The organism is Curtobacterium sp. 260 (assembly GCF_030803485.1).
In the GTDB taxonomy this organism is placed as follows: Bacteria; Actinomycetota; Actinomycetes; order Actinomycetales; family Microbacteriaceae; genus Curtobacterium.
In genome coordinates this window covers 1-49,143 of the sequence record NZ_JAURUY010000017.1, presented here as the reverse complement: position 1 = coordinate 49,143, position 49,143 = coordinate 1, and the positions used below count along the sequence as shown (strand labels likewise).

Here is a 49,143-nt window from a genome sequence, read left to right as displayed (position 1 = left end):
TCACAGGAGCAAGCTCCTGATCATCGTTCGACTTGCATGTGTTAAGCACGCCGCCAGCGTTCGTCCTGAGCCAGGATCAAACTCTCCGTAAAAAATTACAGATCCGACACCCGAAAGCGCCGAACCGAGTTGATTCTGACTGTTGACTGTCTACTGACAATCTTCAATCCAAAAGGAATTGTCTCCGACGACCACAACCAAAGCTGCGGTCGCGCGGGGTCAAAATAATTGGCATTGACAATGTGCACGCTGTTGAGTTCTCAAGGACCAGACGCACCCCCCACTCGACTCCACGAAGGAGCTCCGCCAGAGGGGCATTGTGTTCTCGGTACCACCGGCATCGCGTCGGACCGAGGTCCTGTGGCTCATCCCGAGGGAGAGGGCCGGTGGAGTAGTCATCCTAAGCGTCGAAGCGATCGAGCACAAGGCTTGATCTGAACTTCGGTGGAGGATGGTCCCGCTTGAGGCCGGCAGGCTCTGGGCTCTCGCTCCAGCCGCTCCGCCGCACCTTTGGGGTGACGAGTAAGAACTCTACGCAGCGCTGGGCGGGAGCGCCAACCGCGCCCCACTCCCGGGCGTGTCGCACTGTGCAACTCCTCCGGACGCAGCGGTGCCCGGTCTCCGTCGGGAGACCGGGCACCGGGTGCACCGAGGGTGGATCGATCAGCCGAGCGTGACGCCCGCCAGGGTCTTCTTGCCGCGTCGGAGCACCACGACTCCGCCGGGCAGCGCGAGGCTCGCGAGCTGCGCGGTCGCGTCGTCGGCGCGGACGTTGTTCACGTACACGCCTCCCTGGTCGACCGCCCGGCGCGCTTCGCCGAGCGACTTCACGAGTCCGGTGTCGACGAGGGCGCGAGCGACGTCGGCCTCGCCCGGCAGCGACACCGTGCCGGGGAGCTCGGCGACCGCGGCACGCAGCGTCGCCTCGTCGAGCGCGGCCAGGTCGCCGTTGCCGAACAGCGCCGCCGAGGCGTCGATCGTCGCCCGGGTCGCCGCCGCTCCGTGCACCAGCGACGTGACCTCGAACGCCAGGGTCCGCTGGGCCTCGCGCCGGAACGGCTCGTCGGCGACCGCCTGCTCGAGTCGACCGATCTCCGCACGATCGAGGAACGTGAACTCGCGCAGCCGGGCGACCACGTCGGCGTCCGCCGTGTTGAGCCAGAACTGGTAGAAGGCGTACGGCGAGGTCATCTCGGCGTCGAGCCAGATCGCGTTGCCCTCGCTCTTGCCGAACTTCGTGCCGTCCGAGTTCGTGATGAGCGGGGTGCCGAGCGCGTGCACGGACACCCCCTCGGTGCGACGGATCAGGTCGGTGCCGGAGGTCAGGTTGCCCCATTGGTCCGAACCGCCGGTCTGCAGCGTGCAGCCGTACTGCCGGTAGAGCTCGCGGTAGTCCAGTCCCTGCAGGATCTGGTAGCTGAACTCGGTGTAGCTGATGCCCGCGTCGGAGTTCAGGCGTGCGGCGACGGCGTCCTTCTTCAGCATGGCGTTCACGCGGAAGTACTTGCCGATGTCGCGCAGGAAGTCGATCGCGGACAGCGGTGCCGTCCAGTCGAGGTTGTTGACGAGCCGCACGCCGTTCTCGCCGTCGGGGCTGAGGAACCGGGACACCTGCGCCTGCAGTCGGCTCACCCACTCGGCGACCGTCTCCGGGGTGTTCAGCGTGCGTTCCGCGGTGGGACGCGGGTCGCCGATCAGGCCGGTCGACCCACCGACGAGCGCCAGCGGCCGGTGCCCGGCGAGCTGCAGCCGGCGCATGGTGAGCAGCTGCAGCAGGTTGCCGCAGTGCAGCGAGGGTGCGGTCGGGTCGAAACCGCAGTAGTACGTGACGGTCCCGCCGTCGAGGGCCTCCTGGAGTGCCGTCTCGTCGGTGGAGACGTGCACCAGACCGCGCCAGCGCAGTTCGTCCCACACCGAGGCGAAGGTGGGGTCGTTCTGCTGGCGTGTCAGGACATCGGGATCGGTTGCGCTGGACACCCGACCATCGTAGCCACCGGGCGACGGCCGGGAGGATCGGCGCGGCCCCGTCAGTCGACCGCGCGCCGGTGCCGTCGGTACGGCGACACCGTCGGGTCACCGGTGCGCCAGGAGCGCCACGGGAAGGACGCGCCGCCGGCGACACCGGCGACGCCGGTGCGCGGTCCGCGCGAGATCCGCCGGACCGGAGCCGTCCCCGCGGGGCCGGCCACCGTCTCGGCGAGCAGCTCCGCGACCACGTCCGCCGGGTCGGCGGAGGCGAGCCGCGCCTCCAGGCCGGGTGCGAGCGCGAGCCGGAACGGTCCCGAGCCGTCGAGGAGCGACGTGCCGTCGTCCTCGCCGAGCACGGCACCGAGCGCCTGCCCGAGGTTGCCCGGACCGCGGGCCAGGGCGACGTCGGCGACCGACGGACCGCGGCGAGCCCGGGCGACCTCGATGCCGTCGACGACCTCGGCGGCGCGCAGGAGCGAGCCGGACGACGTGCCCTCCGGGCCGCTCACCACGTTCACGCAGGTGTGGATACCGTACGAGCGGTACGCGTAGAGCGAGCCCGGCGGTCCGAAGAGGTGCCGGTTGCGCGGTGTCGGGCCGCGATGGCCGTGCGACCCGGGGTCGGTCGGGCCCCAGTAGGCCTCGACCTCGGTGATGCGCAGTGTCACACCACGCCCGGTGATCGTCGCGCCGAGCAGCGCCGGCGCGCACACCGGAGCCGGCTCGGCCAGGAGCGCGAGGAGCGCGTCGCTCATCGGGTGAAGGGCGCGCCCTCGGCCAGGTCGTGGACGCGACGGGTCAGGGCGGCGAGCTGCTCGGCGACGCGCTCCGGCGCCGTCCCGCCGACACCGGCGCGCGACGCGACGCTGCCCTCGATGGTCAGGACGCCGCGCACCTCGGGCGTGAGGTGCCCGGACACGGCGCGGTACTCGTCGTCGCCGGGCTCGTCGAGCTCGATCCCGCGCTCCTCGCAGTACCGGACCAGCGCCCCCGAGATCTCGTGCGCGTCACGGAAGGGCACGCCCTGCCGGACCAGCCACTCCGCGACGTCGGTCGCGAGCGAGAAGCCCTGGGGCGCGAGCTCGGCCATCCGCTCCGTGTCGAAGGCGAGCGTGGCGACCATGCCCGTGAAGGCCGGCAGCAGCACCTCGAGCTGGGCGACCGAGTCGAAGACCGGCTCCTTGTCCTCCTGCAGGTCGCGGTTGTACGCGAGCGGCAGGCCCTTCAGGGTCGTGAGGAGGCCGGTGAGGTTGCCGACGAGCCGACCCGACTTGCCGCGCGCGAGCTCGGCGATGTCGGGGTTCTTCTTCTGCGGCATGATGCTCGACCCCGTCGAGAAGGCGTCGTGCAGCCGGACGAAACCGAACTCCTTCGTGTTCCAGAGGATGATCTCCTCGGCCAGACGGGACACGTCGATGCCCACCTGTGCGAGGACGAACGCGAACTCGGCGACGACGTCGCGGGCGGCCGTGGCGTCGATCGAGTTGTCGGCGGGGCGCGCGAAGCCGAGCTCGTGCGCGATCGCCGTCGGGTCGAGACCGAGCGAGCTGCCCGCGAGGGCGCCGGCCCCGTACGGGCTGACACTCGCACGGTCGGCCCAGTCGCGGAGCCGCTCGAGGTCGCGGACGAGCGGCCACGCGTGCGCGAGCAGGTGGTGGGCGAGGAGCACCGGCTGGGCGTGCTGCAGGTGCGTGCGGCCGGGCATGATCGCCGCCGGGTGCTCGCTCGCCTGCTGCGAGATCGCGTCGACGAGGTCGATGACGAGGCGTCCGATCCGTCGGCCGTGGTCGAGCATGTGCATGCGGCCCAGGGTCGCGATCTGGTCGTTGCGGCTCCGGCCGGCGCGGAGCTTGCCGCCGAGTTCCGGGCCGAGGTCGGCGATGAGCAGGCGCTCGAGGGCACCGTGGACGTCCTCGTCGCCGTCGTCCGGCTGCAGGGAGCCGTCGGCGTGGGCGGTCTCGAGGCGGTCGAGGCCGGCGGTCATGCGCTCGAGCTCGTCCTCGGTCAGGTAGCCGGCGGTGTGCAGGGCACGGGCGTGGGCGCGGGACCCGGCGATGTCGTAGGGGGCCAGCTGCCAGTCGAAGTGCGTCGACCGGGACAGCGCGGCGAGTTCGGCGCTGGGGCCGTCGGCGAAGCGGCCACCCCAGAGGGCGCCCGTGTTCGTGGCGTCGGTCTTGCTCGGCTGCGTCGCGTCGGTCATGTCGTCCTGCCTGGGGGTACGGGTCGGTCGTGCTCGGTTCGTGGGGCGGTGCTTCGCGGGGTGGTACTGCGTGGTGCTGGTGGGGGCGGTGCTGCGTGGTGCTGGTGGGGCGTCAGTTCGCGCGGTCGCGCCGCGTGGCCGTCCTCGTCGGTCGGGCCCGGGCGCTCGCGAACGACACGCTCCCGGTGCCCGGTGCCCCGGCCAGCTCGAAGTCGAAGAGGCTCTGCTCCGACCGGCGCCCGGTGACGCTCGCGACCCCGCCGTGCAACCGGAGCCGGACGTCACCGGAGACGTGCCGCTGCGTCTCCTCGACGAAGGCGTCGAGCGCGCGGCGGAGTCCGCTCGCCCAGCGACCCTCGTCGACCAGCTCCGCCCACTCGCGGTCCACGCCCTGCTTGCAGCGCAGGACCTCGCGTTCGAGGGTGATCCGTTCGAGGTCCTGGTGCGCGGCCACGAGCGCCGTCGCACCCGGTGTCTCCGCCACACGTCGGGCCTTGCGGCCGTCGAGCAGGTCGACGACCAGGTCGTGCCGACCGACCCCGTGACGGCCGGCGAGGGCGTCGAGCTCGCGCAGCAGCCGGAGGACCGGGAAGCGCTGCCCGTCGAGGGCGACCGGGACGCCGTGCTCGAAGGTCACGGTGACCTCGTCGGGCTCGGTGTCCGGCTGCGCGGAGACCTCCGCCGTGCGCGCCCAGTCCGCACGGTCGACCGCGGCCCACGGGTCCTCGAGGTCCGGCTCGGTGACGACACGGCCCCACACGTCGTGCTCGGTACCGCCGGCCGGCACGACGGCCGTCGGCACCGGGAGGACCCGGAGGTCGGGATCGTGCCCGGCGATCGTGGTCGTGAGGGCGACCTCGTCCGGGGCGCTCGTGAGGTGCGCGACGGCGACCGCGCCGAGCTGCCGGGCCGTGCGGACCAGGTGGTCGGCGACGATCGGCAGCCGCAGCGCCGGGACGAGCGGGCGACCCGGGCCGCCGGCGTTCGCCCGGACCGCCGCGACGACGTACCGGTCGGCGTACTCGGTCTTCGCGTCGACCACCACGGCGTCCACCGCACCGGCGGCCCGCATCCGGTCCCGCACGGCGTCGACCTCGCGGGACCGACCGCCGAGGTCGACCACCAGGGCCAGGACCTCGTGGTCGACGGCGAAGTGCTCGACGGCTGCCGCCGGGTCCACCCCGGCGGAGCAGGCGACGACGATGCGATCGGTCACGGGACTCCAGTCGAGCGGGGTCAGGCGGCCGGGCTGCCGGTCGCGTTCGCGGCCAGGAGCCAGGCGAGCAGGGCCTTCTGCGCGTGCAGCCGGTTCTCCGCCTCGTCCCAGATGATGCTGCGCGGCCCGTCGATGACCTCGGCGGTCACCTCGAACCCGCGGTCTGCCGGCAGGCAGTGCAGGAACACGGCGTCGTCGGCGGCGTGCCCCATCAGCTCGTCGTCCACCCGGTAGCCCGCGAAGGTGTCGAGTCGGGACTGCTTCTCGTCCTCCTTGCCCATCGACACCCACGTGTCGGTGACCACGACGTCGGCGCCGGCGACCGCCGCCACCGGGTCGGTGACGACCAGGACGGAGCCACCGGTCTCGGCCGCACGACGCTCGGCGTCGGCGACGACCGCGGCGTCCGGGCTGAACGCCGCCGGAGCGGCGACGCGGACGTGCATGCCCGCGGTCGCCCCCGCGAGCAGGTACGACTGCGCCATGTTGCTCGCGCCGTCGCCGATGAACGCGACGGTCTGCCCGGCGAGGGTGCCGCGGTGCTCGCGGATCGTGAGCAGGTCGGCGAGGAGCTGGCACGGGTGGAAGTCGTCCGACAGGGCGTTGACGACCGGGACGCGGGTGCCCGCCGCCATCTCCTCGAGTCCGGACTGGGCGTAGGTGCGCCAGACGATCGCCGACACCATGCGCTCGAGCACGCGGGCGGTGTCCGACGGGGTCTCCTTGCCGCCGAGCTGGCTGTTCGCCGTCGTGATCACGAGCGGGCTGCCGCCGAGGTCGGAGATCCCGACGTGGAAGGACACCCGGGTGCGGGTGGACGACTTGTCGAAGATCACCGCGACGGTCTGCGGCCCGGCGAGGGGCTTCTCGCCCCAGCGGTCACCCTTCATCTGGGCGGCGAGGTCGAGGATCGCGGACTGCTCGGCCTGGGTCAGGTCGTCGTCACGGAGGAAGTGGCGGGTCATGCGGAGGTCTCCTGCTCGGCGGCGACGGCCGCGAGGCTCTGGCCGAGGATCGACACGAACTCGTCGATCTCGGCGTCGGACACGATGAGCGGCGGCGCGATGCGCAGGCTCGACTCGTTCGGGGCGTTGATGATGAGGCCGCGCTCGAGGGCGGCGGCGTTGACGGCGGGGCCGACGGGCGCGGTCAGGCCGACGCCGACGAGCAGGCCCGTGCCCCGGACCTCCTGCACCAGCGGCGAACCGAGGGCCGCGATGCCGGCACGGATGCGCTCGCCCTTGGTGACCGCGCCGGCCACCAGGTCGGCGCGCTCGATCTCCTCGAGCACCGCGTTCGCGACACGGGTGCCGAGCGGGTTGCCGCCGAAGGTGGAGCCGTGCTGGCCGGCCGAGAACAGCTCGGACGCCCAGCCGAAGGTCACGAGGGCGCCGATCGGGAAGCCACCGGCGATGCCCTTCGCGATCGTGACGGCGTCCGGCGTGAACCCGTGGCCCTGGAAGGTGAACCAGTTGCCGGTGCGGCCGACCCCGGTCTGGATCTCGTCGAGGATGAACAGCGCGCCGTGCTCCTCGGTCAGGCGACGCGCGGCCTGCAGGAAGCCCTCGGGCAGGTCGACCACGCCGGCCTCGCCCTTGATCGGCTCGAGGATGAGCGCGGCGACGGTGTCGTCGACGGCGGCCTCGAGCGCCTCGACCGTCGAGTCGATGTGCTCGACGCCGGCGATCATGGGCAGGAAGTCCTCCTGCAGCGCGGGCTTGCCGGTGAGCGCGAGCGCACCCATCGTCCGGCCGTGGAAGCCCTGCTTCAGCGCGAGGATCCGGGTCTTGCGACCGTCCGTGCCCTTGTTCAGCCGCGCGAGCTTGAACGCGGCCTCGTTCGCCTCGGCGCCGGAGTTGCCGAAGTACACGCGGCCGGCGTCCCCCGCACCGGTGATGCGCTTGAGGCGCTCGGCGAGCTCGAGCTGCGGCGGCGTCGCGAAGTAGTTCGAGACGTGCACGAGCTTCGCCGCCTGGTCGGCGACGGCCTCGACGAGGGCCGGGTGGGCGTGGCCGAGGGAGTTCACCGCGATGCCGGCCAGGAAGTCGAGGTACTCGTTGCCGTCGACGTCCCACACGCGGCAGCCCTGACCGTGGTCGAGCATGATCTTCGGCGGGGTCAGGGATCGCATGAGCGACGCCCCGAACCGGTCGTTCCAGGTCTGGGTGTGCGTCTCGGTGCTCACTGCTCGTTCCCCTTCTGCGTCGTGGCGGTGTCGGTGACGGTGGTGTCGGTGACGGTGGCGTCGGTCGCCGCGTGTCGGCCCGGGTCCGCTGCGGACTCGGGCACCCGTCGGCCGACCTCGGCGTGGGTGTTCTGGTTCTCGGTGCGACGGCTCGGGTCCGGGATCACCTCGGTGCCCGCACCGCGCAGGGTGAAGACCTCGAGCAGGATCGAGTGCGGGATCCGCCCGTCGATGATCGTCGCGCCGCCGACCCCGCCGACCACGGCGTCGAGGCACGCGGTCATCTTCGGGATCATCCCCGACTCGAGGCTCGGCAGCAGCGCCCGGAGCTCGTCGACCGCGATCAGGTCGATGATCGAGTCGCGGTCCGGCCAGTTGCGGTAGAGGCCGGGGACGTCCGTCAGCATCATGAGCTTGGCGGCACCGAGCGCGATGGCCAGCGCACCGGCCGCGGCATCGGCGTTGACGTTCAGCGCCTGGTCCGGGTGGGCGTCGTCGATCGCGATGCTCGACACGATCGGGATGCGTCCGGCCTCGATCGCCGCGAGGACGCCGGACGGGTCGACGTGCGTGATGTCGCCGACGTGGCCGAGGTCGAAGTACTCGCCGTCGACGACGACGCCCTTCTTCTCACCGGTGAACAGCGAGCCGCCGTCGCCGGAGACGCCGACGGCCAGACCGTCACCGTGCTCGTTGACGAGGTCGACGATCTCGCGGTTGACCTCGCCGGCGAGCACGTCGCGGACGACCGTGATCGCCTCGGTCGTCGTCACGCGGTAGCCACCGCGGAACTCGGACGCGATGCCCTGTTCCTTCAGCGCCGCCGAGATCTGCGGCCCACCGCCGTGCACCACGACCGGGTGGAGTCCCGCGTAGCGCAGGTAGACCATGTCCTCGGCGAACGCCCGCTTCAGGTCGTCGTTCACCATGGCGTTGCCGCCGAACTTCACGACGACGGTCTTGCCCGAGAACCGCTTCAGCCACGGCAGGGACTCGATGAGCGTCGCGGCCTTGACGGCGGCGAGCTCGTGCTCTTCTTCCTTGGTCAGGTCGTCGCTCATCAGCTGGAGTACGCGCTGTTCTCGTGGACGTAGTCGTGCGTCAGGTCGTTCGTCAGGATCGTCGCCGCGTGCACGCCGACCCCGAGCTCGATCAGGACGTGGGTGTCGCGCGGCGTCAGGTCGACCTCGTCGATCGGCCGGTCCGGGGCGCCGGCGTGGCAGACGCGGACGCCGTTCATGCTGACGTCGACCGCGTACGGGTCGAACTCGGCGTCGGTGGTCCCGATCGCCGCCAGCACGCGGCCCCAGTTCGGGTCGTTGCCGAAGACCGCGGCCTTGAACAGGTTGTTCCGGGCGACACTGCGCCCCACCGTGACCGCCTCGTCCTCGGACACCGCGCCGGTGACCTCGATCGTGATGTCGTGGCTCGCGCCCTCGGCGTCCTGCTGGAGCTGCCGGGCGAGGTCCGCGCACACCGCGGTCAGTGCCTCCTGGAAGTCGCCGACCGCGGGGGTCACCCCGCTCGCACCGGAGGACAGCAGCACGACGGTGTCGTTGGTCGACATGCAGCCGTCCGAGTCGACGCGGTCGAAGGTCACGCGGGTCGCCGCGCGGAGCGCCTGGTCGAGCTGCTCCGCGGTCTGCACGGCGTCGGTCGTGATGACGACGAGCATCGTCGCGAGCCCGGGGGCCAGCATGCCGGCGCCCTTGGCCATGCCGCCGACCGTCCAGCCGTCCTCGGTCACGACGGACTGCTTCGGCGTCGTGTCCGTGGTCATGATCGCGACCGCAGCGTCGGGGCCGCCGTCGGCCGCCAGCGCGGCGCTGGCCAGGTCGACACCGCGCAGCACGCCGTCACGGAACGTCTGGTCACCGCGGCCGATCAGACCCGTCGAGCAGACGACGACGTCGCCGGCACCGATGTCGAGGGCGGCACCCACCGCCTCCGCCGTCATGTGCGTGGTCTGGAAGCCGAAGGGTCCGGTGAAGCAGTTCGCGCCGCCGGAGTTGAGCACCACGGCCCGGGCGACACCGTCGCCGACGACCTGGCGCGACCAGATCACAGGGTGCGCCTGGGCGCGGTTGCTGGTGAACACGGCGGCCGCAGCCGCGTCGGGGCCGTCGTTCACCACGAGGGCGACGTCGGGCTTCCCGCTCGTCTTGAGTCCGGCGGTGACGCCGGCCGCGCGGAAGCCCGCAGCGGCGGTCACGCCCTGGAGGCCCGTGTCGGGCTGGTCCGTCGAGGTCTCGTCGGTCACGGTGCGACTCCGTCCACGCTGAGGCCGAGGGTCTCGGGGAAGCCCAGGGCGATGTTGGCCGACTGCACGGCCGCGCCGGCGGTGCCCTTGGCCAGGTTGTCGAGGGCGCTCACGGCGACCACGCGACCCGCGGCCTCGTCCACGGCGATGCCGACGAGCGCGGTGTTCGCGCCGACGGTGTCCGCGGTGCGCGGGAACTCGCCCTCCGGGAGCAGGTGCACGAAGGGCTCGTCGGCGTAGGCCTGTTCCCAGGCGATCCGGACGTCGCGCGCGCTGACACCCGGCGAGAGCCTGGCGGTCGTCGTCGCGAGGATGCCGCGCGACATCGGCACGAGCACGGGCGTGAACGAGATACGGACGTCACCGGCCCCCGCTGTCACGAGGTTCTGCTGGATCTCCGGGATGTGCCGGTGGGTGCCGCCGACCGCGTAGGCGCTCGCGGAGCCCATGATCTCCGAGGCGAGGTAGGTCGTCGCGAGCTTCTTGCCGGCACCGCTCGGCCCGACGCTCAGCACTGCGACGAGGTCGTCCGTCTCGACGAGCCCGGCCTGGACACCCGGCTGGATCCCGAGCGTCACCGCCGTGACGTTGCAGCCCGGCACCGCGATCCGCTTCGTCGCCGCGAGCTCGGTGCGCTGCCGCCCGAGGCCCGCGATGTCGTCGACGTCCCGCCACTCCTCCGCCGTCCCGGGCGCCGGCGCGGCGTGCAGCAGCTCCGGCAGGCCGTAGGTCCACGCGCCGTGGTGCTCGCCGCCGTAGAACGCGTCCCAGGCAGCCGGGTCCGTGAGCCGGTGGTCCGCGCCGCAGTCGACGACGAGGGTGTCCTCGTCGAGCTCGGCGGTGATCGCCCCGGACTGCCCGTGCGGCAGCGCGAGGAACACCACGTCGTGTCCGCGCAGGTTCGCCGCCGTCGTCTCGACCAGCGTCAGGTGTGCCAGCGACCGCAGGTGCGGCTGCGTCGCGATGAGCGGCTGCCCCGCGTTCGAGAAGGCCGTCACCGTCCTGACGTCGAACTCTGGGTGGGCGGCGAGCACGCGCAGGAGCTCTCCGCCCGCGTAGCCGGAGGCTCCCGCCACGGCGACGGATACGGACATGGGTTCCACCTTTGGTCGGACTGGTCGTCGAGAGAGTCGGAGGCGGCGGCCCCGGGCGGTGCTGATCCGGTGGATCAGTCGCGCAGGGTCGCCCCGAATCGCTCGCCGGCACGTCGGACGGCGCCGTCACGGGCCTCGGAGGCCTCGGCAGCGGTCAGCGTGCGGTCCGTGGCGCGGAAGCGCAGCGCGAACGTCAGGGACTTCTGTCCCTCGTCCACGCCCGTGCCCCGGTAGTCGTCCACGAGCCGAGCATACTCCAGCAGCTCTCCGGCGCCAGAGCGGACGACGTCCAGCACGTCACCCGCCGGGACGTCGACCGCGACCACGAGGGAGAGGTCCTGCGTCGCCGCCGGGTAGGACACGATCGGCGCCACCGACACGAGCTCCGGTGCCGCGGCGACCAGGGCGTCGAGGTCGAGCTCGACGACGGCGACGACGCGCGGCAGCACCGCGGCCTCGGTGAGGACGGGCAGCAGCTCACCGGCGACACCGACGACGGTGTCACCGAAGAGCAGCGCGGCCGCACGCCCCGGGTGCAGGGACGGGTGGCTCGTCTGTGCGACCCGGAGCTCCACACCGACCGCCCAGGCGACGGCCCGGGCGACGTCGAGCGCGTCCGCGATGCCGTAGGGCTCCGGCTGCACGCCCGGCTGCTTCACGACGCGGTTGCCGGTCAGCAACGCCGAGACGTGGAACGGCTGCGGCGGGAGCGACGCGTCGAGCACACCGAGGGTGTCGGGGTCGGGCCGCTCGGCGCCGGCGGGCACGGCGTCGGTGCCGAGCTGCACGTCCGTCGTCGGCAGGAACACGCGCGAGGTCTCGTACAGGGCGACGTCGACGAGGCCGCGGGACACGTTGCGGCGGGCGGCGTCGACGAGCGCGGGGAGCCCGCTGCGACGGAGCAGCGACTGCTCGCTGTCCAGCGCGTTCGCGAGCACGACGCTCGGACCACCGTCGCCGTCGATGCCCGGGTAGGCGTCCTGCGTGGTCTGCGAGACGAACGGAGCGGTGACGACCTCGACGAGGCCGTCCGCTGCGAGGGCGGCGGACACGCGCCGACGGGCCTGCTGGTGCCGGGTCAGACCGCGTCCGGGCGGGGCGATCGGCAGCACGCTCGGGATGCGGTCGTAGCCGACGATGCGGGCCACTTCCTCGACCAGGGTGGTGTCGTCGGTCAGGTCCGGTCGCCAGGACGGCGGCGTGACGACGAGCACCTCGCCGTCGACGTCCACCGTCGCACCGATGGCGCGCAGCGTGTCGATGACCTCGGCGTCGGTGTACTCGACACCGACGAGGTCGGCAGGCCGCGACGCCCGCATCGTGATCGTCGGGCGGGGCTCGGCGTCGACGAGCGTGGAGCCGAGGGTGTCCGCCGTGCCGCCCGCGAGCTCGACGAGGAGCTCGACGGCACGGTTCGCAGCGGCCTCGGCCACGAGCGGGTCGACCCCGCGTTCGAAGCGCTTCGAGGCCTCGCTCGGCAGCTTGTGCCGGCGGGCCGTCCGGGCGATCGAGACCTGGTCGAAGCCGGCGGCCTCGATCAGCACGTCGGTCGTCGTGTCCGAGATCTCGGTGCGTGCACCGCCCATCACGCCGGCGAGACCGACGGGGCCGTCGTCGTCGGTGATGACGAGGTCCTCGGGGTCGAGCGTGCGGGTCGTGTCGTCGAGGGTGACGAGGGTCTCCCCCACCGCCGCGCGACGCACGCCGAGGCCACCGCGGACCTTCGCCAGGTCGTAGCCGTGCAGGGGCTGGCCGAGCTCGAACATGACGTAGTTCGTGATGTCGACGGGCAGCGAGATCGAGCGGACGCCGGCCAGCGCCAGGCGGGAGACCATCCACGCCGGGGTCGCCCGGGTCGGGTCGATGCCACGGACGACGCGGGTGACGAAGGTGTGCGCGCCGACACGGCCGCGGACCGGGGCCTGGTCGTCGATCGTGACGCGGAACCCCTCGCCCGAGCGGGGCGTCACACGCGCCGCCGGGTCGCGGAAGCCGGCACCGGTGGCGTGCGCGTACTCGCGGGCGACGCCGCGCATGCTCATCACGTACCCGCGGTCCGGCGTCACGTTGATCTCGACCGCGGCGTCGTCGAGGCCGAGCAGCGCGATCGCGTCGGCCCCGACCTCGGGGTCCATGCCGAGGTCGGCGAAGCGCAGGATGCCGTCGTGCTCGTCGCCGAGGCCGAGCTCACGGGCCGAGGCGATCATGCCGTCGGACACGTGGCCGTACGTCTTGCGCGCGGCGATCGGGAACGGCCCGGGCAGCACGGCGCCGGGCAGCGTCACGACGACGAGGTCGCCCACGTCGAAGTTGTGCGCACCGCAGACGATGCCGCGGGGCTCGGACTCGCCCACGTCGACCTGGCACCAGTTGATCGTCTTGCCGTTCTTCTGCGGCTCGGGCTCGCGCTCGAGCACGCGGCCGACGACGATCGGGCCGGTGAGGTCGTAGGTGTGGACGTCCTCTTCCTCGAAGCCCACCGACACGAGGGCCGCGTGGACGTGCTCGAGGGAGACGTCGTCGGGCAGGTCGACGGACTCGCCGAGCCAACGGAGTGGGACGCGCATCAGACCACCGTTCCGAACTGCTGCGAGAAGCGGATGTCGCCCTCGAGGAAGTCACGCATGTCGTTCAGGCCGTTGCGGAACTGCAGGGTCCGCTCGATGCCCATCCCGAACGCGAAGCCCTGGTACTCGTCCGGGTCGATGCCGGCCGCACGCAGGACGTTGGGGTTCACCATGCCGCAGCCGCCCCACTCGACCCACCGCGCGCCGCCCTTGGCGTTCGGCTGCCAGACGTCCATCTCGGCGCTGGGCTCGGTGAACGGGAAGTAGTTCGGACGCAGGCGGATCTGCGCCCCGGCGCCGAAGACCTGGCGCGCGAAGTGCTCGAGCGTGCCGCGGAGGTGCGCCATCGTCAGGCCCTTGTCGATCGCGATGCCCTCGACCTGGGTGAAGACCGGCAGGTGCGTGGCGTCGAGCTCGTCCGCGCGGTACACGCGTCCCGGGGCGATCACGTAGAGCGGCAGCTCCCGGGACAGCAGGGAGCGCACCTGCACCGGGGAGGTGTGCGTGCGCATGACCAGGTGCCGGTCGACCGGCTCGACGAAGATCGTGTCGGCCATCGCCCGTGCGGGGTGGTCCGGGTCGAAGTTCAGCGCGTCGAAGTTGAACCACTCGTGCTCGAGCTCGGGGCCCTCCGCCACCTCCCACCCCATGCCGACGAAGATGTCGGCGACGGTCTCGTTGAGGACCGAGAGCGGGTGGCGGGAGCCCGGTGCCCGGCGGACCGGCAGGGCGGTGACGTCGACGCGCTCGGACTCGAGCCGGGCGCGTTCCTCGGCCTCTGCGAGGACGGACTCCTGCTCGGCGACCGCCGCGTTGACCCGGCCGCGTGCCTGGCCGACGAGCTTGCCGGCCTCGGCCTTCTGCTCCTTCGGCACGCTGCGCATCGACGCGTTCATCCGCGCGAGCGTCGACTGCTCGCCGGTGTGCTCCGCCCTGGCCTGCTTCAGCTCGGCCACGGTCGTCGTCGCGCGGACCGCGGCGAGGGCCCGGTCGACCGCGTCGGCGACGGCCGCTTCGCTGATCTCGAGGTGTTCTGACACGAGGCCCAAGCCTACCGGCCCCCGGGATACCGCCGTCCTGCACTGGACGGACGGTGCCGGAGCAGGACGGGTCAGCGCGCTGTGGAGGAGGACGCCACCCGCTGCGCGAACGCCGACTCGTACAGGCACACCGACGCGGCCGTCGCCAGGTTCATCGACTCGGCCCGACCGTAGATCGGGACCTTCACGGCCCGGTCGACGAGCGCCAGGTCCTCCGCCGTGAGCCCCCGGGCCTCGTTGCCGAAGACCCACGCGGTCGGCCCGTCGAGCATGCCGTCGGCGCGGACGTCCGGCAGGTCGTCGCCGGAGACGTCGGCCGCGAGGACCGTGTACCCGAGGGCCTTCGCGCGTGCGACGGCGTCGGCGAGCGTCACGCCCACCGAGACCGGCACGTGGAACAGCGAGCCCGTGGTGGACCGCACCACCTTCGGGTTGTAGGGGTCGACCGAACGACCGGTCAGCACGACCGCGTCGGCGCCCGCCGCGTCGGCGGCGCGGATGATCGTGCCGGCGTTCCCCGGGTCCCGGACCTGCTCGAGGATCGCGACCAGCCCGGGCAGCGTGCCGTCCGTGGCGGACGCGCCCTGCGCCTCCAGGCCGGGTCCGGCGTCCGGGAAGACGTCCTTCACCGACGTCGGGAACTGCTGGCAGACCGCGACGACCCCCTGCGGCGTGACGGTGTCCGCCATCGTGTCGAGCACCTGCTCGGTGACGAACCACGTGTCCACCGGTGCGTCGTCGAGCCCGTACCGTGCGGCGGCGGTCGGCGTCACGTAGAGCTCGCGGAGCAGCTCCGGGCGGTACTCGATCGCCTCGCGCACGGCCTGCGGGCCCTCGAGCAGGAAGAGTCCGGTGTCGGCACGGACGTCCTTCTTGGCGAGTGCCGCGACGGCCTTGACGCGTCCGGACTTCGGGTTCTCGAGGAGATCGCTCACGCGTCAAGTGTCGCAGCATGCACGAAGCCCCCGCTCCGTGGACGGAACGGGGGCTTCGGGGGCTGGCGTGACTACGCGGCCTTGGGGGCCGAGGTGTCGGCCGGCAGGGCCTTCTTGGCGGTCTCGACGAGCGCCGCGAACGTCTCGGGGTTGTTCACCGCGAGGTCCGCGAGGATGCGACGGTCGACCTCGACGCCGGCCAGGGAGAGGCCCTGGATGAGGCGGTTGTAGGTCAGGCCGTTCGCACGCGACGCGGCGTTGATGCGCTGGATCCACAGGCGACGGAACTCGCCCTTCTTCGCGTGACGGTCACGGTACGCGTAGACGAGGGAGTGGGTGACCTGCTCCTTCGCCTTGCGGTACAGGCGCGAACGCTGGCCGCGGTAGCCCTCGGCGCGCTCGAGGATGACGCGACGCTTCTTGGCGGCGTTGACCGCTCTCTTGACACGTGCCATTGATCTGTTCCTTTACGTTCCGCCGGCTCAGTGGCCGAGAAGCTTCTTGACGTTCTTGGCGTCGGCCTTCGCGAGGACCTGGTCCTCGTTGAGGCGGGCCTTGCGCTTGGCGCTCTTGACCTCGAGGTTGTGACGCATACCGGCCTGCTGCTTCATGATCTTGCCGCTGCCGGTGACCTTGAAGCGCTTCTTCGACCCGGAGTGGGTCTTCTGCTTGGGCATCGTGGTGCCTTTCCGTGGGGTGGGTGGGGAGCCGCGTCGTCGCGGGGTGGTCCGGGGAGGACCTATTCGGCGGGAGCCTCGGCCGGCGCGGACTCGGTGGCCTCGTCGGCCTCCTTGCCCTTCGCCGCGTGCTCCGACGCACGACGCTCGGCCTTCTGCGCAGCACGCTTCGCGTTCTGCTCGCCCTTGACGTCGGACTTGTTCTTGAGGGGGGCGATGATCATCGTCATGTTGCGGCCGTCCTGGGTCGGACGCGACTCGACGACGCCGAACTCGGCGATCTCCTCGGCGAACTTCTGGAGGAGACGGACACCCTGCTCCGGACGCGACTGCTCGCGCCCACGGAAGAGGATCATCGCCTTCACCTTGTCGCCGCCGAGGAGGAAGCCCTCGGCGCGCTTGCGCTTGGTCTCGTAGTCGTGCACGTCGATCTTCAGGCGGAACCGGACCTCCTTGAGGTCGGTGTTCACCTGGTTGCGGCGCGCTTCCTTGGCCTTCTGCGCTGCCTCGTACTTGAACTTGCCGTAGTCCATGATCTTGGCCACGGGCGGCTTCGAGTTCGGGGCGACCTCGACCAGATCCAGTTCGGCTTCCTGCGCGAGACGCAGAGCCATGGCGATCGGGACAACGCCGACCTGCTCACCCTGGGGGCCGACGAGTCGGACCTCGGGAACGCGGATTCGGTCGTTGGTGCGGGGATCGGTGATGCGGAGCTCCTTCAATCAAGTGGTGGCCGTCCGGCGCTGCTGCGCTGGACGACGGCACGAGAGAGGAGATCTGACGCACGGATCGGAACCCGTTCGGCAGCCGCCCGACACCGGCCCCGCGGGGCTGGCCTGCCGGGACGCGGTGCGGTCTGACGATCGCACTGCTGACCCGACGGAGCGGTTGGGACCCGGTAGCCTGTGGTGCACGGCCGCGGGTGGGAGAGACTCCTCTTCTACGACGCCGTCCGGGGCTCGGTCCGACTCCTGTGGAGACGATCTGGGCACACGGGCAGCATCTGCCGCCGATGAGTCTAGCAGAGGAGCACCGTGCCCGACACCCCCGAGAACGACACCCCGCAGGTCACGCAGGACGAGACCGCAGCCGGCGGCGAGGCCCGCGACATCGCCGAGGTGCCCGCGGTCGAGCTCATCAACACCGTCGCCGTGCACCTGCTCAGCGCAGCCGCCGTGAAGGTGGGGCTCGCCGACGACCCGCAGGAGCAGACCGACCTCGACGAGGCGCGGAAGCTCATCACGGCCCTCGCCGGGCTGGTGACGGCGGCGGCCACCGAGATCGGCGACCACCACGCCCGTCCGCTCCGCGACGGACTGCGCTCGGTCCAGCTCGCGTTCCGCGAGGCGTCGAGCATCCCGGACGCGCCGGGCAAGGGGCCGGGCGAGAAGTACACGGGCCCCGTCAACTGACGACGACGGTCGTCGTCACCACGTGACGGACGGGAGGCGCGGTGTCGGCCGGCACCGCGCCTCCCGTCCGTCAGCGGGTCACGCCGGGGGTCGGAGGATCAGGCCGCGCCGTCCGCCGCCAGCCGCGCGACCGCAGCCAGCGGGATGCCGGCCCAGTCGGGCCGGTTCCGCGTCTCGTAGACCACCTCGTACACGGCCTTGTCGAGCTCGAACGCGTCGAGCAGTGCGCGGTGGTCGGTCAGGTCGTCACCGGTCCCCCGGCGGTACCCGTCGAGGAACGCCTGCCGTGCCGCCTGCGCCCAGGCACCCGCGTCGACGAACTCGGCGTCGTGCGCGAGCGCGCCGGCGACGTAGTCGAAGGACCGGAGCATCCCGGCGACGTCGCGGAGCGTCGAGTCGGGCAGCGACCGCTCGGCGAGCGGGCGGAGCGGCTCGCCCTCGAAGTCGAGGAACACCCACCCGCGGGGCGCGGGCGCGGCGAGCACCTGCCCGAGGTGCAGGTCGCCGTGGATGCGCTGCAGGTCCGGCCAGTGCGACGCGGCGGCACGGTCGTACACGGCACGGATCGCGTCGACGTGCGGCTCGACGGTCGGGGCCTCGCGCACGGCGGCGTCGAGCCGGCCGCGCATCGTCGCGATCGCAGCGTCCCGTCGTGCATCGTCGGCGGGCTCGGTCGGCAGGGCGGTGGCGAGCGTGCGGTGCACCTCGGCGAGCGCCTCGCCGAGCGCGGCGGCCTGCTCGTCCCACGGGGTGCCGGTCCTGGCATCGCGAAGAGCCACACGCCAGGCGTCCTCGAGGCCGGGCAGGAACTCCTGGGCGAACGCGAGGTGCCCGGTGGCCGTGCCGTCGGGACGGCCGGGGTCGGGCCAGCTCGCCTGCTGGGCGCCGTACACGGTCGGCACGCGGGAGCTGCCCGCGGCGGAGAGTGCGAGCTGCGTGGTGACGTCGGGGTTGTCACCGTGGTGGAGCACCCGGAAGACCTTGGTGATGACCCGGTCGCCGGACGCGGTGTCGCAGATGACCGAGGTGTTCGACTGCTCGCCGGACAGCACCCGGGACGCGGTGACCTCGCCGATCGGCCGGAGGCTCGAGGGGTCGGCGTCGATGCGCGCCGCGAGCTGCTGCACCCAGTCGGTGTCGGTGGTGGCGTCGACCGGGTCGACGGCTCCTCCGCCGGAGCCCGCGACGACGGGTACCTGGTAGAGGACGGGCCCGGTCGCGGCGTCGTCGAGGACCAACCGCGTGCCGTCGGTCTCGGCGATGGTGTGCAGCGCCGGGGTCCCACCCTTCGCGGCGTACCAGCGCTGGCGTGCGATCCAGCCCTCCAGCGTGCGGTCGTCGACGTGCTCGGGTGCCTCGGCGCTCATGCAGCGAACGGTACGCGCCGGTCCCGGGGCGCGCCCCGAGTCGTGGCACACCGGTCGGCGCGCACCGGTTGGCACGCGCCGCTTTACAACGATGTACGGAGCGGCCAGCATGGATGCATGACCTCGCTCGACGGCACCGTCGCCGCCCCATCGCACACGCTCCCTCGCGCCTCCGACCAGGACGGCTCGTACCCCCGACCGCAGATGCTTCGCGGCGCGTGGGCCGACCTCGACGGGACGTGGTCGTTCCGGAACACGGGCGACGACCCGACCTGGCGCTCCGGGTTCCCGGACGCCCGGGACATCACGGTGCCGTTCCCACCCGAGTCGCCGGCGTCGGGCATCGACGAGCCGGGGTTCCACCCCGTCGTCTGGTACGCCCGGACGATCACGCGCGCCGAGCTCGACGCCGCCGGGTACGGCGACGCGGCACCCCGGCTCCTGCTGCACTTCGGCGCCGTCGACCACCGCGCGCGGGTCTGGGTCGACGGGCAGTTCATCGGTGAGCACGAGGGCGGACACACCTCCTTCACGCTCGACGTGACCGAGGCGCTCGGTACCGAGCCGGACGCGACGCACACCCTGGTCGTCCGCGCCGAGGACGACCCCCACGACGTCACCCAGCCGCGCGGCAAGCAGGACTGGCACGAGCACCCGCACGCCATCTGGTACCGCCGCACGACCGGGATCTGGCAGACCGTCTGGCTCGAGGCCGTGCCGACCGCGTCGATCGGGGCCCTGCGCTGGACGAACGTCGACCACGCGACGGTGCGGCTGACCGTCCGGCTCGCCGGGGAGCGCCCCGCCGGCGCGCGGGTCCGCGTCGCGGCGCACTGGTCCGAGGGCGACGAGGACCTGGCGACCGTCGAGACGGTCGTGCCCGTGACCGCGCACGAGGTCGAGGTCGTCGTGCCCGTCGCCCGGCAGCAGAACGGTCAGGCCGAGGACGAGCTGGTGTGGTCCCCCGAGACCCCGCGCCTGGTCGACGCGGTCGTCACGCTGCTGCCGGCCGAGGGCGACGTGCCCCTGGACGCCGTGTCGTCGTACTTCGGCGTCCGCACCGTGGGCATCGACGGCGGCGCCTTCCTGCTGAACGGCCGCGCCTACGACGTCCGCAGTGTCCTCAACCAGGGCTACTGGCCGGAGTCGCACCTCGCGGCACCGTCACGGCAGGCCCTGCGCCGCGAGGTCGAGCTCATCAAGGAGCTCGGCTTCACCGCCGCGCGGAACCACCAGAAGATCGAGGACCCGCGGTTCCTGTACTGGGCGGACCGGCTGGGGCTGCTCGTCTGGGGCGAGGCACCCGGCGCGTACGCGTTCTCCCCGCTCGCCGTGCAGCGGCTCGTGCGGGAGTGGATGGACGCCGTCGAACGCGACGCCTCGCACCCGTCGATCGTCACCTGGGTGCCGGCGAACGAGAGCTGGGGCGTGCAGCACATCGCGACGGACCCGGCGCAGCAGGCCTACGCCCGATCACTCGCCGACGTCACCCGGGCGCTCGACCCCACCCGGCCGGTGGTCTCGAACGACGGCTGGGAGCACACGAACTCCGACATCGTCACCGTGCACGACTACGAGGGCGACGGCCCCCGGCTCGCCGCGACCTACACCGACGACGCCGCACGGACCGCACTGCTCGGTGGGCGCGGGCCCGCTGATCGTCGGATCCTGGTGGGCGGCGCGACGGACCAGGGGCAGCCGGTCATGCTGACGGAGTTCGGCGGCGTGGACTTCCAGCCCGGGGCGAAGCGCGAGGACGGGTGGGGCTACACCTCGGCCGTCGACGGCGACGACTGGGTGGCGCGGATCACGGCGCTCTACGACGGCGTCCGGGCGAGTTCGTTCCTGGCCGGGTCGTGCTGGACGCAGCTGACGGACACGATGCAGGAGACGAACGGCCTGCTGAACGCCGACCGCACCCCGAAGGTCCCGATCGAGCGCATCCGCGCCGCGGTCACCGGGCGCTGAGGCCGCGCCCGGCGACCCGCGACCCCGCGACCCCGCGAACCGCAACGTGGGCGGTCCTGCGCAGCGGTACACCGCTGCGAGGAACCGCCCACGTTGCGTCTTGCGGAGCGGGGAGGTCAGGACGCCAGGAAGCGCAGGACCGCCTCGTTCCACTCGTCCTTGTGCGAGGCCAGCACGCCGTGCGGGCCACCCTCGATGACGTGCGTCTGCGCGTTCGGGATGGCCGCCGCGGTGCGCTGACCGGATGCCTCGAACGGCACGATCCCATCCGAGTCGCCGTGGATGACGAGCGTCGGGACGTCGACCTTCGTCAGGTCGTCGCGGAAGTCCGTCGTCGCGAAGGCGACCGTGCAGTCGAGCGTGCCCTTCGGCGAGGCGAGCTCGGCGATCGCCAGGTCGTAGGCGCGCTGGTCCTCGCTGACGAGCGGCTTCTTGAGCAGGCCCGGCTCGCCGCCCGGCGTGTAGAACATGTCGACGAACTGGTGCAGGAACGCCGGCCGGTCGCCGGTGATGCCGTTCGCGAACCAGTCGGCGAGGTCCTGGTCGACCGCGCCGTCCGGGTTGTCGTCCGACTTCCACAGGTACGGCGGCACCGCGCTGGCGAAGACGAGCTTCTTGATCTTCGCGGTGCCGTAGGTCGAGACGTAGCGCGCGAGCTCGCCGCCGCCCATCGAGAACCCGATGAGGGTGACGTTCGTCAGGTCGAGCTCGGTGATGAGCTTGTCGAGGTCCGCGGCGAACGTGTCGTAGTCGTAGCCGCCCCACGGCTGCGACGACTGCCCGAACCCGCGGCGGTCGTAGGCGATGACGCGGTGGCCGGCCTCGACGAGTGCCGGGACCTGGCCCTCCCACGAGCGGCCGGACAGCGGCCAGCCGTGGATCAGGACGACCGGGTCGCCCGCGCCGAGGTCGTCGTAGTGGAGCTCGATGTCGTGGCCGTTCTCGGCGCCGACGGTGACGAAGGGCATGCTTCCTCCTGTTGGTGGTTTCCAGGGAACGTGCCCGATACAACGCCCGTCGCCCGGACGGATCCTGGAGGTGCGGTGACCGGACAGCGGGCGGCGGCTGCGGAGATGGGAGACTCGGGCGGTGACCGACCTGGCGGAGACGACCCGTGCCTCCCGGCCGGGGCTGCCGTCCCGCGTCCGTCGTCTGCTCACGGTCGGCCTGGAGGGACGGCACGGCGGGTGGACCGCTCCGCTCGTCGTGTGGCTGGCTTCCCGCGTGGTCAGCACCGTCCTGCTGCTCACGGTCTGGCTGCTCGCCACCGCGCACGGGTGGCGGTTCGCGTCGGTCCGACGCGAGGGGACGTTCACGGCGTTCCTCGGGTCGTGGGACGCGTCGTTCTACCGGACCATCGCCGAGCACGGCTACCCGACGACGCTGCCCACCGACGCGGCGGGTCACGTGCTGCCGAACCCGTGGGCCTTCCTGCCGGTGTTCCCGGCGCTCGCACGGTTCGTCCAGCCGCTCGTCGGCGGGTCCTTCTGGGCCGCAGGCGTGCTCGTCGCCACGCTCGCGGGCGCCGGCACGTGCATCGTGCTCTGGCGTCTCGTACGCGCGGTGACCGACGACCGGCGGGCGACCCGGGCGACGGTGCTCTTCGCGTTCGCACCGACGGGGTTCCTGCTGCAGGTGGCGTACGCCGAGAGCACGTTCCTGCTCCTGCTCTTCAGCGCACTGCTCGCCCTGGTGCGCCGGCGGTACTGGCTCGTGCTGCCGCTCGGGCTCGTCGCGGCGTTCACGAAGCCGGGGGTGCTCGCGCTCGCGGTGGCCCTCGCGGTGCACCTGGTCGTGCGGGTCGTCCGGGAGCGCCGGGCGCTGCCGGTGCGGGATGCCGTGGCGATCGTCCTCGCGGGGCTCGGGGTCGCGGCGGCGGGGCTGGCGTGGCCCGTCGTGGCGACGGCGGCGACCGGACGGCCGGACGCGTACCTCGCGACCGAGCTGTCGTGGTGGGTCGGGTTCGTCGGCCGGCAGCACTTCGCGCCGCTCACGCCGTGGTTCACGATGGCCTCCACGTGGCTCGGCCCGCTCGGCGTCGTGCTCGTGGTCGTGGTCCTCGCCGGGGCGGTGTGGTCCTGGACCCGACCGGGCGTGCGGGCGCTCGGCGTCGACGTCGTGTCGTTCACCGCGGCGTACGCGCTGTACCTGGTGGCCGTGTTCCTGCCGCAGCAGAGCCTGCCGCGGCTGCTGATGCCGACGGCACCGCTGCTCGGGGCCGACGTGTGCACGGGAACGCGGCGACGGACGACCGTGTGGCTGGTCGTCGGCGTGTGCCTGCAGCCCGTCGCGATCGTGCTGCTCTGGTTCCTCGGGTACCCCTGAGCGTCGGCGCGGCGGGGCGCGGCGGGGCGCGGCGGCCGGGGCGCGGCGTCGCGTCGCGGCGGCCCGTCGGGACGCGGTGTCGGGTGCCGCCGCACAACGGCGAGCACCTCGCGCCACGTGATCACGTGGCGCGAGGTGCTCCCGGTTGTGCGCACAACCGGCGCCGGCGCAATGCGATCGGCCCGTGGGACCGGCGCCGGCGCAACGCGATCGGCCCGCGGGACCGGCGCCGGCAGGCACCGACGGGGCGGCAGGGCGGGTGACCGCGCCGTGACGCCGCTACGCGTCGAACGTGTGGAACCAGGCCGTGCCGCCGGGGTGCTGCACGGTGATCATCTCGTCCAGGTCGCGGTAGGGCCCGTCCTGGTTGTGGCTCGCCGACTTGATGCGGATCGTGCCGTCGGGCTCCGTGAACACCTCGGACACGATCGTCACGTGGTCGGGCGATCGGTTGTCGTTCCAGTCGTAGAACACGATGTCGCCGACCTTGACCTTGCTGCGCTCGTCGAGGGAGCGTCGCGTCAACCCGAAGGTCGCCGCGTTCGCCGTCATCCACGGGTCCATCGCCGGGCAGTACGTCCACGTGGCGCTGTGCTGCGCGCCGCCGGACCGGCTGTACCAATCGTCGCGCTGTTCCCACCCACGGGCGATCAGCGTCTGGCTGACGTAGTTCGCGCAGTCCCCGCCGATCGGGTTCATCGTGCCGTACTCGGCGAGGTTGTAGTCCGCCCAGTACCGCATCGCGTACTCGAGCTGCCGGTCGACGTCCGTCAGTGCCGCGTAGGCCACCGAGGTCGTCGCGACCGCGGTCGAGGCGTCCGGGACCGGCGCGGCCGTCGGGGTCGGCGTCGCGGTGGTCTGGTCCTGGGTGGCGCCGGCCTGCCCGTCGTTGGCGGCACTGCCGTTGCCGTCCGACGACCGGTTCGCCGACGGGCTCGGCTCGATCGCCGAGTTGAAGAGCGCGACGTCCGCCGACCCCGCCGTGTACATCGCCTGGTGCGGCGCCGTGAAGGTCACGGTCGTCGCCGAGGCCTGCACGTCCCGCGCCGCGACCCCGCCGACCGTGACCCCCTGCACCGCGGCGAGGCCGGTCCCCGTGACCGTCACCGTGACACCACCGGCGAGCGGCACCTGCGCCGGCTCGACCGCGGTCGCCGCGGGGCGGGCGCTCGACGAGCCGGAGGACGACGACCCGGGCGACGCGCCGCTCGGCCCGTCGCCGGCGCGGGTGGTCGCGCCCGACGACGCATCGTCGGCGCGGGAGCAGGCCGCGACGGCGACCCCGATGCCGGCGACGCCGGCGAGCGACAGCAGGGAACGGCGCGTGAACGAGGCAGTCATGACCCGACCAGGGTAGGCGACGGTACGGCAGGATCGCTGGCAGCACACCATCCACCGGGAGGATCGACCCGCACATGCCCGAGAGCCACGACTTCTTCGTCGCCGCCGACCCCGAGTCCACCCGCACGATCGTCCGTGACGCCCTCGTCCGCGAGGGCTACACGATCACCGACGGCGACCAGGGCGCGCTGCTGGGCACCCGCGGCAGCCTGGGCCTCACCCTGCTCGTCGGCGGTCTCCTGAACGACCGGACGTTCCACACCCGGCTCGACGTGCAGCTGATGGTCGCGCCCGACGGCCGGACCGTCGCACGACTGCTCCGCGGCTCGGGCCGGTCCGCGGTCAAGGGCGGCGCGCTCGGCGTGGCCCGCGGCAACCGGGCGTTCGAGCAGGCCGCGAACGCGATCCACACGTCGCTCGCGCAGGCCGGCGTCCTGACGGACAGCGTGCCGAGCTGAGCGTTAGGTGCAGGAGACGTCGCGGTCGATCGTCCCCGAGCCGTAGGCCGCCTCGATCTGCACCATCGCGATCTTCCCGCCGGACAGCGGCGTGCTCGAGCACGCCTGGCGGGCCTTCGTGATGGTGCTCCTGCCGAGCGCGATCCAGTTCGACCGGCCGTACAGGATGCTGTCCTTGCCGACCGACCCGGCGATCGTCTTCCACTGGGACGGCGTGGAGTAGATCCCGATCGTCCGGACGCCGCCCGCCTTCAGCCCGGCGATCATGCCCTCGAGCGCTGCCCGGTTCTGCGAGGTCGCGGACTGGTGGGAGAAGTTCAGTTCGACGTCGATCCACCATCGATAGGCCGCCGGTCGCTCGATTCCTCTGATAGTGACGTCGTCGTAGCCAAGCGAATAGCCGTAAACGAACGAGCAGGCGAGGGTCAGCTGCTTCTTGCCGCCCTTGGTGCCGCACTTACCGAAACGATTGGAGGGAGTGATCCCCTTGTAGGTGTTCGACGTGGGCCAGAACTTCGCGCGAGGATCGAGCCCGGGATTCGCAAATGTCACGTAGAGCTGTGTCTTGGGTTGAGCCGAACCTCCAGCCGACCGAGCGGCCCACGCAAGCTCCTGCACGAGGCATTCATTGTCTTCATTCGGGTATTCGCCGTTCACCCCGACGATCGCGAAGGCTTCGTTCGCCGGCAGCGGAGCATCACACTGAGGGTAGGAGACGTCCATCCCGGTCGGGCTCACCGCTGCGGAGGCGGTCGAGGTCGGACCCGCGAACGCGAGCGCTGCGGCGGCGACGACGACGGTCGCGACGGCCGTGAACAGACGGCTGGTACGGATGATGGCTCCCCCTGGTGAGACCCGGCGCTGGTCCCGCGCCCGGTGCGGACGGTCGGCAGTCTAGGTGGCGCGGGCGCGTGGCAACAGTCTCGGGACCCGGCTGTGGACCGTGCGACACAGTGTGCGGGCCGCAGGACGGGAGAACGACGAAGGGCCACCCGATCGGGTGGCCCTTCGCTGCTGCTTGGTGGAGCTAAGGGGATTCGAACCCCTGACCTTCTCATTGCGAACGAGACGCGCTACCAACTGCGCCATAGCCCCAAGTGCTCGATCACACTAGCACCACCGGGAGCGCGAACCGAAATCGGCCCGCCACGTCCGGGCGCGCCGCGCATGGAGGCTGTCAGACCGCGCGGCGCCGACGCATGATCGCGTCGAGGTCGGTCTGCCGGTACGCCTCGTCGTCGATGACCCCCATACCGGCCCAGCGGCTCGGCGTCGCCGGCTGCTCGGGCTCGGCGGCGGCGGCGCGCTCGGCGGGTCCGGCGGCAGGCGATCCGGCGGCAGGCGATCCGGCGGGGCGGGACGGCGCCGCCTCCCCGGCCGGGGCACGGAGCCCGAGTCGCTCGGCGAGACGGCCCTGGTCGTGGGCGGAGAGCGACGCGGCGGCTTCCTCGACGTCGGACCGCATCCGGGACACCCGCGCGAGCGTCGGGTCGGTCTCCCCCGCCCGGATGGCAGCCGCCTCGGCCTCGGCCTCGGCCTTCGCCTCGGCCACGCGCTCGCGCAGCCGGGCAGCGAGCTCGGCGGACGACTCCGGCGACGGCGCGGGCGCCGCGGGGCGCTCGACGTACAGGGGCTTCGGCACGCTGGCCGGCGTCCAGCTCCGGTCGCGCGTCGGCTCGGCGGGCTGCTCGGTGGACAGCGGCGGTGCCGGGTCCGTCCACGCGGTCGACGGCCGGGAGGCACGGGTCACCGCCGCAGCGCCCGCCGCGGCACGCGCCTTCCGCGCCTGGGCGACCTGGTGCAGCTGCGCCAGGACCGCCGCGGATCCACCGGCGGCGACGAGCCCGGCGACACCGACGAGCCAGGCGCCCGGGGCCGCGACGAAGACGACCGCCGCGACGAGGACACCGAGCGCGCCGAAGAGGGTCGCACCGAGCCGGGAGCGGCGCAGCCGCATGGCCGTGAGTGCGGGGACGGACGACACCCGCTCGAGCTGGGGCTGCTGCTCCGCGAGGCGCCGGGTGATCTCACGCTGCCGCGCGGCCTCGTGCGCTCGGACGATCGCGGCCCGCTTCGCCTCCTCCGACCGGGCGACGCGCTGCGCCTCGGCCAGGGACTTCGCGTTCATCTCGACCCGGACCTCGTCGGGGAGCTCGGCGGTCTGCGCGAGGATGCGCAGCGTCTGCTGCAGCCGGATCGCGTTCCGCTCGGTGGCGAGGTACTGCCGACGAGCCGCCCACGACGGCATGAGGTAGACGACCCAGAGCACGGCCGCGATGAGCAGGACGATGCCGCCGCCCCAGGAGCCGATACCTGCCATGGGGACACGGTAGGGGTGCGCGTTCCCCGGACCGCCCATTGCCGGACGCGTGTTGCGCGAGTCGCGACCGAATCCGTGGGACGCGGGTCACGCCTGCAGGCCGACGTGACAGGACGACGGGACGACCGTCAGATGCGCGGTCGGGTGTCGAGCGGGGTCGCCGCCTCCTCGCGGGCGGCGGCCGGGACGCTGCCCGCTCCGTGCGGGACGCGACCGGCGACCCAGCGGTCGAGGACGCCCTCGCGCACCTCTTCCGCGACGAGGGCGAAGCAGAAGTGGTCGCGCCAGTCGCCGTTGATGTGGATGTACCGGCGGCGCAGGCCCTCGAACCGGAAGCCGAGCTTCTCGACGACCCGCAGACTCGGCGCGTTCTCCGGACGGATGCAGATCTCGATGCGGTGGATGCCGACGACCCGGAAGCAGTGGTCGACCGCCATCGCGACCGCGATCGGCGTGACGTTGTGCCCGGCCGCCCCCTCGACGACCCAGTAGCCGATGGACGCACTGGCGAGCGAGCCGTAGGTGATGCCGGACACGTTGAGCTGGCCGACGAAGCGACCGTCGAGCTCCATCGCGAACGGCAGGCCGAGCCCGGCGCGGGCGTTGGCCTGCAGCGCCCGGATGCTGCCGCGGACGTCGGTGGAGACGTGTCCGGAGGGGTTGGTGGCCTCCCACGTCCGCAGCCACGAGCGGTTCGTGGCGAGGGCGACGTCGAGGTCACGGGTGTCGCGGAGCCGGAGGGGCCGGATCGTGACCCGCCCGTGGGACAGGGTCGGGATCGTCGTCATCGCTGTGGTTCCTCCGGTGCCCGGCGCTCGACCGGGTGGACGCACGAACGGGCCCGGGGCGGACCCCGGACCCGTTCGTGACGGGGTGGCTACTCTCCCGCGTTGAAGTCCTTCAGCCAGGCCTTGAGGTCGGGGCCGAGGTCGTCGCGGTCCGAGGCGAGCTGCACGATCGCCTTGATGTAGTCCAGCTTGTCACCGGTGTCGTACCGGCGTCCACGGAACACGACGCCGTACACGCCGCCGGTCCACTCCTCGGCGCCCGCCATCTTCATGAGCGCGTCGGTGAGCTGGATCTCGCCGCCCTTGCCCGGCTCCTGCTTCTCGAGGACGTCGAAGACCTCGGGACGGATGACGTAGCGACCGATGATGGCCAGGTTCGAGGGTGCTTCGCCCTGCGGGGGCTTCTCGACCAGGCCGGTGATCTTCACGACGTCGTCGGTGTCGGTCTCCTCGACCGTGGCGATGCCGTACATGTGGGTCTGCGACTCGGGGACCTCGAGCAGGGCGACGACCGTGGCGTTCTTCTCGCCCTGGACCTCGATCATGCGCTTGAGCAGCGGGTCGCGGGCGTCGATGATGTCGTCGCCGAGCAGCACGGCGAACGGCTCGCGGCCGACGTGCATCTTCGCGCGGAGCACGGCGTGGCCGAGGCCGAGCGGGTCGCCCTGACGGACGTAGTGCATGTCGGCGAGGTCGGTCGACTGGTTGACCTTCTGCAGCTTCTCGTGGTCGCCCTTCTTCTTGAGGGTCTCCTCGAGCTCGGCCACGTGGTCGAAGTGGTTCTCGAGCGCGTTCTTGTTGCGCCCGGTGATCATGAGCACGTCGGTCAGCCCGGCGCCCACGGCCTCCTCGACCACGTACTGGATCGCCGGCTTGTCGACGACCGGGAGCATCTCCTTCGGCATCGCCTTGGTCGCGGGGAGGAAGCGCGTGCCCAGGCCTGCGGCCGGGATCACCGCCTTCGAAATCTGGAAGCCCATGTCAGCGAACGTACCGGACGCCCACTGGGTCCCGGCATGGGCACTTCGGAGGACACGGCATCCCGCGCCCCACGGCGGGAAGCCGCAAACCCGCGCTCGGTAGACTCCCCGCCATGACCGCCGACCTCGGGAACGAGAAGCGCGCCCTGCGAGCCGAGCTCCGGCAGCGGCGGCGCACCCGGACCACGACGGAGCGCGACACCGACACGACCGCCCTGACGTCGACGCTGCAGCGCTTCGTGGAGGAACGGCAGCTGCGCTCGCTCGCGCTCTACCTGTCGGCGCCCGACGAGCCGGACGTCCGACCCTTCCTGCGCTGGGCGCAGGAGCACGGCGTCCGGGTGCTGCTCCCGATCACCCGCGAGGACGGCCTGCTCGACTGGGCGGTCGACGACGGGGTCTCCGAGCAGGAGGGCCTGCACGGCATGCCCGAGGTCGTCGGCGAGGTGCTCTCCCCGCTCGCGCTCGGGGACGTCGACGCGATCCTCACTCCGGCGGCGGCGGTCGGGCACGACGGATGCCGGATGGGCTGGGGCCGCGGCTACTACGACAAGACCCTCGGGTCGATGGCGAACCGGCCGCCCGTCTATGCTGTGATCTTCGACGCGGAGTACCTCGACGAGGTCCCGCGCGAGGCCCACGACGAACCCGTCGACGGCATCATCACGCCGTCGCGCATCATCACCTTCCGGAGCTAGGGTGCCCACCTACTCGTACCGCTGCACCGAGTGCGACAACGCCTTCGACGTCAAGCAGTCGTTCTCCGACGCCACCCTGACCGAGTGCCCCGTCTGCGGCGGTGCGCTGCGCAAGGTGTTCTCGCCGGTCGGCGTCACCTTCAACGGCGGCGGCTTCTACCGCACCGACTCGCGGTCGACGCCGAAGGCCGAGGGGTCGTCGGGGTCGTCCTCGTCGTCCTCGCCGTCGTCGAGCACGCCGGCGAAGGCGGAGCCGAAGAAGACCGAGTCGAAGCCGGCCGCGCCCAGCGCCTCCTGACGAGGGCTCGTCTCCGTCGGTACGGTGGGGTCTCCTCGACACGGAAGGAGGCTCACGTGAAGGGCTTCAAGGAGTTCCTGCTCCGCGGGAACGTCATCGACCTGGCCGTCGCGGTCGTCATCGGTGCGGCGTTCACCGCGATCGTCACCGCGATCGTGAACTCGCTCATCAACCCCCTGATCGGCGCGGTCTTCAACGCGTCGAGCCTGGACAAGGCACTCGTCGTGTCGATCCCCACCGTCTCCGGGGACTCGGCGGACATCCTGTTCGGCGCGATCATCGGCGCGGTCCTGAACTTCGTCATCGTTGCGGCGGTCGTCTACTTCGCCCTGGTCGTCCCGGTCAACCGGCTCAAGAAGCTCGCCTTCGAACGGGTGAAGAACGACGAGCAGCAGACGCCGCAGGACGTCCCGCCGACCGACGTCGAGGTGCTGCTCGAGATCCGCGACCTGCTCCGCACGCAGAACGGCGACGCGGTGGCGTCGGGCGGCGGCGCGCACGTCGCCCCGTCGACCGCTCCCGAGGGACCGGGGATCAGCGGATCGACGAAGCTCTAGCCGCGGGCATCCCGAACCACGGAACCGACGTCGAACCAGCCTCCGGGGTCGGTTCGACGTCGGTTTCCTGGTTCGACGGGGCAGGAGGGCGCCGGCCGGACCCCCGCGCCGCGCGCGTCCGCGTCAGGCGGTGCGGGCCGTCGCGCGGTGCTTCGCGGCGAGGGCCCGGGCGTACTGCACACCGGCGACGACGTGGCCGATCGTGCCCGCCCAGACGAAGACGAGCGCGAGCACCCGGATCCAGTCGTGCTGCGATGCCCACGACGTCGACGAGAACAGCAGCAGCGGCAGACCGACGAAGAGCAGCGCGGATCGGATCTTGCCGGTCCACGTGACGTCGAGGTCCGGGTCGCCGCGGAACCACAGGCCGGACAGCAGCGCGAGCACCGCGTCCACGAGGACGATGATCGCGACGCTCGGCCACGGCAGCAGGCCGACGAGCACGAGCGACAGCACGATGGCGATGATCGCCAGACGGTCGGCGATCGGGTCGAGCGCCTTGCCGAGCTTGGAGCCCTGGTCGAACCGACGCGCGATGAAGCCGTCCGCCCAGTCGCTGACACCGAGGACGACGAGCGTGACGAGCGCCCAGCCGGGGTGGCCGGCCACGACGAAGACGATGAACACCGGGATGAGCAGGAAGCGCACCAGCGTGATCAGGTTCGGCCACGTCTGCCAGTCGGGTCGCCGTCGCGCGGTGTCAGTCATCGACCCCAGGCTACCCGTCACCAGTGTGGGGGCACGTCGCGCAGCAGCTGGGCGTCGTTCTCCCCGTCGCGGTGGCGGGCCGGTTCCGGCGGCGCGGCCGGGTCGTAGCCCGTGACCGGCGCGGTGGTGACGCGCCTGGTGGGGCGGGGCGTGCCTCCCGGGCGGCCGGTCGTGTCGGCGCCGGCACCGGTTCCGGCACCGTCGTCCGCGGAACGGACAGGAGGCTCGACCTCCGTCACGTCGTCGGCCCGCGTCCACGAGCCCACCAGCTGGTCCGTCCCCGCCGTCACCGGACCGGCCGCGCGGGACGCACGCCTGGACCCGCTCACCGCCGTGCGGGGATCGGGGGGATCGAGATCTCCTGGGTCGCTCCGCGGTCGACGCCGAGCACCGACGCCACGGTGTCCGCGACGCGGTCTGGGTCGGAGAACAGCTGGAACGCGTGCACCCGCACGTAGTGCCACCCGAGTCGGCGGAGCACCTCGGGACGGAGCCGCAGCGACTCGCGGAGCGAACCCCGGACGAGCGACGCGTCGGTCTCGATCGTGACGCAGACGCCGCCGTGCGCCGCGACCAGGCCGAGCTTGCCCCGGTGCCCGAGTGCGACGGGGATGCCGCGCATCTCGAGTCGTCGGGCGAGGTCGACGAGCAGCGGGTCGGAGTCGTCGGGCACGTACTCGGCGGCGGTGCGCGCGCGGACCTCGGCGAGGATCTCGGCCAGCGCGACGGTGCCGTGGCCCATCCGCTCGGCCTCGATGTCCGACGGCTGGAAGCACGTGACGATGACCATCGACCGGCGCGCGCGGGTCATCGCGACGGCGAGCAGACGCTCCCCGCCGGGCTTGCCGAGCGGACCGAAGTCACGCAGCACGCGGCCGTGCGGGGTCCGGCCGTACCCGATCGAGAACACGACGCGGTCGCGGCTCTGTGCCACGGACTGCTCGAGCGTCGCGACGATGAACGGCTCGGCGCGGTCGCCGATGACGAACTCGGTGAGGTCCTTGTGGCCCTGCGCCGCGGTCAGGACGGCCTGCTCGACGCGCACCGCGTGCTTCGCCGACGCCGTGATCACCATGAGCGACTCGGTCGGGCGGGTGCGGGCGTGCTCGGTGACGAGCCGGACCACGCGGTCCACCTCGGCGTCGACGCTCTCGACCGCCCCCGACTCGGGGTCCGGCACGGCCTTGCCGTCGCTGACGTAGTCGATCGCGATCGAGCCGTGGCCGAGGAACGAACCGGCCCACGGCAGCGACTCGATGCGGCCGCCGTAGAAGCGGCGATTGACGAGCTCGGCGAGGTCCTCGCCGCCGGCGCGGTACGACCGCGTGAGCGACAGTGTCGGCAGGAGCGTCGACAGCTTCGCGAGCGCGGAGTCGGCGTGCAGGGCGTCGAGCGTGCCCTCGTCCACCTGTAGTGCCCGGTGGTCGGGGTCGACCGCGATCCGGAACGGCGACGGGGTCTGCGTCACCGGGTCACCGAACACGACGGTCTGGCGGGCGCGACGGACGGCGCCGACGGTCTCGGCGATGGTGACGGCACCGGCGTCGACGAGGATCACCGTGTCGAACGGCATCGTGTCGGCGATCTCGGGGACCTCGTACGGCGAGGCGAGCCAGACCGGCGCGATCGACCGGGACAGGTGCGGCGCGGAGTCCTGCAGCAGGCGCGAGGTGATCGCGCCCTCCTTGAGCTGCGTCTTCAGCGACGTCGCCTCGTCCGGCCAGTCGACCAGCCCGACCTTCCAGTTCTCGGCGAGCTGCCACGCCAGGCCCTGGGAGACCCCGGCCGCGTGCGCGTCGTCGACGAGCCGGAAGTCGGCCTCGACCCGGTCGAGCATGTCGGTGTTGCCGCCGAGCAGCGCCCGGTCGGACTCGAGCATCGTCTCGAGCGCGGACTGCCACCAGGCGAGCTCGAGCTCGGCCGGCACCTGGGTGTCCGGCACGTGGCGGTGCGCCAGGTCGGTGATGAGCGGCTCGAGCTGCAGGTCGCGCAGGGTCTGCATCAGCTCGGTGCGCTCCTGCAGGTTGTGCAGGACGTCGGACTCCTCGGCCAGGCGGGCGACCGTCGGGACGAGCTCGTCGATCGGCAGGTTCGCGAGCTGGCGGTCCCGCTCGGTCCGGCCGAGGGGCTCGTCGAGTCGGGCGAGGTCCTGCACGACGTTCGAGAAGAGCACCTGCACGTCCCCGATGCCCGTGGGCACCTCGGGGTTCACGCCGGCCGCGACGTAACGCTGCCAGAGCACGCGCTGCTGCTGCACGCGGGTCAGCGCCTCGTGCAGGTCGGACACGTGCACTCCCGGTCGGACGTACTCACGCGCGAGCTTCTTCAGCCGACGACGGTTGGTCGACGACATCGGGGCGCCCTCGCCACGAGGGGCCGTCGCGGCGACGAGCTCCGACACCGACCGGTCGAAGACGACGGGCAGGAAGCGGTCGAGGGTGTCCCGGATCTCGGTGAGCAGGCGGAGGTAGATGCCGAGCTCGTTGATCGTCGTGAACTGCCGCATGTGGGTCGACGCCACGAGGTCGTGCGCGCGGCGCAGCAGCGTCGGCAGACCGTCGGCGTCGAGGTCCTTCGCGGTCTTGTGCGCCCGCTGCGCGCCGTCGCTCGAGCCGAACTTGGCGCCGTACCAGGGCGAGTCGTCCGGGCCGTAGCGGAACTCGCCGAGGTTGGCCGCGCTGACCATGGTCTCGGCGACGCGCGAACGCCCCTCCACCATGCTCGTCACGGACCGCTTCGACAGTCGGGCGGTCGTCGACGGCGGCACCGGCAGGAGCGACAGCCGGGACAGCTCGACCAGGCAGTCGAGCACCGAGACGCCGAAGTCCGGGTCGACGCGGGTCAGCGAGCCGCGGTAGTCGGTGAGGACCTTGCGGAGCCGGACCAGGGCGTCGTCGACCTCGCGGAGGTTCGGACGCGCGGCCTTCTCGTTGCGCGCGATGCCCCGGACGACGTCACGGCGCAGGGTGCCCGGCGTGACGGCGACGCCCGGCAGCTGGACCTCGGCGAAGCGTGCGGCGATGCCCCGCAGGGTCGCCCGCCGCGGGCTCACGACGAGGACGCGCTTGTTCGCCGCGACGAGGCCGCCGAGCGCGTTGACGATCGTCTGCGTCCCGCCGGTGCCCGGCAGGGTCTTCACGACGATCGAGTTGCCCGCCGTGATCTGCGCGATCACGTTCTCCTGCTCGTCGTCGGCGTCGAGCAGCAGCGTGTCGGTCTCCGGGCTGCGCTCGTCCGACGGGGTCTGCTCGACCGGGTGGTAGGACTGCTCGACCTGCCACTTCGCGCTCGGGTTGCCGGCGAGCGCGTCGAGCACCGGGTGGGACAGGTCGCCGGTGTCCTCGACCATGCCGCTGGCGACCTCGGCGAAGGTCGAGACGACCAGGCGCGCGTGCACCGAGAAGCCGGGGATGTGCGCGGTCAGGCCGCGGAGCCGGTCGATGACGGGGTTCGGGGTGAACGAGCCGTCCTGCTGCGCGAGCGCGACGAAGGACTGGGCGTCGAGGATGACGCCGTACTGCTCGTGCAGCGCGTCGGCCAGCCCGGGGTTGAGCACCGGCTCGCCGAGCAGGCGCACCTCGAAGTCACGGCCGTGCCGACGGATCGCGAGCGGGCGGAGCAGCACCGGGCCGCGGAAGTGCTCGTCGCCGTGCTGCCAGTCGGCCATGCCGATGCCGAGCTTCACGGCGTCGATCCCGCGCACGGTCGCGAGCTCGGTGCCCTTCGCCTCGACCTGGGCGGCGGCGACACGCGCGGCGCGCAGCGCGACCTCGTCGCGGATCAGGCTCGAGAGCAGCGTCGTCTTGCCGGTGATGAACTGCGCGAGTCCGCCGGGGTGCGTGGTGGACAGCTCGATCCGGGCACGCGGGTGGTCAGTGAAGTGCGTGAGGGGGCTCGTGCCGCCGACACCGGTCAGCTGCGTCCGCCAGGCGTCCCACGTGGGCTCGGCGGCGTTGCCGGCCTGGAGGCGCGGGTCGCCCAGGCTGATCGCCTGCGGGCTCGTGAGCTGCAGTTCCGGCCGCAGGGTGCGGTCCGGCTCGTCGCTCCGGTCGCCCTCCCGCTGCTCGCGCCCGTCCTCGGGCGCGTCGGCGCCCTGGACGGGGACGTCGTCATCCGCGTCGTCCGCGCCGTCGGTCACCCTGTCTCGCCACACATCCGACACTGTAGGCGGAAGCGGGCGGCCTCCCTGGCAATGACCCGACGTTTCCGGCTTTCCGTGCGGGCCCGGTACGTGGTCCGACCGGCCGGTGTGGTAGCAACGTGGCATGGCCATCGACGACCGCACCGCCCCGTCCGCCCCCGCACCCTCGTCGGCCCGGCCGGACCGGCGTCGGTCGGTCCCCGCCGAGATCTCGCGGTCGTGGCTCCTCGTGCCCGGCACCGCAGCCGACCGGTTCGAGCGGGCACAGCGGTCGCGCGCCGACCAGATCATCCTCGACGTCGAGGACGCCGTCGACCCCGCCGCGAAGCCGGGTGCCCGCACGACCGTGGCCTCGTGGCTCGCGGGCGGCGGCGAGGCCTGGGTCCGGATCAACGACGTCACGACGGACTTCTGGGCGGACGACGTCGAGGAGCTCCGCGGGCTCCCGGGCCTGCAGGGCGTGATGCTCGCGAAGACCGAGTCCCCCGCGCAGGTCACCGACACGTGGCACCGGCTCGGCGGCCACACCCCGGTGATCGCCCTGGTCGAGTCGGCGCTCGGCATCGAGGAGGCGACGTCGATCGCGAAGGCACAGGGCGCCTTCCGTCTGGCCTTCGGCTCGGGTGACTACCGCCGCGACACCGGCACCTCGGCCGACACGCTCGCCATGGCCTACCCGCGCTCCCGGCTCGTCGTCGCCTCGCGCGTGGGCGACCTGCCGGGTCCGATCGACGGCCCGACGGTCGGCTCGGCGCACGCGATCCTCCGCGAGCAGTCCCAGGTGGCGGTGTCGCTCGGCCTGACCGGCAAGCTCTGCCTGGACACCGAGCAGCTGCCGGTCATCAACGAGGTCATCTCCCCCACGCCGACCGACGTCGCCTGGGCGCAGGACTTCCTCGACGACTTCGACGCCCGCGGGCAGGTCATCCGCGACGGCTCCGACCTCCCGCGACTCGGCCGCGCGCAGAAGATCCAGCGGCTCGCCCGGGCGTTCGGCGTCGAGGCACGGTAGACCGGTCGCATGACCTGGTCGCACCCGTCCGGCGGTCCGCCGCAGTCCTCACCCTCGGGTCCGTCGCAGTCGGGCCCGGGCAGCACCGAACGCGCCGCGTGGGCGCGTGGCGGCACGACGCTGTTCCCCGCGGGCCGGGTCGCGGACCGGGTGTCGACCGTCCTCCTGCTCGCAGCCGGTGCCCTCCTGACGCTCCTCACCCTGGTGGTCGGGATCATCGCGGTCGTCTCGGCCACCGCGGGCTGTGACGCGGCCACGGGGTGCTCGCCGGGCCGCTTCCTCGGCGGCGCCGCGATCGCGGTCGGCGGGTCCTTCGTCATCGGGGTCGCGACGGTCGTGCTCGCGGTCGGCGCCTGGGTGCGTCGTCGTTCGTCGTGGTGGATCGCCGCGCTCGGGTTCGTCCTGGCGATCGTGGTCGTCACCTGGGGCGGGGTCGTGTTCGCGCAGGCGACCGACCCGGCGACGGGGGCCGGCCAGGTGACCGCACTGCAGCTCCCCTAGCGCGGCGTCCGCCGGACGGGAGGCGCGTGGTGGGGCCGCCACGGGCCTCCCGTCCGGCGGTCCCGTCGGCCTGTCCCGTCCGCGCACGCTGGGCGTCGCCCCGGTCGACCGGCGCAAGCTGGGCGCATGAAGCAACGAGTCATCGGAGACGTGTCGGTCAGCGCGATCGGACTGGGCGGGATGCCCATGTCGATCGAGGGGCGGCCCGACGAGCGACAGGCGATCGCGACCATCCACGCCGCCCTCGAGGCGGGCGTCACCCTCATCGACACCGCGGACGCCTACCACCAGGCGGCCAAGGACGAGGTCGGGCACAACGAGGAGCTCATCGCGAAGGCGATCCGCGAGTTCCACGGCGACACCGACGCGGTGCTCGTCGCCACGAAGGGCGGCCACCTGCGGCCGGAACCGGGCGCGTGGGCGCAGGACGGCCGACCGGAGTACCTCAAGGAGGCCGCGAAGGCCTCGGCGAAGCGCCTCGGTGTCGACGCCGTCGGCCTGTACCAGTTCCACCGGCCGGACCCGTCGGTGCCCTACGCGGACTCGATCGGGGCACTCGCGGAGCTCCTCGACGAGGGCGTCATCCGCATGGCGGGCATCTCGAACGCCGACCCCGACCAGATCCGTGAGGCGAACGAGGTCCTGGGCGGCCGCCTCGTCTCGGTGCAGAACCAGTTCTCACCGGCGTTCCGGTCGAGCGAGCCGGAGCTCGAGCTGTGCGACGAGCTCGGCATCGCGTTCCTGCCGTGGAGCCCCCTCGGCGGCATCGCGAAGGCCGCCGACCTGGGGACCGCGTACGAGGACTTCGCCGTCATCGCCCGCGAGCGCGACGTGTCGCCGCAGGTCGTGGCGCTGGCGTGGGAGCTGCAGAAGAGCGACGTGGTGATCCCGATCCCGGGTGCGTCGCGGCCGCAGTCGATCCTGGACTCGGTCGTCGCGGCGACGGTGAAGCTCCGCGACGAGGACGTCGCCCGGCTCGACGCTGCTCGACCGGCGGCCTGACGGGCCGGAGCACCCGCACGACGACGCCCCGTCCACCGATCGGTGGACGGGGCGTCGTCGTGCTGCGGCGGTCAGGACGTGCAGGCCTGCTGGAAGTCGGTCCCCGCGTCCTGGACCTTCTGCGTGGTGTCCGAGAACGCCGACAGGTCCGCCGACTGCGGGTCCGCCGTGATCGCCTTGATCTGCGTCAGCATGTCGGTGTACGCCGACCGGAACGCCTCGGCCTTCGGCTTGACGTCGGCGTTCTGCACCGCGTCGACGCCGTCGGACAGCGACTGGTCGAACTCCTCGAGCTTCGCGACGGCTGCCTGCGGGTCCGACTGCAGCTCCGTGACCTGCGACTGCAGGCCCTTCGCGGCGTCCTCGACCTTCGACTGGAACGCGTTGCACGCCTCGGCCTTGCTCTGGGACGCGGCCTGCGGCGCCGCGGAGCTCGGGGCCGAGGAGGCCGCCGAGCCGGAGCCCTCGGCGCCGCCGTTCCCGGAGCCCCCGTTCGAGCAGCCGGCGAGCAGTGCGACGGCGAGTGCCGCGGTCGCGACGGCGATGGTCTTCCTGGACATGGACGTCCCCCCTGGTCGTGCCCGCGCGACGGAGCGGCGCGGATCGGCACCGACGGTACACGGCGTCCGTCGGGCCTGCCGTGCCACGAGCCGTGCCGGTCTGCCCTGCCGCGGGGCGTACGGTCGAGGGCATGCAGGCGATCACGGCACACGACGGCGGACTCCGACTCGACGAGCACCCGGACCCGGTCGCCGGGCCGGGCGAGGTCCTCGTCGAGGTGGCAGCGGCCGGGGTCAACAACGCCGACCTGCAGCAGGTCGCGGGCAACTACCCGCCGCCGCCCGGCGCGTCCGATGTGCTGGGCCTCGAGGTCTCCGGGACGGTCCGCGCGCTCGGCGACGGCGTCGACGGGTTCGCGGTGGGTGACCGGGTGTGCGCGCTGCTGTCGGGTGGCGGCTACGCGACCCTCGTGGCCGTGCCCGCGGCCCAGGTGCTGCCGGTGCCCGACGGCGTGGACCTGGTCGAGGCCGCGGGACTGCCCGAGGCCGCGTGCACGGTGTACTCGAACGTGGGGATGCTCGCGGGGCTCCGGCCCGGGCAGACCCTGCTGGTGCACGGCGGCACGGGCGGCATGGGATCGCACGCGGTCGTGTGGGCGAAGGCGCTCGGTGCCCGGGTGATCGCGACGAGCGGCGGGGAGCGGAAGGTGCGTGCTTCGAGGGAGCTCGGCGCCGATCTCGTGGTGGACCACCGCACCGAGGACTTCGTCGAGCGCGCCCGCGACTTCACCGACGGCCGCGGGGTCGACGTCGTGCTGGACGTCGTCGGGGCGGACTACCTCGCGAAGCACCTCGAGGTGCTCGCACCGAACGGACACATCGCCGTGATCGCGGCGGGCAGCGGGCAGAAGGGCGAGCTCGACTTCGGCGCGATGATGCGGAAGCGTGCGACCATCAGCGCGACGACGCTCCGAGCCCGGCCGCTCGACGAGAAGGCCGCCATCGTCGCCGCCGTCCGCGAGCACGTCTGGCCGCTCGTCGCCGACGGCAGCGTGCGACCGATCGTCGACTCGGTGGTCCCGCTCGCCGAGGCAGCGGAGGCACACCGCCGGGTCCGCGACGGCGAGGTCATCGGCAAGGTGCTGCTCGCCGTGTGACCCGGGTCAGGCGTGGACGCGGGGTCAGGCGTGGACGCGGGACAGGAACTCGACGAGCGCCGGGTGCTGCGGCCGGTCGAGCACGTCGGCCGGCGCACCCTGCTCGACCACCTCGCCCTGGTGCAGGAACACGATGCGGTCGGCGACGTTGCGGGCGAAGGACATCTCGTGGGTGGTCATCAGGATCGTGGCGCCCTGCTCCTTGAGCTCGCGGACGAGGTCGAGCACCTCGCCGACGAGCTGCGGGTCGAGGGCGCTCGTCACCTCGTCGAGCAGGAGCAGCTCCGGCGACGTCGCGATCGCCCGCACCACGGCGACACGCTGCTGCTGCCCGCCGGAGAGCCGGTCCGGGTACGCCCCGGCAAAGTCGCCCAGGCCGATCCGGTCGAGCAGTCGGCGGGCGGTCGCCTCGGCCTCGGCCCGGGCGATGCCGTGCACCCGACGGGACGCGAGCGTGACGTTGTCGAGCACCCGCATGTGCGGGAACAGGTTGAACTGCTGGAAGACCACGCCGATCCGGGCGCGGGTGGCGTCGACGTCGGTGCGGGGGTCGGCGATGTCCGTCCCCTGGAGCAGGATCTCGCCGTCGTCGATGCCCTCGAGCAGGTTCACCGTCTTCAGCAGTGTCGACTTGCCGGAGCCGGACGCCCCGATGACGCAGATCACCTCGTGGCGGTGCACGGTCAGGTCGATCCCCCGCAGGACCTCGTGCTCGCCGAACGTCTTGCGCAGTCCGCGCAGTTCCAGGACCACCGACTCGCTCACACCGTCCCCCCGATCTGCTCGCGACACTGCTGCCGTCGAGCGATGGCATCCGTCACCCGGATGAGCGGGAGGCTGATCACGACGAACAGCAGCCCCGCGACGAGGTACGGCGTGAAGTTGTAGGTCTCGGCCTGTGCGATCTGAGCGCTCCGCACCGCGTCGACGGCGCCGAGGATCGACACCAGGCCGACGTCCTTCTGCATCGAGACGAAGTCGTTCATGAGCGCCGGGGTGACCTTGCGGATCGCCTGGGGCAGCACGACCAGCCGCAGCGTCCCGGCGTGGGACAGGCCGAGCGACCGGGCTGCGAGGCGCTGGGACGGGTGCACGGCCTCCATGCCGGCGCGGAGCACCTCGGCGACGTAGGACGAGTACGTGAGCACGATCGCGATGGTGCCCCAGACCTCCGGGGGTTGCCGCGGGAAGATGCCGAGCCCCGGGATGCCGAAGCCGACCAGGTAGAGCACGATGATGAGCGGCAGACCCCGGAACAGGTCGGTGTAGGCGGTGGCGAGCATCCGCAGTGGGAAGAACACCGGGTTCCGCAGCCCCCGCACGACGGCGAGCAGGGTGCCGAGCACGGCGACGCCGATCGCGCTGAAGAACAGGATGCGGATGTTCAGCCACAGCCCGAGCAGGACGGCCGGGAAGGTGTCGATCGCGGTCTGCGGGTCGAAGAACGACTGCTGCACCGCGGCCCAGCCGGGCGTGTTCACGACGCCGAGCCAGACGACCGCGATCACGACGAACGTCGAGACGACCGACACGACGACCGAGCGGCGGCCGCGCTGCCGACGGTAGAGCCGTCGTTCGAGCTCGACCTGGCTCGGCGCTGGAGCGGTCACCGGGGCACCGGCACCTGCTGGGGCGGTCACCGGGCTACTTCAGGACGGGGGCGTTCGTCTCCGAGGAGAGCCACTTCGTCTGCAGGTCGGCGAGCGTGCCGTCGCTCTCCAGGGCCTCGAGAGCCTTGTCGACCTTGCTCGTCAGCGCGGAGCCCTTCGGCAGCACGAAGCCGAACTGGTCGCCGGAGCCGTCCTCGGGGAACTGCGCCGAGACCGTGCCGTCGTCGAGCTGCGCGGCGGCCATGTAGAAGGCGGTCGGCAGGTCGGTCACGATGGCGTCGATCTGACCCGACTTCAGCGCCAGCACGGCGTCGTCGTTCGAGTTGAACACCTGCGGAGTGACGCCGAGCACGTCCTTCACGGAGCTGATGCTCGTGGAGCCCGAGGCGACACCGATCGTGTCGCCCTTCAGTGCGGCGACGGTGGTGTCCTTCGCGGCCTTCGACCCCGACGTCGTCACGACGGCCTGCGTGGTCGTGTAGTACGGCGTGGACATGTCGACGGCCTTCTTGCGCTTCGCGTCGATCGAGAACTGCTGGACGTTGAGGTCCCAGTCCTTCGGGCCGGGGGCGATGGCGCTGTCGAAGGTGCTGCGCTTCCAGACGACGTCGCCCTTCGCGTAGCCCATCTCCTTCGCGACCGCGTAGGCCACGGCGGACTCGAAGCCCTTGCCGGACTGCGGGTCGTCGTCCTCCACCCAGGGCGAGTAGGCCGGCTGGCCGGTCGCGATCGTGAGCTTGCCGTCCGTGACGGTGCCGTCGCTCCCGGTGCTGCTCCCACCGGCGGAGCAGGCGGCGAGCGCGAGGGCGGCGACCGTGGCGGTGGCGACGGCGAGGGACAGACGGCGGGTGCGGGTCACGGGAGGGCCTTCGTCAGCGGGACAGAGCGGGGTGGAGCGGGCAGGAGGCAGTGTACCGGCGCGTGGGATACCACCGCGACGCGGATGACCGTCGACTACGCGGTCGCGGCGTCGCCGTCGGTGTCGCCCGCCATCGTGAAGTCGTCGAACGAGAACCCGGGCGACACCATGCAGCTGAGGAGCACCTCGCCGTCGCCGGGCAGGGTGCGCTGCCAGACCCCACCGCGCACGAAGGCCTGGGCGTCGTGCAGCCGGTGCCGGCCGGCGTCCGGGCCGAGGGTGATCCGGTCCCCGGGCTCGGGCCGGTCGCCGGAGCCGCCGAGCTCGAGCACGACGGTGTCCGGCCCGTGCCACATCCAGATCTCGTCGCTCGTGACACGGTGCCAGGCGGAGGCCTCGCCCGGGGGCAGCAGGAAGTGGATGAGGGTCGCGGCGGGACGCTCGCCGGCCGGGGTCTCGACGGTCGAGGGCGAGGTCCACGTGCGCACGTACCAACCGCCCTCCGGGTGCGGCTCCATGCCGAGGGCGGCCGCGCGCTGCGGGACGTCGAGCCACTCGATCAGCTCGCCGCCGACGGTGCGGCGGGCGACCATGCCGGGGCGGGGTGCGGTGTCGGTCATCGTTCCTCCTGGGGACGGACGTGGTGGGGGACGGGGCCCCGGGTGTCCCCGGAACCGGGGCCCCGGGTGGGGGCTGTCTCGGGGTCGAGCGGGTGCACGGTGCCGTCGGTGGCCCGCACGACGCCGCGGACGATCGTCGCGACGGCGCGGCCGGCACCGTCCTCGACGAGTTCGGCGAGCGCGTCGGGCACGGTCCGGGCGTCGACGTCGAACACGGCCAGGTCGGCTCGTGCCCCGACGGCGAGGTGTCCGACGCGGTCCGGCCCGACCGCCGTCCCCATCGCGTGCGCGCCACCGAGCGTCGCCGCCGCCAGCAGCCGCTCGTGCAGGTCGCGGTGCGCGTACCCCTGGGCGCGGGCGATGCGGTGCAGTGCGGTGACGTCGGCCATCGGGTCGAGGGACGGCGACGACGACAGGGAGTCGGTGCCGATCGCGATCGGACTGCCCTCGCGCAGGTAGTCCGCCACGGGCGGCGGGTCGAGGCCGATGACGGCGTTCGACCGGGGGCAGAGCGCGACCGTGGTCCCACGTGCCCGGAGGAGGGCTCGGTCGGACGCGGTCACGTACACGCCGTGCGCGATGTGGCAGTCGGGGCCCAGCACGCCCAGCCGGTCGACGAACGCGGTGGCACTGGCGCCGAAGCCGAGCGCCCGCATGGCCCGGAAGGACGGCACGTTCGCCAGGTGCCAGTCCGCGGTGTGCCCGACGCCGTCGACGCCCTCGAGCCCCGGGACCGGCCCGAGCGAGACCCGCTCCCCCTCGAACGCCGCCTCGCCCAGGTGCAGGTGCAGCCGGAGCCCCCGCTGGCGCACGATGTCCGGCAGTTCGAGCAGCGGTGCCACGTCGAGGGAGTACGGCGCGTGCGGCGACAGCCCCGCCCCGGGCGTGGTCGGGATCCGTGCGAGCTCGTCGAGCACCTGGTCGCGCCCGTGGGACTCCCACGCCGCGTTCTCCCAGTCCATGACCTCCCAGTAGGCGATCCCGCCGAGGCCGTGCTGCTCCAGGACGTCCGCAGCCTCGATGTCGGTCACCACGTCCGCGATGCTCGTGACGCCCGCCGCGATCGATGCGACGGCGCCCGCGGACGCCTCCGCCCGCCAGTCGTGCGGGAGCGCGTAGTCAAGGTTGAACGCAGCCGCCCAGTCCTCGAAACCCGCGTACTGTCGTTGACCGACACCGGACATGCCGGTGTACTGCAGGTGCGTGTGCGCGTTGACGAGACCCGGCAGGAGCGCGCCCCGCCAGCGCCGCTCCGTGCACGTGCGCCCGGCGGCGTCGAGCTGGTCGACCACCCACGACCGGTCGCCGACGTGCAGGATCCGTCCGTCCTGCACCGCGACCGCCCCGTCGGCGATCGGCGGTGCCGTCATCGGCACGACGACGCGCGCCGAGTGCACCACGACCGGCGACGCGGTCACCGGGGTGTCCCGAACCGGTGCGTCCGCACGTCCGGCTCGCGGTCGGCGGGCTGCTCGGCGATCCGGACGGGAGGAGCGACCCGGCTCCCCCACGCGGCGAGCGCGACGCGGGCGGTCGCCTCGTCCACCGCGGGGTCGACCGGCACGACGGCGCGCGGGAGTTCGTCGCCGCGCTCGAGCAGCATCCGCAGGGCGCCGAGCTGCACCGCGAAGGACAGGTCCATGATCTCGACGGGGTTGCCCTCGGCGGCGCTCGTGTTCACCCCGTTGCCCCCGGCGAGGACGAGCACCTGGTGGCCGTCCGGCCAGGTCAGGCGCTCCACGTGCTGCGCCACGGCCGTCCGGACCGCACCGGCGGCGGCCGCCGCGGACAGGGCGACCTCGTCGTCGACGCCCCCCGCGACGGACACGACCGCACCGACCGCGCACGCGCGCAGGACCGTGTGGTCCACGGTGTCCGCCACCCCGGAGGCACTCACCACGAGGTCGGCGTCGCGCACCGCGTCGACGAACGGTGCGACCGCGTGCCCGGCGAAGCGCGCCTGCAGGGCGCGGACCGGGTCGACCTCGGCGACCGTGACCCGGAAGCCGAGCGCGACGAGGACCTGGGCGACCCCCTCGCCGACGGGACCGAAGCCGGCGACGACCGCCGTGCCTCCCGGCCGGACCCGGTGCACGGCAGACGGGAGCGCGTCCACCAGGTCGAGCGTCGCGAACACCGTGGACTGGCCGGTGCCGAAGCGGTTGTCGAAGCAGGTCTTGGCGCGGGCGTCGTTCACCGCGATCACGGGGACGCCGAGCTCGCCGCGCTCGGCCATGACGCGGAGGGGTCGGAGGCCGCTCGTCGTCTCCTCCGCGGCGCCGAGCATGGTCGGCAACAGTTCGGGCCGCTCCTGGTGCGCGAGGCGGATCAGGTGCGAGCCGTCGTCGAGGAGCACGTGCGGACGCGTGTCGAGCATCGCCAGGGCGAGACGGTGCTGCTCGGCGAGCGACGCGGTGCTGTCCGCGTGGACCGGCATCCCGGCGCGGCGGAGCACGTCCGCGACCGCGTCGTCCGTCTCGTCGGCGTGCGCGTACACGACGACCTCGGCGCCCGCGTCGCGCAGGAGCAGGCTGAGCACGGCGGTCTTCGGCTCGAGCACCATCGCGACGCCGACCCGGGTACCGCGGAGCAGCCCGCCGTCACGGAGCTCCGCGGCGACCGCACGGGCGACCGGCATCGACCTGCGCGCCCAGCGGATGCGGTCCTCGGCGGCAGGGTCGTCCTCGGGCTCCCGACCGGTGGAGACGAGGAACACGTCGTCGGAGAACGTCGGGACGGCGAGCACCCCGGGGCGGGCTGGGGCGTCCGGGCCGAAGGCGTCTTCGTCGACCGCGGGGACGTACCGGCCGGCGTCCACCACCACGAGGGTCGCACCGCGGGGCCGGTCGGTCTCGCGCTCGACGGCAGCGGTCGACTCGTCCGGGTCACCGAGGCACCAGAGCTGGTCGATCGGCTCGTCGTCGACCGGCTCGTGGTCCGCAGGGGCGGGGCCCACCGCGGTGCGTGCACCGAGCCCGGTGAGCAGTGCGACGAGCGCCGCGGCGTCACGCGGGTCGCCGCCGAGCACACGGACGGTGCGGCCGGCGACGAGGAAGTTGGTCGCCGCGGCGAAGCGTCGGACGGCTGCCGCGGCCCATGCGGCCCGCTCGGGGTCGGGTCGCTGCGGCATGGGGCCATCGTAGGGCGTGCGGGTCGGCGCGGAGTCGCGCGGGCTGACGGTCATGCGGTCACGCGTCGTCGGGGCGTGGGCGTCGACGCGGGAATGTCCCGCGGCCGTCGGACGTACTGTGAGGACATGACAGATGCGACGTTCGACAAGGTGACGATGTTCGGCGCGGACTGGTGCCGCGACTGCCGACGCTCGAAGGCGCTCCTCGACCGCCTCGGGGTCGACTACGACTACGTGGACGTCGAGGCGGACCTGTCCGCCGCCGACCGGGCCGAGGCCATCAGCGGCCGCAAGAACATCCCCGTCGTGGTGCTGCCGAACGGCAAGCACTTCGTGGAGCCCTCGGACACCGAGCTGCAGGCGGAGCTGGAGTCGTCCGGGGCGGTGTGACCCCCGGTAGCGCCGGCGCTCCACCTGCGCCTCCATGCAGGCTGTGAACACGCTGGGGAAGAGCGGTGTTCAATCGGGGCCGACCCAGATCGCGGACACCCCCGGACCGCGACAGGTCTGACCCAAGGAGGACACCGTGCTCGGTCTCATCATCAGCCTCATCATCATCGGCCTCATCGCCGGCGCCCTCGCCCGGCTGATCATCCCCGGCAAGCAGCACATGTCGATCCTCATGACGATCGTGCTCGGCATCATCGGCTCGTTCGTCGGCGGCTTCCTCGGGTTCCTCATCTTCCAGCACGACCCGATGGACGGCTTCTTCCAGCCGGCCGGCATCATCGGCTCGATCATCGGTGCCGTCATCGTGCTGTTCCTCTACACGCGCTTCGCGGGTCGCGGCGCGCGCCGCTGACCACCGGCAGGCGCCACTGACCGACGTGGGGGTGTCGGAGCGGCACCACGAAGGACCCCGGACCGTGACGGTCCGGGGTCCTTCGTCGTCCCGTGCGACCGGTCGACCCCGAGCAGGGGGGACAGGGTGCTGACGGCCGTACATCGGCCGGGGCGTAGCGTCCCCGCCATGACCGACGAGAACGAACGCCCCCGTCCCGAGGACGACGCCGCACGGCTCGGACTCGTCGTCGTCGGCGAGGCCGCCGCACTGCACGCCGGGGACGACGCCTCGCTCGACGCCAGCGAGGCGAACATCCGCGAGACCGTGGACAGCATGGTCGACGAACCCCTCACGCCCCGGCAGGAGGAGGTCATGGAACGCCTCGCTGCCGCTGGCGGCACCCTCACCGCGGGCCTGAGCGGCGCACTCGCAGCGAAGACCGGCGGGCAGGTCGAGGACGTGCTCGAGGGCGCCGCCCGCAGCGTCGTCTGGCAGCAGCGTCTGGCCGCCGAGCGGGATGCGCTGCAGGGACGGCCGCAGGAGTCGACCGACGGTGACCCGGTCACCGACGGCGACCCGGCCACCGACAGCGACCCGGTTGAGGACCAGCGCGAGGACGCCGGCGGCCAGCAGCGACACCGGGACGACGACGGGCGCGACCGGGGCTGACCCGACCGCGCCCGTGCGCATGACCGAGCCCGTCAGTCGACCGGCGCGGCGTCCTGTTCACGCGCGACCGCCCGGGCAGCGGCCTGGCCGGTCGTCGTGCTCTTCACGATGTCGCTCAGCGTGAAGCCGGCCGTGGTACCGAGCAGCGCGTCGACCTCGCTGAACTGGCTCACGACGCTCTTCGACAGGGCGCCTGCGCCGTCCGAGGACACGACCGTCAGCTTGTCGATGTTGCCCATCGGCGCCGCGAGCTCGCGGGCGATGCTCGGCAGCGTCTCGAGCGCCTTCACCCGGAGCACGGCCTCGGAGTGCTGTGCGAGCGCGTCGGCCTGGGCCTTCGTCGCGTCGGCCTCGGCCTGACCCTTCGCACGGATGGCGTCGGCCGCGGCCTCACCCTCCGCACGTGAGGCGTCGGCGGCGAGCTTGCGGGCGGCAGCCTCGGCCTGGGCCTCGGCGGCGACCGCCTCGGCCGAGATGCGTCGGGCCTCGGCCTGCGCACGGGCCGTCTCGACCTGGGCAGCCGCAGCAGCCTCGGCCTCCACCCGGGTCTTGCGCGCGTTCGCCTCGGCGACCGCGCTCACCTCGGACTCGAGCTCGGCACGACGGAGCTCGGCGCGCTTCTGCGCCGTGATCTGCTCCTGTTCGACGACGCCCTGCGACGCGCGAGCCTGCGCGAGCGGACCGGCCGCTGCAGCCTCGGCCGACGCCCGGTCGGCGTCGAGCTGCAGCGCCGCACGACGGATGGCGAGGGTGTTCTCGGCCTCGGCGATCGCCTGGTCGGCGGTGGCCCGGGCTTCGCGTGCCTCGCGGTCGGCCTGGGCCTCGGCGTTCTCCGCCTCGAGCCGGACGCGGGCGCGCTCGGCACGACCGAGGTCGCTGATGTAGTCGTTGCGGTCCGAGATGCCCTTGATCTCGAACGAGTCGACGTCGAGACCCTGGCTGTGCAGGGCGTCCTTGGCGACGTCGAGGACCGCCACCGTGAGCTGGTCGCGGTTGCGGATGATCGTCGACACGTCGGTCGCGCCGATCGACGCGCGGAGCGAACCGGACAGGACCTCGCGCGCGAAGTCGTCGATCTTCTTCTCCTGGCCGAGGAAGCGCTGCGCAGCAGCACGGATCGACGCATCGGCCTCGCCCACCTTGACGAGCGCCACGGCCTCGACGTCGATCGTGACGCCGCGGGAGTCCTGCGCGTTCACGTTGATGTCGATCGCACGCGAGGACAGCGAGATCTTCGCCACCCGCTCGAAGAACGGTCGGACGAGCACACCCGCACCGAGGACGACCTTGATGCCGGACTCGACGGTCTCGGTGCCGTCGGGGTTCTTGACCTTCCGCGACCGCTTCCCGGTGATGATGATCGCCTCGTCCGCACCGGCGTTGCGGTAGACGAGCTTGGCGTACACGAGCGCGATCACGGCGAGGACGATGATCCCCACGATGACGAGCGGGACGGCGCCGAGTGCGAGCAGGACTTCCATGATTCCCCCCAGCGGCTCCGGCACGGTCGGTCGTGACCGGGATTCCGCATCTGTTGTTCCGTTGCGCCCATCCTAGGAGCGCGGGGACCGCAGCGGCAGGACGACGACCGGAGCTGTGGAGGACCGGACGGCCACCAGGACCGACCGGCCACGCGACACGGTCGCACGCACGACGGGAGGCGCGGGGGGGGGGGGGGCCCGCCCCCCCCCCCCCCCCCCCCCCCCCCCGGGGGGGGGGCGCCCCCCCCCCCCCCCCCCCCCCCCCCCCCCCCCCCGGGGGGCCCCCCCCCCGCCCCGGCCCCCCCCCCGGGGCCG

General features: G+C 72.5%; 45 protein-coding genes, 1 tRNA gene, 1 rRNA gene and 1 pseudogene. 14 read left to right on the top strand and 34 right to left on the bottom strand.

Annotated features, from left to right (window positions below):
• The 16 genes and pseudogenes from J2X59_RS14725 to infC all read right to left on the bottom strand — a co-directional run.
• Positions 1-92: ribosomal RNA gene (locus tag J2X59_RS14725) — 16S ribosomal RNA — on the bottom strand; the annotation flags it as partial.
• Positions 93-663: 571 nt separating this feature from the next.
• Entirely contained in the window at positions 664-1,977 is a 1,314-nt protein-coding gene (gene tyrS / locus J2X59_RS14720) for a tyrosine--tRNA ligase (RefSeq protein ID WP_209685498.1), read from the bottom strand.
• 50 nt (positions 1,978-2,027) lie between these two features.
• Positions 2,028-2,723, bottom strand: coding sequence for a DNA-3-methyladenine glycosylase (locus tag J2X59_RS14715; protein ID WP_326497160.1), 696 nt, complete (start codon positions 2,721-2,723; stop codon positions 2,028-2,030).
• The gene (gene argH, locus J2X59_RS14710) at positions 2,720-4,168 is read right to left on the bottom strand and encodes an argininosuccinate lyase (protein WP_326497159.1); all 1,449 of its coding nucleotides are present in this window, start codon (positions 4,166-4,168) and stop codon (positions 2,720-2,722) included. Before argH ends, J2X59_RS14715 begins: the two co-directional genes overlap by 4 nt.
• 112 nt (positions 4,169-4,280) lie before the next feature.
• The gene (locus J2X59_RS14705; protein ID WP_326497158.1) at positions 4,281-5,384 is read right to left on the bottom strand and encodes an argininosuccinate synthase domain-containing protein; all 1,104 of its coding nucleotides are present in this window, start codon (positions 5,382-5,384) and stop codon (positions 4,281-4,283) included.
• A 20-nt stretch (positions 5,385-5,404) separates the two neighbouring features.
• A complete protein-coding gene (gene argF, locus J2X59_RS14700; protein WP_251160882.1) occupies positions 5,405-6,349 on the bottom strand; it encodes an ornithine carbamoyltransferase in 945 nt (314 codons plus the stop codon).
• A complete protein-coding gene (locus tag J2X59_RS14695) occupies positions 6,346-7,569 on the bottom strand; it encodes an acetylornithine transaminase (RefSeq protein WP_326497157.1) in 1,224 nt (407 codons plus the stop codon). Before J2X59_RS14695 ends, argF begins: the two co-directional genes overlap by 4 nt.
• A 158-nt stretch (positions 7,570-7,727) precedes the next feature.
• Positions 7,728-8,630: pseudogene (gene argB / locus J2X59_RS14690) on the bottom strand (acetylglutamate kinase); the annotation flags it as partial.
• On the bottom strand, positions 8,630-9,829 hold the full coding sequence (gene argJ, locus J2X59_RS14685) for a bifunctional glutamate N-acetyltransferase/amino-acid acetyltransferase ArgJ (protein ID WP_326497155.1): 1,200 nt from the start codon (positions 9,827-9,829) through the stop codon (positions 8,630-8,632). The pseudogene argB and the gene argJ, both read right to left, overlap by 1 nt.
• The gene (locus J2X59_RS14680) at positions 9,826-10,923 is read right to left on the bottom strand and encodes an N-acetyl-gamma-glutamyl-phosphate reductase (protein ID WP_326497154.1); all 1,098 of its coding nucleotides are present in this window, start codon (positions 10,921-10,923) and stop codon (positions 9,826-9,828) included. The genes argJ and J2X59_RS14680 overlap by 4 nt, the downstream gene beginning before the upstream one ends.
• A gap of 74 nt (positions 10,924-10,997) precedes the next feature.
• Positions 10,998-13,490 carry a phenylalanine--tRNA ligase subunit beta gene (pheT, locus tag J2X59_RS14675; RefSeq protein ID WP_326497153.1) on the bottom strand — a complete coding sequence of 831 codons (2,493 nt, stop codon included), beginning with the start codon at positions 13,488-13,490 and terminating at the stop codon, positions 10,998-11,000.
• Complete coding sequence (gene pheS / locus J2X59_RS14670; protein ID WP_311206330.1) at positions 13,490-14,530, bottom strand: phenylalanine--tRNA ligase subunit alpha; 1,041 nt, start codon at positions 14,528-14,530, stop codon at positions 13,490-13,492. The genes pheT and pheS overlap by 1 nt, the downstream gene beginning before the upstream one ends.
• Positions 14,531-14,601: 71 nt before the next feature.
• Positions 14,602-15,465 carry a TrmH family RNA methyltransferase gene (locus tag J2X59_RS14665; RefSeq protein WP_209685486.1) on the bottom strand — a complete coding sequence of 288 codons (864 nt, stop codon included), beginning with the start codon at positions 15,463-15,465 and terminating at the stop codon, positions 14,602-14,604.
• A gap of 71 nt (positions 15,466-15,536) precedes the next feature.
• The gene (rplT, locus tag J2X59_RS14660) at positions 15,537-15,920 is read right to left on the bottom strand and encodes a 50S ribosomal protein L20 (RefSeq protein WP_066656427.1); all 384 of its coding nucleotides are present in this window, start codon (positions 15,918-15,920) and stop codon (positions 15,537-15,539) included.
• A 27-nt stretch (positions 15,921-15,947) separates the two neighbouring features.
• The gene (gene rpmI, locus J2X59_RS14655) at positions 15,948-16,142 is read right to left on the bottom strand and encodes a 50S ribosomal protein L35 (protein ID WP_022903519.1); all 195 of its coding nucleotides are present in this window, start codon (positions 16,140-16,142) and stop codon (positions 15,948-15,950) included.
• Positions 16,143-16,204: 62 nt separating this feature from the next.
• On the bottom strand, positions 16,205-16,864 hold the full coding sequence (infC, locus tag J2X59_RS14650) for a translation initiation factor IF-3 (protein WP_081985092.1): 660 nt from the start codon (positions 16,862-16,864) through the stop codon (positions 16,205-16,207).
• 387 nt (positions 16,865-17,251) lie between these two features.
• Here infC and J2X59_RS14645 point away from each other — a divergent pair, with 387 nt between their 5' ends.
• Entirely contained in the window at positions 17,252-17,554 is a 303-nt protein-coding gene (locus J2X59_RS14645; RefSeq protein WP_066658711.1) for a DUF1844 domain-containing protein, read from the top strand.
• 98 nt (positions 17,555-17,652) lie between these two features.
• Here J2X59_RS14645 and J2X59_RS14640 read toward each other — a convergent pair whose 3' ends face one another.
• Positions 17,653-18,921: a phosphotransferase gene (locus J2X59_RS14640; protein ID WP_326497152.1), complete on the bottom strand. Its 1,269-nt coding sequence runs from the start codon at positions 18,919-18,921 to the stop codon at positions 17,653-17,655.
• Between the two features lie 117 nt (positions 18,922-19,038).
• On the opposite strand from J2X59_RS14640, the gene J2X59_RS14635 reads away from it, so the two are divergent.
• The gene (locus J2X59_RS14635) at positions 19,039-20,889 is read left to right on the top strand and encodes a glycoside hydrolase family 2 protein (protein WP_326497151.1); all 1,851 of its coding nucleotides are present in this window, start codon (positions 19,039-19,041) and stop codon (positions 20,887-20,889) included.
• Between the two features lie 116 nt (positions 20,890-21,005).
• Here the strand turns inward: J2X59_RS14635 and J2X59_RS14630 are convergent, their stop codons facing one another.
• Positions 21,006-21,857: an alpha/beta fold hydrolase gene (locus J2X59_RS14630; RefSeq protein WP_271826077.1), complete on the bottom strand. Its 852-nt coding sequence runs from the start codon at positions 21,855-21,857 to the stop codon at positions 21,006-21,008.
• Between the two features lie 121 nt (positions 21,858-21,978).
• Here J2X59_RS14630 and J2X59_RS14625 point away from each other — a divergent pair, with 121 nt between their 5' ends.
• Positions 21,979-23,214, top strand: a complete 1,236-nt coding sequence (locus J2X59_RS14625) for a hypothetical protein (protein ID WP_326497150.1) — start codon at positions 21,979-21,981, stop codon at positions 23,212-23,214.
• A 279-nt stretch (positions 23,215-23,493) separates the two neighbouring features.
• On the opposite strand, the gene J2X59_RS14620 is transcribed toward J2X59_RS14625, so the two are convergent.
• Positions 23,494-24,555: an amidase domain-containing protein gene (locus tag J2X59_RS14620; protein ID WP_326497149.1), complete on the bottom strand. Its 1,062-nt coding sequence runs from the start codon at positions 24,553-24,555 to the stop codon at positions 23,494-23,496.
• A gap of 74 nt (positions 24,556-24,629) precedes the next feature.
• Between J2X59_RS14620 and J2X59_RS14615 the strand changes: the two genes are divergently transcribed.
• On the top strand, positions 24,630-25,013 hold the full coding sequence (locus J2X59_RS14615; protein WP_326497148.1) for a hypothetical protein: 384 nt from the start codon (positions 24,630-24,632) through the stop codon (positions 25,011-25,013).
• Positions 25,014-25,016: 3 nt separating this feature from the next.
• Here J2X59_RS14615 and J2X59_RS14610 read toward each other — a convergent pair whose 3' ends face one another.
• From J2X59_RS14610 to galU, 5 genes are all read right to left on the bottom strand, one after another.
• Positions 25,017-25,736 carry a hypothetical protein gene (locus J2X59_RS14610; RefSeq protein ID WP_326497147.1) on the bottom strand — a complete coding sequence of 240 codons (720 nt, stop codon included), beginning with the start codon at positions 25,734-25,736 and terminating at the stop codon, positions 25,017-25,019.
• 296 nt (positions 25,737-26,032) lie between these two features.
• A tRNA-Ala gene (locus J2X59_RS14605) sits at positions 26,033-26,108 on the bottom strand.
• A gap of 82 nt (positions 26,109-26,190) precedes the next feature.
• Positions 26,191-27,333, bottom strand: coding sequence for a hypothetical protein (locus tag J2X59_RS14600; protein WP_326497146.1), 1,143 nt, complete (start codon positions 27,331-27,333; stop codon positions 26,191-26,193).
• 128 nt (positions 27,334-27,461) lie between these two features.
• Positions 27,462-28,121, bottom strand: a complete 660-nt coding sequence (locus tag J2X59_RS14595) for a GNAT family N-acetyltransferase (RefSeq protein ID WP_326497145.1) — start codon at positions 28,119-28,121, stop codon at positions 27,462-27,464.
• A gap of 89 nt (positions 28,122-28,210) precedes the next feature.
• A complete protein-coding gene (galU, locus tag J2X59_RS14590; RefSeq protein WP_066656448.1) occupies positions 28,211-29,101 on the bottom strand; it encodes a UTP--glucose-1-phosphate uridylyltransferase GalU in 891 nt (296 codons plus the stop codon).
• A gap of 113 nt (positions 29,102-29,214) precedes the next feature.
• Between galU and J2X59_RS14585 the strand changes: the two genes are divergently transcribed.
• The 3 genes from J2X59_RS14585 to mscL are packed head-to-tail and all read left to right on the top strand — an operon-like array spanning position 29,215 to position 30,654.
• Complete coding sequence (locus J2X59_RS14585; protein ID WP_326497144.1) at positions 29,215-29,799, top strand: 5-formyltetrahydrofolate cyclo-ligase; 585 nt, start codon at positions 29,215-29,217, stop codon at positions 29,797-29,799.
• A 1-nt stretch (position 29,800) separates the two neighbouring features.
• On the top strand, positions 29,801-30,097 hold the full coding sequence (locus J2X59_RS14580; RefSeq protein ID WP_251155753.1) for an FmdB family zinc ribbon protein: 297 nt from the start codon (positions 29,801-29,803) through the stop codon (positions 30,095-30,097).
• 56 nt (positions 30,098-30,153) lie between these two features.
• Entirely contained in the window at positions 30,154-30,654 is a 501-nt protein-coding gene (gene mscL, locus J2X59_RS14575; RefSeq protein ID WP_066656454.1) for a large conductance mechanosensitive channel protein MscL, read from the top strand.
• Positions 30,655-30,777: 123 nt separating this feature from the next.
• Here mscL and J2X59_RS14570 read toward each other — a convergent pair whose 3' ends face one another.
• Positions 30,778-31,362, bottom strand: a complete 585-nt coding sequence (locus tag J2X59_RS14570; RefSeq protein WP_326497143.1) for a CDP-alcohol phosphatidyltransferase family protein — start codon at positions 31,360-31,362, stop codon at positions 30,778-30,780.
• 325 nt (positions 31,363-31,687) lie between these two features.
• Positions 31,688-35,515, bottom strand: a complete 3,828-nt coding sequence (locus tag J2X59_RS14565) for an AAA family ATPase (RefSeq protein WP_326497142.1) — start codon at positions 35,513-35,515, stop codon at positions 31,688-31,690.
• A gap of 112 nt (positions 35,516-35,627) precedes the next feature.
• Between J2X59_RS14565 and J2X59_RS14560 the strand changes: the two genes are divergently transcribed.
• The 3 genes from J2X59_RS14560 to J2X59_RS14550 all read left to right on the top strand — a co-directional run bounded on the left by J2X59_RS14560 (position 35,628) and on the right by J2X59_RS14550 (position 38,018).
• Positions 35,628-36,515 carry an HpcH/HpaI aldolase/citrate lyase family protein gene (locus J2X59_RS14560; protein ID WP_200884115.1) on the top strand — a complete coding sequence of 296 codons (888 nt, stop codon included), beginning with the start codon at positions 35,628-35,630 and terminating at the stop codon, positions 36,513-36,515.
• A 9-nt stretch (positions 36,516-36,524) separates the two neighbouring features.
• Positions 36,525-37,016 carry a DUF6264 family protein gene (locus tag J2X59_RS14555; RefSeq protein ID WP_209685471.1) on the top strand — a complete coding sequence of 164 codons (492 nt, stop codon included), beginning with the start codon at positions 36,525-36,527 and terminating at the stop codon, positions 37,014-37,016.
• A gap of 126 nt (positions 37,017-37,142) precedes the next feature.
• Positions 37,143-38,018, top strand: a complete 876-nt coding sequence (locus tag J2X59_RS14550) for an aldo/keto reductase (protein WP_066656468.1) — start codon at positions 37,143-37,145, stop codon at positions 38,016-38,018.
• Between the two features lie 71 nt (positions 38,019-38,089).
• On the opposite strand, the gene J2X59_RS14545 is transcribed toward J2X59_RS14550, so the two are convergent.
• Positions 38,090-38,578, bottom strand: coding sequence for a hypothetical protein (locus J2X59_RS14545; RefSeq protein ID WP_326497141.1), 489 nt, complete (start codon positions 38,576-38,578; stop codon positions 38,090-38,092).
• Between the two features lie 131 nt (positions 38,579-38,709).
• Here J2X59_RS14545 and J2X59_RS14540 point away from each other — a divergent pair, with 131 nt between their 5' ends.
• The gene (locus J2X59_RS14540; RefSeq protein WP_326497140.1) at positions 38,710-39,675 is read left to right on the top strand and encodes an NAD(P)H-quinone oxidoreductase; all 966 of its coding nucleotides are present in this window, start codon (positions 38,710-38,712) and stop codon (positions 39,673-39,675) included.
• A gap of 24 nt (positions 39,676-39,699) precedes the next feature.
• Here the strand turns inward: J2X59_RS14540 and J2X59_RS14535 are convergent, their stop codons facing one another.
• From J2X59_RS14535 to J2X59_RS14510, 6 genes are all read right to left on the bottom strand, one after another.
• On the bottom strand, positions 39,700-40,440 hold the full coding sequence (locus J2X59_RS14535; protein WP_066656477.1) for an amino acid ABC transporter ATP-binding protein: 741 nt from the start codon (positions 40,438-40,440) through the stop codon (positions 39,700-39,702).
• The gene (locus tag J2X59_RS14530; protein ID WP_326497139.1) at positions 40,437-41,315 is read right to left on the bottom strand and encodes an amino acid ABC transporter permease; all 879 of its coding nucleotides are present in this window, start codon (positions 41,313-41,315) and stop codon (positions 40,437-40,439) included. The genes J2X59_RS14535 and J2X59_RS14530 overlap by 4 nt, the downstream gene beginning before the upstream one ends.
• A 4-nt stretch (positions 41,316-41,319) precedes the next feature.
• Positions 41,320-42,144 (bottom strand): ABC transporter substrate-binding protein, encoded by an 825-nt coding sequence (locus J2X59_RS14525; RefSeq protein ID WP_326497138.1) that lies wholly within the window; start codon positions 42,142-42,144, stop codon positions 41,320-41,322.
• 95 nt (positions 42,145-42,239) lie between these two features.
• On the bottom strand, positions 42,240-42,764 hold the full coding sequence (locus J2X59_RS14520; protein ID WP_235426380.1) for a cupin domain-containing protein: 525 nt from the start codon (positions 42,762-42,764) through the stop codon (positions 42,240-42,242).
• Positions 42,761-44,182, bottom strand: coding sequence for an amidohydrolase family protein (locus J2X59_RS14515; RefSeq protein ID WP_326497137.1), 1,422 nt, complete (start codon positions 44,180-44,182; stop codon positions 42,761-42,763). Before J2X59_RS14515 ends, J2X59_RS14520 begins: the two co-directional genes overlap by 4 nt.
• On the bottom strand, positions 44,179-45,894 hold the full coding sequence (locus J2X59_RS14510) for an adenosylhomocysteinase (RefSeq protein WP_326497136.1): 1,716 nt from the start codon (positions 45,892-45,894) through the stop codon (positions 44,179-44,181). The genes J2X59_RS14515 and J2X59_RS14510 overlap by 4 nt, the downstream gene beginning before the upstream one ends.
• A 126-nt stretch (positions 45,895-46,020) precedes the next feature.
• On the opposite strand from J2X59_RS14510, the gene J2X59_RS14505 reads away from it, so the two are divergent.
• From J2X59_RS14505 to J2X59_RS14495, 3 genes are all read left to right on the top strand, one after another.
• Entirely contained in the window at positions 46,021-46,284 is a 264-nt protein-coding gene (locus tag J2X59_RS14505; protein WP_066656489.1) for a glutaredoxin family protein, read from the top strand.
• A 136-nt stretch (positions 46,285-46,420) separates the two neighbouring features.
• Positions 46,421-46,696, top strand: a complete 276-nt coding sequence (locus J2X59_RS14500; protein ID WP_066656492.1) for a GlsB/YeaQ/YmgE family stress response membrane protein — start codon at positions 46,421-46,423, stop codon at positions 46,694-46,696.
• Positions 46,697-46,864: 168 nt separating this feature from the next.
• Positions 46,865-47,347: a hypothetical protein gene (locus J2X59_RS14495; RefSeq protein WP_251160898.1), complete on the top strand. Its 483-nt coding sequence runs from the start codon at positions 46,865-46,867 to the stop codon at positions 47,345-47,347.
• A 32-nt stretch (positions 47,348-47,379) separates the two neighbouring features.
• On the opposite strand, the gene J2X59_RS14490 is transcribed toward J2X59_RS14495, so the two are convergent.
• Entirely contained in the window at positions 47,380-48,828 is a 1,449-nt protein-coding gene (locus J2X59_RS14490; RefSeq protein ID WP_066656505.1) for an SPFH domain-containing protein, read from the bottom strand.
• Positions 48,829-49,143: the final 315 nt, after the last annotated feature.

Coding starts and splice junctions, on each gene's coding strand:
- J2X59_RS14715 (WP_326497160.1), bottom strand. CDS start 2,723: ATGAGCGACGCGCTCCTCGCGCTCCTGGCCGAGCCGGCTCCGGTGTGC.
- argH (WP_326497159.1), bottom strand. CDS start 4,168: ATGACCGACGCGACGCAGCCGAGCAAGACCGACGCCACGAACACGGGC.
- argF (WP_251160882.1), bottom strand. CDS start 6,349: ATGACCCGCCACTTCCTCCGTGACGACGACCTGACCCAGGCCGAGCAG.
- J2X59_RS14680 (WP_326497154.1), bottom strand. CDS start 10,923: ATGTCCGTATCCGTCGCCGTGGCGGGAGCCTCCGGCTACGCGGGCGGA.
- pheT (WP_326497153.1), bottom strand. CDS start 13,490: ATGCGCGTCCCACTCCGTTGGCTCGGCGAGTCCGTCGACCTGCCCGAC.
- rplT (WP_066656427.1), bottom strand. CDS start 15,920: ATGGCACGTGTCAAGAGAGCGGTCAACGCCGCCAAGAAGCGTCGCGTC.
- rpmI (WP_022903519.1), bottom strand. CDS start 16,142: ATGCCCAAGCAGAAGACCCACTCCGGGTCGAAGAAGCGCTTCAAGGTC.
- J2X59_RS14640 (WP_326497152.1), bottom strand. CDS start 18,921: ATGAGCGCCGAGGCACCCGAGCACGTCGACGACCGCACGCTGGAGGGC.
- J2X59_RS14635 (WP_326497151.1), top strand. CDS start 19,039: ATGACCTCGCTCGACGGCACCGTCGCCGCCCCATCGCACACGCTCCCT.
- J2X59_RS14630 (WP_271826077.1), bottom strand. CDS start 21,857: ATGCCCTTCGTCACCGTCGGCGCCGAGAACGGCCACGACATCGAGCTC.
- J2X59_RS14620 (WP_326497149.1), bottom strand. CDS start 24,555: ATGACTGCCTCGTTCACGCGCCGTTCCCTGCTGTCGCTCGCCGGCGTC.
- J2X59_RS14615 (WP_326497148.1), top strand. CDS start 24,630: ATGCCCGAGAGCCACGACTTCTTCGTCGCCGCCGACCCCGAGTCCACC.
- J2X59_RS14610 (WP_326497147.1), bottom strand. CDS start 25,736: ATGGACGTCTCCTACCCTCAGTGTGATGCTCCGCTGCCGGCGAACGAA.
- J2X59_RS14600 (WP_326497146.1), bottom strand. CDS start 27,333: ATGGCAGGTATCGGCTCCTGGGGCGGCGGCATCGTCCTGCTCATCGCG.
- J2X59_RS14595 (WP_326497145.1), bottom strand. CDS start 28,121: ATGACGACGATCCCGACCCTGTCCCACGGGCGGGTCACGATCCGGCCC.
- galU (WP_066656448.1), bottom strand. CDS start 29,101: ATGGGCTTCCAGATTTCGAAGGCGGTGATCCCGGCCGCAGGCCTGGGC.
- J2X59_RS14585 (WP_326497144.1), top strand. CDS start 29,215: ATGACCGCCGACCTCGGGAACGAGAAGCGCGCCCTGCGAGCCGAGCTC.
- J2X59_RS14570 (WP_326497143.1), bottom strand. CDS start 31,362: ATGACTGACACCGCGCGACGGCGACCCGACTGGCAGACGTGGCCGAAC.
- J2X59_RS14560 (WP_200884115.1), top strand. CDS start 35,628: ATGGCCATCGACGACCGCACCGCCCCGTCCGCCCCCGCACCCTCGTCG.
- J2X59_RS14555 (WP_209685471.1), top strand. CDS start 36,525: ATGACCTGGTCGCACCCGTCCGGCGGTCCGCCGCAGTCCTCACCCTCG.
- J2X59_RS14550 (WP_066656468.1), top strand. CDS start 37,143: ATGAAGCAACGAGTCATCGGAGACGTGTCGGTCAGCGCGATCGGACTG.
- J2X59_RS14545 (WP_326497141.1), bottom strand. CDS start 38,578: ATGTCCAGGAAGACCATCGCCGTCGCGACCGCGGCACTCGCCGTCGCA.
- J2X59_RS14540 (WP_326497140.1), top strand. CDS start 38,710: ATGCAGGCGATCACGGCACACGACGGCGGACTCCGACTCGACGAGCAC.
- J2X59_RS14520 (WP_235426380.1), bottom strand. CDS start 42,764: ATGACCGACACCGCACCCCGCCCCGGCATGGTCGCCCGCCGCACCGTC.
- J2X59_RS14510 (WP_326497136.1), bottom strand. CDS start 45,894: ATGCCGCAGCGACCCGACCCCGAGCGGGCCGCATGGGCCGCGGCAGCC.
- J2X59_RS14505 (WP_066656489.1), top strand. CDS start 46,021: ATGACAGATGCGACGTTCGACAAGGTGACGATGTTCGGCGCGGACTGG.
- J2X59_RS14495 (WP_251160898.1), top strand. CDS start 46,865: ATGACCGACGAGAACGAACGCCCCCGTCCCGAGGACGACGCCGCACGG.
- J2X59_RS14490 (WP_066656505.1), bottom strand. CDS start 48,828: ATGGAAGTCCTGCTCGCACTCGGCGCCGTCCCGCTCGTCATCGTGGGG.